This is a genomic window from Aeromonas popoffii (assembly GCF_000820025.1).
GTDB lineage: Bacteria > Pseudomonadota > Gammaproteobacteria > Enterobacterales > Aeromonadaceae > Aeromonas > Aeromonas popoffii.
The window spans coordinates 25390-72938 of record NZ_CDBI01000091.1; the positions used below are offsets into that span (position 1 = coordinate 25390).

General features: G+C 60.8%; 46 protein-coding genes. 22 read left to right on the plus strand and 24 right to left on the minus strand.

The genetic code is table 11. The annotated features are described in order from the left end of the window. A partial coding sequence (locus BN1129_RS18980; protein ID WP_042038657.1) for a YkgJ family cysteine cluster protein occupies window positions 1-216 on the minus strand: 216 nt, incomplete at its 3' end. Window positions 217-329: 113 nt separating this feature from the next. Next, window positions 330-1709, minus strand: a complete 1380-nt coding sequence (gene dbpA, locus BN1129_RS18985; protein ID WP_042038658.1) for an ATP-dependent RNA helicase DbpA — start codon at window positions 1707-1709, stop codon at window positions 330-332. A gap of 562 nt (window positions 1710-2271) precedes the next feature. Here dbpA and BN1129_RS18990 point away from each other — a divergent pair. After that, the gene (locus tag BN1129_RS18990; protein WP_042038659.1) at window positions 2272-3477 is read left to right on the plus strand and encodes a NupC/NupG family nucleoside CNT transporter; all 1206 of its coding nucleotides are present in this window, start codon (window positions 2272-2274) and stop codon (window positions 3475-3477) included. Between the two features lie 111 nt (window positions 3478-3588). Here the strand turns inward: BN1129_RS18990 and BN1129_RS18995 are convergent, their stop codons facing one another. Together BN1129_RS18995 and BN1129_RS19000 are read right to left on the minus strand one after the other, a co-directional pair. Further along, the gene (locus BN1129_RS18995) at window positions 3589-4089 is read right to left on the minus strand and encodes a metal-dependent hydrolase (protein WP_042038660.1); all 501 of its coding nucleotides are present in this window, start codon (window positions 4087-4089) and stop codon (window positions 3589-3591) included. Between the two features lie 124 nt (window positions 4090-4213). After that, window positions 4214-4663 carry a YaiI/YqxD family protein gene (locus tag BN1129_RS19000; protein WP_042038661.1) on the minus strand — a complete coding sequence of 150 codons (450 nt, stop codon included), beginning with the start codon at window positions 4661-4663 and terminating at the stop codon, window positions 4214-4216. Between the two features lie 102 nt (window positions 4664-4765). Between BN1129_RS19000 and zntB the strand changes: the two genes are divergently transcribed. Together zntB and BN1129_RS19010 are read left to right on the plus strand one after the other, a co-directional pair. Next, on the plus strand, window positions 4766-5758 hold the full coding sequence (gene zntB, locus BN1129_RS19005; protein ID WP_042038662.1) for a zinc transporter ZntB: 993 nt from the start codon (window positions 4766-4768) through the stop codon (window positions 5756-5758). Window positions 5759-5767: 9 nt separating this feature from the next. Then, window positions 5768-6286, plus strand: coding sequence for a mechanosensitive ion channel domain-containing protein (locus tag BN1129_RS19010; RefSeq protein WP_042038663.1), 519 nt, complete (start codon window positions 5768-5770; stop codon window positions 6284-6286). Window positions 6287-6327: 41 nt separating this feature from the next. On the opposite strand, the gene BN1129_RS19015 is transcribed toward BN1129_RS19010, so the two are convergent. The 10 genes from BN1129_RS19015 to BN1129_RS19060 form a co-directional block, all read right to left on the minus strand. Continuing rightward, window positions 6328-6576, minus strand: a complete 249-nt coding sequence (locus tag BN1129_RS19015) for a hypothetical protein (RefSeq protein WP_042038664.1) — start codon at window positions 6574-6576, stop codon at window positions 6328-6330. Window positions 6577-6640: 64 nt separating this feature from the next. Continuing rightward, window positions 6641-7219 carry a DNA-J related domain-containing protein gene (locus BN1129_RS19020; protein WP_042038665.1) on the minus strand — a complete coding sequence of 193 codons (579 nt, stop codon included), beginning with the start codon at window positions 7217-7219 and terminating at the stop codon, window positions 6641-6643. Between the two features lie 175 nt (window positions 7220-7394). Beyond that, a complete protein-coding gene (locus BN1129_RS19025) occupies window positions 7395-7916 on the minus strand; it encodes an MltR family transcriptional regulator (protein WP_042038666.1) in 522 nt (173 codons plus the stop codon). Window positions 7917-8050: 134 nt separating this feature from the next. Continuing rightward, the gene (locus tag BN1129_RS19030) at window positions 8051-9196 is read right to left on the minus strand and encodes a mannitol-1-phosphate 5-dehydrogenase (RefSeq protein ID WP_042038667.1); all 1146 of its coding nucleotides are present in this window, start codon (window positions 9194-9196) and stop codon (window positions 8051-8053) included. A 37-nt stretch (window positions 9197-9233) separates the two neighbouring features. Next, window positions 9234-11156 (minus strand): PTS mannitol transporter subunit IICBA, encoded by a 1923-nt coding sequence (locus tag BN1129_RS19035; protein WP_042038668.1) that lies wholly within the window; start codon window positions 11154-11156, stop codon window positions 9234-9236. Between the two features lie 455 nt (window positions 11157-11611). Beyond that, window positions 11612-12658: a heparan-alpha-glucosaminide N-acetyltransferase domain-containing protein gene (locus BN1129_RS19040; protein WP_042038669.1), complete on the minus strand. Its 1047-nt coding sequence runs from the start codon at window positions 12656-12658 to the stop codon at window positions 11612-11614. A 34-nt stretch (window positions 12659-12692) separates the two neighbouring features. Then, window positions 12693-13286: a TetR/AcrR family transcriptional regulator gene (locus BN1129_RS19045; RefSeq protein WP_042038670.1), complete on the minus strand. Its 594-nt coding sequence runs from the start codon at window positions 13284-13286 to the stop codon at window positions 12693-12695. A 395-nt stretch (window positions 13287-13681) separates the two neighbouring features. Beyond that, window positions 13682-15703, minus strand: coding sequence for an exoribonuclease II (locus BN1129_RS19050; protein WP_042038671.1), 2022 nt, complete (start codon window positions 15701-15703; stop codon window positions 13682-13684). 86 nt (window positions 15704-15789) lie between these two features. Next, complete coding sequence (locus BN1129_RS19055; protein ID WP_042038672.1) at window positions 15790-16689, minus strand: LysR family transcriptional regulator ArgP; 900 nt, start codon at window positions 16687-16689, stop codon at window positions 15790-15792. Between the two features lie 265 nt (window positions 16690-16954). Continuing rightward, entirely contained in the window at window positions 16955-17578 is a 624-nt protein-coding gene (locus tag BN1129_RS19060) for an acyl-homoserine-lactone synthase (RefSeq protein WP_042038673.1), read from the minus strand. 62 nt (window positions 17579-17640) lie between these two features. Between BN1129_RS19060 and BN1129_RS19065 the strand changes: the two genes are divergently transcribed. From BN1129_RS19065 to BN1129_RS19075, 3 genes are all read left to right on the plus strand, one after another. Next, the gene (locus BN1129_RS19065; protein WP_042038675.1) at window positions 17641-18423 is read left to right on the plus strand and encodes a LuxR family transcriptional regulator; all 783 of its coding nucleotides are present in this window, start codon (window positions 17641-17643) and stop codon (window positions 18421-18423) included. A gap of 202 nt (window positions 18424-18625) precedes the next feature. Then, on the plus strand, window positions 18626-19246 hold the full coding sequence (gene lysE, locus BN1129_RS19070; RefSeq protein ID WP_042038676.1) for an L-lysine exporter: 621 nt from the start codon (window positions 18626-18628) through the stop codon (window positions 19244-19246). Between the two features lie 127 nt (window positions 19247-19373). Beyond that, a complete protein-coding gene (locus BN1129_RS19075; protein WP_042038677.1) occupies window positions 19374-21353 on the plus strand; it encodes a bifunctional 2',3'-cyclic-nucleotide 2'-phosphodiesterase/3'-nucleotidase in 1980 nt (659 codons plus the stop codon). A gap of 75 nt (window positions 21354-21428) precedes the next feature. Here the strand turns inward: BN1129_RS19075 and BN1129_RS19080 are convergent, their stop codons facing one another. The 8 genes from BN1129_RS19080 to hslR form a co-directional block, all read right to left on the minus strand. Next, the gene (locus tag BN1129_RS19080) at window positions 21429-21896 is read right to left on the minus strand and encodes an outer membrane lipoprotein (RefSeq protein ID WP_042038678.1); all 468 of its coding nucleotides are present in this window, start codon (window positions 21894-21896) and stop codon (window positions 21429-21431) included. 138 nt (window positions 21897-22034) lie between these two features. After that, window positions 22035-22487: a GNAT family N-acetyltransferase gene (locus BN1129_RS19085; protein ID WP_042038679.1), complete on the minus strand. Its 453-nt coding sequence runs from the start codon at window positions 22485-22487 to the stop codon at window positions 22035-22037. 122 nt (window positions 22488-22609) lie between these two features. After that, window positions 22610-23014 carry a nitrous oxide-stimulated promoter family protein gene (locus BN1129_RS19090; protein WP_042038921.1) on the minus strand — a complete coding sequence of 135 codons (405 nt, stop codon included), beginning with the start codon at window positions 23012-23014 and terminating at the stop codon, window positions 22610-22612. A gap of 87 nt (window positions 23015-23101) precedes the next feature. Further along, window positions 23102-24904 carry an aminopeptidase P family protein gene (locus BN1129_RS19095; RefSeq protein WP_042038680.1) on the minus strand — a complete coding sequence of 601 codons (1803 nt, stop codon included), beginning with the start codon at window positions 24902-24904 and terminating at the stop codon, window positions 23102-23104. 33 nt (window positions 24905-24937) lie between these two features. Further along, window positions 24938-25603: a GntR family transcriptional regulator gene (locus BN1129_RS19100; protein ID WP_042038681.1), complete on the minus strand. Its 666-nt coding sequence runs from the start codon at window positions 25601-25603 to the stop codon at window positions 24938-24940. A gap of 177 nt (window positions 25604-25780) precedes the next feature. Further along, the gene (gene pckA / locus BN1129_RS19105; protein WP_042038682.1) at window positions 25781-27406 is read right to left on the minus strand and encodes a phosphoenolpyruvate carboxykinase (ATP); all 1626 of its coding nucleotides are present in this window, start codon (window positions 27404-27406) and stop codon (window positions 25781-25783) included. A 149-nt stretch (window positions 27407-27555) separates the two neighbouring features. Beyond that, the gene (gene hslO, locus BN1129_RS19110) at window positions 27556-28440 is read right to left on the minus strand and encodes an Hsp33 family molecular chaperone HslO (RefSeq protein WP_042038683.1); all 885 of its coding nucleotides are present in this window, start codon (window positions 28438-28440) and stop codon (window positions 27556-27558) included. Window positions 28441-28548: 108 nt separating this feature from the next. Further along, entirely contained in the window at window positions 28549-28947 is a 399-nt protein-coding gene (hslR, locus tag BN1129_RS19115; RefSeq protein ID WP_042038685.1) for a ribosome-associated heat shock protein Hsp15, read from the minus strand. A 214-nt stretch (window positions 28948-29161) separates the two neighbouring features. Between hslR and exeC the strand changes: the two genes are divergently transcribed. The 12 genes from exeC (at window position 29162) to exeN (ending at window position 40934) form a co-directional block, all read left to right on the plus strand. After that, window positions 29162-30010 carry a GspC family type II secretion system variant ExeC gene (gene exeC / locus BN1129_RS19120; RefSeq protein ID WP_280136045.1) on the plus strand — a complete coding sequence of 283 codons (849 nt, stop codon included), beginning with the start codon at window positions 29162-29164 and terminating at the stop codon, window positions 30008-30010. 21 nt (window positions 30011-30031) lie between these two features. Beyond that, window positions 30032-32062: a GspD family T2SS secretin variant ExeD gene (gene exeD, locus BN1129_RS19125; RefSeq protein ID WP_042038688.1), complete on the plus strand. Its 2031-nt coding sequence runs from the start codon at window positions 30032-30034 to the stop codon at window positions 32060-32062. After that, window positions 32062-33567: a GspE family T2SS ATPase variant ExeE gene (gene exeE / locus BN1129_RS19130; RefSeq protein WP_042038689.1), complete on the plus strand. Its 1506-nt coding sequence runs from the start codon at window positions 32062-32064 to the stop codon at window positions 33565-33567. The genes exeD and exeE overlap by 1 nt, the downstream gene beginning before the upstream one ends. Window positions 33568-33678: 111 nt before the next feature. Then, the gene (exeF, locus tag BN1129_RS19135) at window positions 33679-34899 is read left to right on the plus strand and encodes a GspF family T2SS innner membrane protein variant ExeF (protein ID WP_042038690.1); all 1221 of its coding nucleotides are present in this window, start codon (window positions 33679-33681) and stop codon (window positions 34897-34899) included. Between the two features lie 151 nt (window positions 34900-35050). Next, a complete protein-coding gene (gene exeG / locus BN1129_RS19140; RefSeq protein ID WP_042038692.1) occupies window positions 35051-35482 on the plus strand; it encodes a GspG family T2SS major pseudopilin variant ExeG in 432 nt (143 codons plus the stop codon). 44 nt (window positions 35483-35526) lie between these two features. Further along, window positions 35527-36093, plus strand: coding sequence for a GspH family T2SS minor pseudopilin variant ExeH (exeH, locus tag BN1129_RS19145; RefSeq protein WP_042038922.1), 567 nt, complete (start codon window positions 35527-35529; stop codon window positions 36091-36093). A gap of 91 nt (window positions 36094-36184) precedes the next feature. Continuing rightward, on the plus strand, window positions 36185-36544 hold the full coding sequence (gene exeI / locus BN1129_RS19150; protein WP_042038694.1) for a GspI family T2SS minor pseudopilin variant ExeI: 360 nt from the start codon (window positions 36185-36187) through the stop codon (window positions 36542-36544). Between the two features lie 65 nt (window positions 36545-36609). Beyond that, window positions 36610-37269, plus strand: coding sequence for a GspJ family T2SS minor pseudopilin variant ExeJ (gene exeJ / locus BN1129_RS19155; RefSeq protein WP_042038696.1), 660 nt, complete (start codon window positions 36610-36612; stop codon window positions 37267-37269). Continuing rightward, window positions 37259-38284, plus strand: coding sequence for a GspK family T2SS minor pseudopilin variant ExeK (exeK, locus tag BN1129_RS19160; protein ID WP_042038697.1), 1026 nt, complete (start codon window positions 37259-37261; stop codon window positions 38282-38284). The genes exeJ and exeK overlap by 11 nt, the downstream gene beginning before the upstream one ends. Window positions 38285-38405: 121 nt before the next feature. Further along, window positions 38406-39590, plus strand: a complete 1185-nt coding sequence (exeL, locus tag BN1129_RS19165; RefSeq protein ID WP_157013482.1) for a GspL family type II secretion system protein ExeL — start codon at window positions 38406-38408, stop codon at window positions 39588-39590. Beyond that, complete coding sequence (exeM, locus tag BN1129_RS19170) at window positions 39587-40078, plus strand: GspM family type II secretion system protein ExeM (RefSeq protein ID WP_042038700.1); 492 nt, start codon at window positions 39587-39589, stop codon at window positions 40076-40078. Before exeL ends, exeM begins: the two co-directional genes overlap by 4 nt. Window positions 40079-40175: 97 nt before the next feature. Further along, on the plus strand, window positions 40176-40934 hold the full coding sequence (gene exeN / locus BN1129_RS19175) for a GspN family type II secretion system protein ExeN (RefSeq protein WP_042038701.1): 759 nt from the start codon (window positions 40176-40178) through the stop codon (window positions 40932-40934). A 61-nt stretch (window positions 40935-40995) separates the two neighbouring features. Here exeN and BN1129_RS19180 read toward each other — a convergent pair whose 3' ends face one another. After that, complete coding sequence (locus BN1129_RS19180; RefSeq protein WP_042038702.1) at window positions 40996-41817, minus strand: helix-turn-helix domain-containing protein; 822 nt, start codon at window positions 41815-41817, stop codon at window positions 40996-40998. Window positions 41818-41976: 159 nt separating this feature from the next. Here BN1129_RS19180 and tyrS point away from each other — a divergent pair, with 159 nt between their 5' ends. After that, complete coding sequence (gene tyrS, locus BN1129_RS19185; RefSeq protein WP_042038704.1) at window positions 41977-43245, plus strand: tyrosine--tRNA ligase; 1269 nt, start codon at window positions 41977-41979, stop codon at window positions 43243-43245. A 288-nt stretch (window positions 43246-43533) separates the two neighbouring features. Here tyrS and yrfG read toward each other — a convergent pair whose 3' ends face one another. Then, window positions 43534-44202 (minus strand): GMP/IMP nucleotidase, encoded by a 669-nt coding sequence (gene yrfG / locus BN1129_RS19190; RefSeq protein WP_042038705.1) that lies wholly within the window; start codon window positions 44200-44202, stop codon window positions 43534-43536. 158 nt (window positions 44203-44360) lie between these two features. Between yrfG and nudE the strand changes: the two genes are divergently transcribed. The 3 genes from nudE to BN1129_RS19205 all read left to right on the plus strand — a co-directional run bounded on the left by nudE (window position 44361) and on the right by BN1129_RS19205 (window position 47512). Further along, a complete protein-coding gene (gene nudE, locus BN1129_RS19195) occupies window positions 44361-44969 on the plus strand; it encodes an ADP compounds hydrolase NudE (protein WP_042038707.1) in 609 nt (202 codons plus the stop codon). Between the two features lie 45 nt (window positions 44970-45014). Further along, complete coding sequence (gene cysQ, locus BN1129_RS19200) at window positions 45015-45836, plus strand: 3'(2'),5'-bisphosphate nucleotidase CysQ (protein ID WP_042038708.1); 822 nt, start codon at window positions 45015-45017, stop codon at window positions 45834-45836. Window positions 45837-46240: 404 nt separating this feature from the next. Next, a complete protein-coding gene (locus BN1129_RS19205; protein WP_042038709.1) occupies window positions 46241-47512 on the plus strand; it encodes an aromatic amino acid transport family protein in 1272 nt (423 codons plus the stop codon). The last annotated feature ends 37 nt before the right edge of the window (window positions 47513-47549 follow it).

Genomic DNA, 47549 nt, shown 5'->3' on the forward strand with positions numbered 1-47549 from the left:
CAGCGGTCGCACTTCATAGATACGGCACATCATGGTATTGCGGTCCAGCGCCGCACACCAGCCATCTTCTAGCCGGTGCATCACGGGCACCTGTCCCTCTATCTCGTCCACGTAGCGATCTGGCACGCCGGTATCGGTAAACAGCATGACTTCGAGGCGGCAGCAGCAGGCTTCGCAGTTCTGGCAGCTGACGTCGGCTTGGGGTTCTCTGTTCATCTGTGTTGTCCATGCCATGGGAAGGGCACATGTTCGATAAAAAACAGGCGCCTGCAAAGGCGCCCGTGCTGTGGTTCGTGACGCGTCGGGCAGGGTGCTGCCCGGCATCCTCCTTAACCCAGTTTGCGGGCGCGGTAGGTGCGCCCCTTGATCTTGCCTTCCTGCAACCGCTTGAGGGCGGCGCTTGCCACGCTGCGCTTCACCGCTACGTAGGAGTACTGCTCGGAGATCTGGATCTTGCCAACATCGGCCCCGGCAATACCGCCTTCGCCGGTCAGGGCCCCCAGGATGTCACCGGCCCGCACTTTGGTCTTGCGGCCCGCATCGATGGAGAGGGTCACCATCTGCGGCGCGATCGGCTTGATCTCGCGGCCTATCTCGGCCAGATCTCCCTGCGGCATCGGGGCCTGCTGGTACTCTTCGATGAAGTTGACGCGCTGGGCTTCGTTCGGCTGATACAGGCTCAGGGCCAGACCCTGCTGGCCGGCGCGACCGGTACGACCGATGCGGTGCACGTGCACCTCGGGATCATAGGTCAGCTCGAAGTTGATGACGGCGCCCAGCTCCTTGATGTCCAGACCACGGGCGGCCACGTCGGTGGCGACCAGTATGGTGGCGCTGCCGTTGGCAAAACGCACCAGCACCTGATCCCGCTCGCGTTGCTCCAGGTCGCCGTTCAGCGCCAGCGCCGAGAAGCCCTTGGCGGCCAGGTGATCGGCCACATCGTTACAGGCGCGCTTGGTGTTGCAGAACACCACGCAGGAGCTTGGCTGATAGTGGCTCAGCAGCCAGGTCAGGGCGTCGAGGCGCTGACCGGCAGGCACTTCGTAGAGCTTCTGTTCGATGGCGCTCCCCTCGTGCAGGGATTCCACGCTCACCTCGACCGGATTGCGCTGCACGCCACGGCTCATCTGGGCGATCCCCTCCGGGTAGGTGGCGGAGAAGAGCAAAGTCTGACGCTGCTGGGGAGCATGGCTGATGACCCGGTTTATCTCTTCGCCAAAGCCCATGTCCAGCATGCGATCCGCTTCATCCAGCACCAGCGTCTTGAGGCCGGAGAGCTCCAGCGTGCCCTGTTCCAGGTGCTTGAGAATGCGACCTGGGGTGCCGACGGCGATGTGGGCACCAAAGCCTAGGGTGGCGGATTGCGGCGCGGTCGGGGTGCCGCCACACAGGGTCACCAATTTGACGTTGGGCAGGGCGCGCGCCAGACGACGGATCTCCTGGGCCACCTGATCTGCCAGTTCGCGGGTTGGGCAGAGCACCAGCGCCTGCACCTCGAGCCGGTTGACGTTGAGGCTGGAGAGCAGGCCCAGGGCGAAGGCGGCTGTTTTGCCGCTACCGGTCTTGGCCTTGGCGATCAGATCTTTGCCATCAAGCACCAGGGGCAGGCTCTGGGCCTGGATCGGGGTCATCTGCAGATAACCCAGACTGGTGAGGTTTTCGAGCAGGGCGGGGGAGAGGTTGAGGCTGCTAAATTCGCTGTTGTTCACAAAAGGACTCTATTTCGGAGAAAACGGGGATGCGCTAACGCTAAGGCCGCGCATTGTACCAGAATGCGGCCTCGGGTGTGGCGGATTTTTGAACGCCTGAGCAAAGGCATGTGGTGAGGCGTGTGAAGGAAAAAGCGGCGCTTTTCCTGTTTGTGTGCGAGGAACCGCATACAAAACAGCGTCAAAAATAGCGCGATGAAGCTGACCCCGTTCATCGAAAATAAGATAAACGTTTTTCAATCTGGTTTGATTAAATATTTTTCTATAAAATTTAACCTGACCGCTACGATGGGGCGGAGAACGCTTTGAGTGGATGTTGAAATGAGGTGGTTTACCAGCTTTAAAACTGAATGATTTATTTATAAGTGACTGTTTATTGGTTATTTTATATTTAATTAACGATGATTTAATGCCGCGCTTGGCGTTTAATTAATTTAAAAACGTTTGTATTATCCCGCATGCATAATATTGCGCGGGATTGTGATGGTTATCTGATTTTTAAATGTGCAAATGTCTATGATGGCGCCGGTCAAAAATTACAATTCACTCAGGTGCTACAGGTATGGAATTCGTTCACTTTGTGCTCGGACTGGTCATGGTCCTCGCTCTCGCGTTGCTGGCTAACCGCCACAACTGGAAACAGATCAAACTGCGTTATATCGGCCAACTGCTGGTGGTCGAACTGGCGCTGGCCTGGTTCATGCTGAACTCCGAAGTGGGTCTGGCCGTGGTGGGGGGCTTTGCGGCTGGTTTTACCAAGTTGATGGAGTTTGCCAAACAGGGTACCGACTTTGTGTTCGGTGGCCTGGTCAACGAAGGGGCCTTCTCCTTCTTCCTGATGGTGTTGATGCCCATCGTCTTCATCTCGGTGCTGATCGGTATTTTGCAGTACATCCGTCTGCTACCCATCGTCATCCGCGGTATCGGTACCGTGCTGGCCAAGATCAACGGCATGGGCAAGCTGGAATCCTTCAACGCCATCAGCTCCATGATTGTCGGCCAGTCCGAGAACTTCATCGCGCTCAAGAACACACTGCCGCACCTGAACGAGAAGCAGATGTACACCCTGGCGGCGACGGCCATGTCCACCGTTTCCATGTCCATCGTCGGTGCCTATATGCAGCTGATCGAGCCGCGTTACGTGGTCGCCGCGCTGGTGCTCAACATGTTTAGCACCTTCATTGTGCTCTCGCTGATCAACCCGTATGAGCCCGACAACTCGGTCACCGACCTGAAAGCCATCGTCGAGGGCGACGAGCACCACACGCCGAAGAGAGAGAACTTCTTCGAGATGTTGGGCGAGTACATCATGGCCGGTTTCTCCGTGGCCGTGATCGTGGCGGCCATGCTGGTGGGCTTTATCGCCCTGATCGCCCTGATCAACTACCTGTTCGAGCTGGCGTTTGGCGTCAACTTCCAGTACGTCATGGGCTACCTCTTTTATCCGATCGCCTGGATCCTGGGTATCCCGAGCGGTGAAGCCCTGCAAGCCGGCTCCATCATGGCAACCAAGCTGGTGACCAACGAGTTTGTGGCCATGATGGATCTGGGCAAAGTGGCTGCCGAGCTTTCTCCACGCACCGTCGGCATCCTCTCCATCTTCATGGTGTCGTTCGCCAACTTCAGCTCCATCGGCATCATTGCCGGGGCGGTGAAGGCACTGAATGAAGATAAGGGCAACATGGTTTCCCGCTTTGGCCTGAAGCTGGTGTACGGTTCTACCCTGGTGAGCCTGCTCTCTGCTGTGATTGCCGGTGTGATGATCTAATCGCACCTCGCCATCACCAGGACAACCCCCTGCCTCGGCAGGGGGTTGTTTTTTCAGGGGGGAGCAAAGGTGCCTCCCGCTGATCTGCCGTGGTGCCGGGTCTGGGCCCGCTCAACCGGCCCAGTGGTTCCAGTAACCGGCCGCCAGCAGGGTGAGGGTGCAAAAGCCGGTCTCGATGGCACCGCCGCTCTTGAGCGGCCAGCCCGGCAGCCGGTAGCGCTGCTTGAGCGGCCAGAACAGCGGAATGCCGGCGGGGGTGAGCCAATCCCCCAGCAGGTGGCTGAGGTAGCCGATAATGAGCGCATCCTTTACCCCGACGGGCAGCAGGTCGGGTGCCAGGCTCTGATCCAGCCCCCACACGGCCACGGCCACCGCCAGCAGGCTGTGGGTGAAGCCGCGATGGCCGAACAGCCGTGACAATGGCTTGGAGATCCAGGGCAGTCGCTGACCTAGCACGGACTTGGGGTGGTCGAGATCCGGCAGCAGGGCGCTGGCCAGCGCGGCGGGTATAGTCTGCCACAGGCTGGCATCGGCCAGTGCCGGTGTGAGCTGGAGCTTGTGGGCGAGCAGGGTGCAGGTGACGGAAAACAGCAGGTGCCCTTGGGCTGTCATGGTGGCTACGGCATGGAGAAATGGCGGCGCATCTTACCAGCCTGATGGTTGTGGTCAGCTGTTATTTTAAAAATCAGGATGTTACGGCGAAAAAGCGCCCAAATAGGGCGCCTTTAGGGTCTCTTTACAGCTTGCCCTTGATCAGCCACTTGTCGAGGGCGTTGGCGAAGCGCTGCTTGTCGGCGGCATTGAAGGGGGCCGGGCCACCGGTCTGCACGCCGGCCGAGCGCAGCTCTTCCATGAAGTTGCGCATGCCGAGCCGCGCCTGGATGGTCTCGCGGGTATAGATCTCGCCGCGGGGGTTGAGTGCCTCGCCACCGGCATCGATCACCCAGGAGGCGAGCGGTATGTCGCCAGTGATCACCAGATCCCCCGGCGTGACCTGTTGGGCGATGACATGATCCGCCACATCGAACCCCTTCTCCACCTGCTGGGTCTTGATGAAGGGGGAGGGGGGCACGCGCAGTCCCTGATTGGCCACTAGCGTGGTGACGACCTGGGCGCGGTGGGCGGCGCGGTAGAGGATCTCCTTGACCGGGAGGGGGCAGGCATCGGCATCGACCCAGATGGGCATGGCATGGCTTCCTGTGTCTGAAATAAGGCCGCATCTTAACATGGCCAGCGCGGGTCGGCCCCTAGGGCTGAGTCAGGCCGGGCTTTAGTGTAAGCTGGCCCGATGAGACTGAATGAAAAGGACGAGCAGATGGATCGGGTACCCAGTGATGTGATTTATGCCCTGACCCTGGATGGCAAGGGTGGGATGCAGCCACTGGCGGCGGGGAGCGAGATCCCGGGGAAGAGCCCTGGCTGGCTGCATCTGGATTACGGCAATCCGGAAGCGGCCCGCTGGTTGCTGCACACCCCCTTGCTCAATGAGGCGGCCAAAGAGTCACTGCTTGGCCAGAGCAACAGGCCCAAGCTGGTGCGGATGGGGGAAACCGTGCTGCTGATCCTGCGCGGCATCAATCACAACAAGGATCACAGGCCCGAAGAGATGGTGGCGCTGCGTATCTTTATCACCCCGGATCTCATCATCAGCAGCCGTCGTCGTCCGCTGCTCTCCGAGCAGGATGTGTTCAACCAGCTGACGCTGGGCGGTGGTGCCGATACCCCGGCCGACTGGCTGGTGGAGGTGTGTGATGCCCTGACCGACCGGGCGGGGGAATTTGTCGAGGAGCTGCATGATCAGATCCTGGATCTGGAGGAGATGGTGCTGATGCGCGACCTGCCCGCCAACGGCCGACTGGCGCTGATCCGCAAGCAGCTCATCATGATCCGCCGTTACCTCTCCCCCCAGCGGGATCTGGTGGCGCGTCTGGCCAACGAGAAGATCAGCTGGCTGGACGAGGATGACCGCCGCCGCCTGCTCGACATTGCCGACCGGTTGCGGCGCTGGCTGGATGATCTGGATGCCGGGGTAGCGCGCACCGCCGTGCTGGCGGACGAGATCAACAACCTGATGGCGGAGGCAACCAATCGCCGGGCTTACCAGATGTCGGTGATGGCGCTGCTATTTCTGCCCGCCAGCTTCCTGACCGGTCTGTTTGGTATCAACCTGGGGGGGATTCCGGGGGCCGAGAGCCCGACCGCCTTCTGGGTCTTCTGCGGCTCGCTGGTGGCACTGGCCACCGGGCTGGCCGTCTGGCTCAAACACAGACGCTGGTGGTAAGGAGTCGTCATGACCATATGGCAATCTTTTGGTGTAACCCTGCTGCTGTTGCTGTGCCACACCCAGATCCGGCGGCTGATCCACAAGAGCCTGCTGGCGCTCGGCCAGAGCAGGCAGGTGAGCGAGAACCGGGTGCTCTACGTGGCCCATGTGTTCCACTTCCTGCTCGGTTGCGCCACCCTGCTGATCCTGGCCGGGGTGTGGGGGCTCGACTTCTCCCGGCTGGTGGTGCTCGCCTCCTCCTTCTTCGCCGTGCTCGGGGTTGCCATGGTGGCGCAGTGGTCGATCCTCTCCAACATCACCGCCAGCATCACCATCTTTTTCGCCTTCCCCTACAAAATTGGCGACCGGATCCGCATCCTCGACAAGGACGATTCAGTCACCGGTATCATCACCGAGATTGGCCTGTTCTACCTGCAGGTGCGCGATGACAATGGCGATCTTGTCACCTATCCGGCCAACCTGATCCTGCAAAAACCGGTCAGGCGGCTGGATGGCAAGGGGGCAGAACCGCAGCAACCGGAATGAAAAAAAGCTCCTTACGGAGCTTTTTTTGTTTTGAATGTCGCTCAGCGTTCGAAGAAGCGATAGAGATGCTCGACCTGGATCGGGCAATCCGCCACCAGATGTACGTGCTGGCGGGCCTCTTCGACCGAGCCGAAATAGCGGGGGCAACCCAGGGTGTCTGTCATCTCGTACAACCTGCCATCCTGGCCCCTGAACTCCACTATCCAGCCCGGCAGTATGGCATCCTGCAGGATCTCGGCTTCCTTGAAGGTTTGCTGCTGGTAGAGCAGGCGAAGTTCGCTGACTGTCATGACGTCCTCCTGTGACTCATAGCGTCTCTTCAAGTCTAGTGGCTGGGGCAGGTGGCGGCCCGGATCATTTGGCCGTGTTCAGGCACTCCCAAGCCCAGCGAATGCGGATGAAGGTCTCGGCATCGCCACCGCGATCCGGGTGGTGCTGCAGTGCCAACTCGCGCCAACGGCGGCGGATTGTCTCCTGGCTGGCATTGGCGGTCAGCTCGAACAGGGCCAGTGCCTCCACCCTGTGCCCCGCGCCATCATAACGACGCCAGAAGCGGGTAAGCAGTGCTTCAACCTCTGCTCGGTCGGTCTGCCAGAACACCTGCCAGTCGAGATAGTAGCTGCGCAAATTTTCGCCAAGGGCAAAGGCGTGGCTGGCATCTGGGACATTCGTCAGCGGTTCGAGCCGGATATCCAGGGTGCTGATCACCAGCCACCACCCCTCCTGCCAGAGTTCGGCTTGCAGCTGGTAGAGGGCGTTCATGATCAGGAAGTTGACCCGAAACAGCTGCAACTGCTCATCGTCGGCCAGCACCGGAATGGCCCCCTGCTGGCGCAGGGCGGACATCAGCTCGTGCACCTTGTAGCTGCCCGCCGCCTGTTGCAGCAGGGCTAGCAGAGGGGCTATCAGAGGGTTGGTGCTCTGGTCACTCATCACATTCGATTCCTCCGGGTGAGGTGGCTCTCTGTCTGTGGTGTCCGCGGTGCGCTACGTACAGACGAGGTGGTGATGGATCAGAGTGACATTCACGACGGGGCAGGGCAAGGCGCTGTGGCAAGGGAGGCGAAGAAAAAGACCGCCAGCTGGGCGGTCATGAGATTGAGCCGGATTAGATGGGGCTCTCTTTGTGGAGATCGGTGACACAGTCGGCCACCGCCAGCACCAGCGCCGAGCGCACCACCTGATCGAGCCGGTTGAGCTGCATCTGGTAGAAGGCCCAATCCTCTTCACTGGCCGGGGGCTCAAGTTTCATCATGCCACCCTGATTGACGCCGTGCAGACGGTCGAGCAGGTCGCGGATCGGCTTGTCGCTGAAGCGGTAATCCTTGGGGTCGCGCACCAGAAAGTCGCGGATCTTGAGATAAGCCTCCAGATCCTGATAGCGCTCGAGGGAGATGAGGCCGAGGGCGAAGATGAGCTTGAGGCGCACCTCCAGCTGGCCGAGAGGGCCGCTCTGGTTGAGCAAGGGTTCGATGGCGTATTTGACGGCATACTCCTCCTGACGGAACGCGCGTCGCATCAGGGAATCGACCGCTTCTTCCAGGATGGTCACGGCTTCGAGAAAGAAGCCGCGGGGGCCATCCTGCTCGTTCAGTCGTTCCAGTACTTCATCTTCCTGGTGTGTGGTCATAGGTGTATAGGGTCCAGCTGACAAAGGAGAGAGAGTGCCTCTCTCCCGGTTTTTATCGTATGGGGCTCATCCCCTTGCCATTCAAGCGCTTGGCACGCTATCAGGGCTGGCTGAATGCGCCGCAAGCAGGGTCATTACAAGGTTTCGTAACGGGCGACAATGGCGCGAACCACCTCGCTCTCTTCATCCAGGCCGGTGACGTGGGCCAGCGCTTTGGCCGGGCCAAGCTCCGCCAACAGGTGTTGCAACTCCACCGCCTGCGGGTCATCGGCATTGCGATAGTGCAGCGCCGCGGCGATCCCCTCCTGCAACTGCTCGCTCGGCAGGCCGTACTCCAGCGTGCCGAGCAGCGGCTTCACCAGCCTGTCTCCCGCCGCCAGTTTGCGCAGCGGTTGACGGCCGACCCGGTCAATTTCGTCCACCAGATAGGGGTTGGCGAAACGGGCCAGGATCTTCTCTATGTAGGCGGCATGCAGGCCGGGATCGAAGCCGTAGCGTTTCACCAGTACGGCCCCGCTCTCCTCCATGGCACGGCGCACCTTGCTGCGGATCAGCGGATCCTCGATCGCCTCGCGGATAGTGCGATAGCCCCGCAACTTGCCGAGATAGGCGGTGACGATGTGGCCGGTGTTGAGGGTGAACAGCTTGCGCTCGACGAAGGCCATCAGGTTGTCGGTGGGCTCCATGCCCGCCACCTGCGGCAGCTCCCCCTTGAACTGGGTCTGATCGACGATCCACTCGCTGAAGCTCTCCACCGTCACTTCCAGCGGATCATCGTTGGCAGCCGCGGCGGGCGGTACGATGCGATCTACCGCCGAGTCGACAAAGCCGACGCAGGATTCGAGCGTGGCATGATACGCGACCGGCAGGTGCTTGAGTACCTCCTGCTTGAGATGCGTGGTGCCGCGCACCATGTTCTCGCAGGCGATGACGTTGAGGGGGGTCAGGTTGCCGGCATCGAAGCGGGCCTGCAGCCCCTTGGCCAGGGTGCTGGCAATCTTGTCCAGAATATTGGGGCCGACCGCGGTGGTGACCAGATCGGCGGTGATGATACGGGCGATCACCTCGTGACCGGCGGAGCTGACCGCCGCCACGTTGCGCACCACGTCCAGTTTCTGATCCGCCCCCACCACGTGCACCTTGTACTCCTGACGGTGGTTGAGCTGATCGATCAGGGTCTCGTTGACGTCGGCGAAGGTGACTTGATGGCTGGCATCCGCCAGCAGTTTGCCGATGAAGCCACGACCTATGTTACCAGCACCAAAATGCAATGTTTTCATAATATTAACCTCTTTAACCAAAGACGATGAAGGACGATTACGCCGCATGCTCGGCACCCAGCAGATCCAGAAACTCCTGGGGATCCGTGGTGCTGGCCAGCCGGTCGATGAGACCGGGTTCATCCAGTGCATTGGTCAGGCGGGTTATCACCTGCATGTGTTCGTCGTTGCACGCGGCGATGCCGATCACCAGTCGCGCTACCTCGTCCGCCGCTTCACCAAAGGCGACGCCGGCCGGATACTGGCAGATGACGATGCCGGTACGCTTCACGAACTTCTTGGCGGCGATGGTGCCATGTGGCACGGCGATAGATTCGCCGAGGTAGGTAGAGACCAGCTGCTCGCGCTCCAGCATGGCGTTGACGTAATCGGGTGCCACGTAGCCCCGCTCCGCCAGCAGCTTGCCGGCAGTCCGGATGGCGGCCTCCTTGTTGTCCGCTTTCAGTCCCAGATGCACGTCCTGACGGCCCAGGGTGAACACCTCGCTGGCCTGCGGTGCGTAGCTGTCGTCGTTGGCCGCGATCAGCAGCTGCGGGGTGGCGACGTCATCGTTGGCGGCCCGGGTCAGGCTCTGTACCAGCTCCTGATAGAGGCCGTTGTCGAGGAAGTTGGTGAGCGAGATATGGTGGGCGTTCGGCGCATGGCGACGGGCCCGCTCGGTCAGATCCTTGTGGGTGATGACCCAGTCCACCTGATCGTCGAGCTGATCGATGGCGCGGTTGGTGACGCTGATGTCGAGCCCAGCGGCCTGCACCCGCTTGCGCAGCATGCCGGCACCCATGGCGCTGGAACCCATGCCCGCATCGCAGGCAACCACGATATTGCGCACCGCCATCAGTTCACCGCCCGGCTTCTTGGCCGCTGCGGTCCCGGGCTTGCCGCCCTTCATGGCTTTCATCTTGCGAGTGGCTTCACCCAGCGCATCGGCCTCGTCGGCTTCCGGCTGTTGGGCACGGACGAACACGGCGGCGACCAGGAAGGAGACCAGGGTCGAGCTGATGATGGAGAGCGCGACCCCGATCAGGGAGGCTTTCGGCGTCATCAACAGCACGGCGAAGATGGAACCCGGTGAAGCGGGGGAGACCAGACCGGCGTTGAACAGGGTCAGGGTGAAGACCCCGGTCATGCCACCGGCGATCACCGCCAGAATGAGGCGCGGGTTCATCAGCACATAGGGGAAGTAGATCTCGTGAATGCCGCCGAAGAAGTGAATGATGGAGGCGCCAGCCGCGGACTGCTTGGCGGCGCCACGGCCGAACACCATGTAGGCCAGCAGCACGCCCATGCCCGGGCCCGGGTTCGCTTCAATCAGGAAGAAGATGGAGCTGCCGTGCTCGGTCGCCTGCTGGATCCCCAGTGGCGAGAAGATACCGTGGTTGATGGCGTTGTTGAGGAACAGGATCTTGGCCGGTTCGACGAAGATGGAGGTGAGCGGCAGCATGTGGTTTTCCACCAGGAAGCCGACGCCACCGGCCAGCACGCCGGAGAGCACCTTGACGAAGGGGCCGATCACGAAGAAGGCGAGGATCGCCAGCAGCATGCCGATGAGGCCAGCGGAGAAGTTGTTGACCAGCATCTCGAAGCCGCTCTTGACGCGCCCTTCCATCACTTTGTCGAAGCGCTTGATGGCCCAGCCACCGAGCGGGCCGACCATCATGGCGCCCATGAACATGGGGATGTCTGTCCCCACGATGACGCCCATGGTGGTGATGGCACCGACTACGCCGCCGCGCTCACCGCCCATCAGTTTGCCGCCGGTGTAGCCAATCAGCAGTGGCAGCAGGTAGGTGATCATGGGGCCGACCAGCTTGGCCAAGGTGTCGCTTGGCAGCCAGCCGGTGGGGATGAAGAGGGCGGTAATGAAGCCCCAGGCGATGAAAGCGCCTATGTTGGGCATGACCATATTGGACAGGAAGCGTCCAAAATTCTGTATCTTGACTTTGGTATCCGGTGATAACATGTCGGGACCCCGTTTTAAGCCTGTTTGATTAAAAGTGGTAGTCGGGATGACGGGTTTTGCCGAACCTTCATCCCAGTCGTCTAAGCAACTTCAATCTACCAGCTTGTGATCACATTAGGTTGAAAACGGGGTGCCTTGTGACACACCTCTCAAATATCCAGGCTACCCCCCTCCCTTGATAGTGACCCTGATCACATACAGGTGTTGTAGTTTGGCTACATATCGATCTTTCCTGCTAATAACACACATTTAATGTGATTAAGATCACCTTATTTGGCTTGCGCAATCCCGCAGTCAGTGTGATTTCTGTCACAAATGCATTATTTGTATTCAAATGGGGCAATTGAAGTGACCTCCAATGAGAGGGGCAGGACGATGAATCCTTCGCTTTACACTGTTAATGACCAATGAATCAATTGTTTTGTAACCCACTTTCAGCTTTTCACGATTGGCATTCAATCACACAAGCGGCGCATTATCCCCTCCAGTGGTCCTCTGGCGAAGCGTTGGTTCCACAGATTGGCGAACAACAGAGCCGTCAGGGCAAAGAGGGTGGCGGCCAGTACCACTTTGGGCAGATCTTGCCCCTGCAGCCAGCCCAGTCCCCCCAGCACGCCCATGCCTAGCATGATATGGGCAATATAGAGTGTCAGCGTCTGCCGTCCGACCGGCAGCCAGACTTGCCACCAGCGAGCTGTGGGCAGTGCGCGGCCGAGCCAGAGGCAGAGCGCGATCAGGGTGCTGGCCGCCCCCATGCCAAACAGCAGGTAGAGCGGGGCAGGAGGAATGGGCCCTGTCGCGAACAGGGGGGCCAGTTCGGGCTGGGGGAACAGTGTCAGCAGCCAGAGCGACAGCCCCCTGGCCAGCACCATGGCGCCCACACCGCCGGCCAGCAGCCATCTCTGAACGCTCTCGCTCGCGAGGGCCTGACGACTCAGCCAGAGGCCGTAGAGCAGAAAGCCCAGCCAGGGCACCACGGGGTGCCAGCCATTGAACAGCAGATTGCGGACGAAGCCGTTCAGGGTCCAGAACTCGGGGTAGCTTAAGCTGTGCCACTGCCAGCCCTGATCGTAATTGAAGTGAAACAGCAGGATGACGAAGCCCGCTGCCAGCAGGGGGATCAGGGAGAGCAGCCAGAGGGAGGGTAACCGCAGGCAGCACGCCCCCAGCAGGAAATAAACGGCGTAGTAGTGGATGATGTCGGCTGGAAACACCAAGTAGTTGAGCAGCCCCAGGATCAGCAGAAACAGGGCCCGCTTGGCGGTGTGCTGCATGGCTGTCGGCCAGCTCAGCTTGCGGGTCGAGAGACCGAGACCTATGCCGGCCAGCACCACGAAGCTGGCGGCAGAACGACCCTCCAGCGCATCCAGCATGACTTTGAGCCAGTCAGGTCCGCCTGTCAGCACACCCATGGCGATGCGAAAGTTCACCAGCACCATGCCGAGGAGGGCCATGGCGCGGGCCAGATCCAGCCCCTCCAGTCTATTGGATGACGATGTCATGAGCGGTTTGCCTCTCAGTAGATGAATCTATGGCTCAGTTGGCCGGCCCCAGCAGCAGGTCCAGCAGCTTTGGCAATCGTTGCGCCGCTGAGGGCTGATCCGGATGGAGAGCAAGTGCATCGCGCAGTGCCTGCCCCTCCAGCCCGTCCAGCAGCATTTGGGCGGTGAGAGCGGGGTCCAGTCTTGCCTCCAGACATCCTTCCTGCTGTCCCCGCCGTACCGTATTGGCAAGGGCATCGCACAGCTGGCGCTGGTTGCTGGCGAAGGTGGCGGCCATCTCGGGGTGGCGGGTCAGCTCGGCCAGGATTTCGGTGCCGAGCAGCAGATTCTCCGGCGTCTGCGACCAGGCGAGATAGCCGGCGGCGAAGCGGGCCAGTGCCGCGGGGGCGGAGCCCTGATCCAGCTCATCCAGCAGGGGCTGCAACTCGGCGGCTTCCAGCGAGGCGATCAGCGCGATCAGCTCCTCTTTGCGGGCGAAGTGGTTATAGAGGTTGCCCAGACTCACCCCTGCGGCGGCGGCTATGTCGCGCATCCCTGTTTGGTGGAAGCCCCGCTCGATGAAGCAGCCGAGGGCTGCCTGGATGATCAGATCCCGCCGCTGCTCCAGGCGGTTGTGATTGATGGACATGGTCAGTTTCCTCTTTGCTGGTCGATATTTTATGAGCGAACGTTCGTTCATTTTCGGTGTTCACCTTATCCCCAGTGTGAAAAATAAGCAAGCCACAGGTAGCCAAGAGGAGGCATCTCCTTGGTCGGCCGACTCCGGGGCAAGCCATGCGTCCGCCGAGTGGTCAGTGACGTTCCCGAATAATCCGGTCCCCAAGCTGGTCAACGCCATGACAGGTAGAGGGTCATGGCACTCCTGGCCATCTCCTCGTCGGGCCACCCGCTCCTCAGAGCGTTCGTCTGTTGGCTCAAGGGGGCTTGGGGGCGGGGCATTGTCTTCCGGCTGGCCATGAACAAGGGGTATAAAAAAGCCCGCAGAGTTGCGGGCTTATGGATATCCAGTTGTTGACGCCGGGTTTAGTCCGCCTTGGGAGCGGTCTTGGCAGGGGTCTCAGCGCTCTCGGCCACCGGTGCTTCCGGTGCCGGGCCCGGCACCAGCTCGACCGCCGGTTTGGCGATGAGGGAGCGAGTCTCTTCCACCGCTTCGCTCAGCTTGACCTCGATGATCTGGCCCAGCTCGTAGACCACCTCGGTCTTGTCCAGATAGACGCGGCCGTTGTCCCAGTTGCATTCCAGGCGATCCTTGTTGTCGAGGATATGGCGAGCAGGCATGAAGACCACGGCTCCGTTCTCCTGCAGACGCAGCTTGAGACCGGCACGCATCACGTCGATGATCTCGGCGTTGAACACCTTGTCGGTGCCGGCATCGGCCTTGAGGTAACGGACATAGAGCCAGTCACCGATGTCGCGCTCCACCATGCGGTGCAGGCGGCGACAGGCGGTCAGGTGATCGGTCAGTTCCTGGCTCGGGCGCTCGCCCGGGGTCTTGCCGGCGATGACGGCCTTGAGCAGGCGATGGTTGACCATGTCGCCGTATTTGCGGATCGGGGAGGTCCAGGTGGCGTAGGCATCCAGACCCAGGCCGTAGTGGGCACCCGGCTCGGCGGACATCAACGCATAGCTCTGGAAGCGGCGGATCTTGCCATCCAGCCAGCGGGTATCCAGGTTGTCGATCCAGCGGCGCAGGGCGCAGAAGCCCGACAGGCTGGCGATCTCGTCGCGTTCGAACGGGGCGTCGGCGCTTTTCAGCAGGTCGATGGCGCCGTCGAGGGACTCTTCATCGAATCCTGTGTGGACGTTGAAGATGCCGTAGCCGACACTTTTGCCCAGCACGCGACCGGCGCAGATGTTGGCGGCGATCATCGACTCTTCGATCATGCGGTTGGCGATGCGGCGCGGCTCCACGTGGATGGCCAGCACGGCGCCGTTCTCACCCAGCTCGAAGTCGTAGTCGGGTCTGTCCGGGAACACCAGCGCATGCTCGGTGCGCCATGCGATGCGCGCCTCTGTCATGGCTTTCATCAGCGGCAGCTGGGCCATGACGCCTGCGTCTATGGTCAGCTCCTTGCCATGCTCGGCCCAATCGGAGACCTCGTCATAGTTGAGGCGGGCATGGGAGCAGATGCGGGCGGCGAAGAATTCGGTCTCTTCCAGCAGCAGGCCATCTTCGGCGATCAGCAGGCGGGCGCACAGGGTGTTGCGCTCCTCACCCTCTTTCAGGGAGCAGAGCTCGTCGGAGAGGGTGCGCGGTATCATGGGCACGTTGCGGCCCGGCATGTAGACGGTAAACGCGCGCTGGGCGGCTTCCTTGTCCAGCTCGCTGCCTTCGGCCACATAGGCGGTCGGATCGGCGATGGCGACCAGCAGTTCCCAGCCGTTGTCCAGCTTGCGGATGGCCAGGGCGTCATCCATGTCCTTGGTTTTGGCGCCGTCGATGGTGAAGAAGGGGATCGCAGTCAGGTCGGTGCGCGGCAGCTCTTCCTCCTCGATGACGTTCCACTCGGGCAGATCGGCCGGTTCAATCTGGGCCAGGTTGTGGCGCGCCAGCACTACCCACCAGGGCACGTTGTGGTCTTCCTGATCGGCGATCTTGTGGCTGATCTCGGCGGAGAAGTTGCCATCACTCAGGGCGTGACGCTTGAGGGTCGCAACCACCCAGTCCCCTTCCTGGAAGGACTTCTCATCCAGACCCTTCTTGGCGCGGGCCTTGATGGCATCCTTGATCAGCGGATGGTCCGGCACCACGTTGAGGCGATCGCGGAACATCTTCACGCGACCGACGAAGCGGGTCACCGCCTGCTCCAGCAGGGCATCCGGCTCGGCCACTTCCTTCTCTTTTTCGGTACGGATCAGGGCGCTCACCCGGTCACCGTGCATCACCTTCTTCATGTAGGGAGGCGGTACGAAATAGCTGGTCTTCTCATCGACTTCCAGAAAGCCGAAGCCCCGGTCCGAGGCGCGGATCACACCCTCTTTCTTGGGGATGTTTTCGCGGATTTGTTGCTTGAGCTGGGCCAGCAGCGGATTGTCTTGGAACATAAGTGAGGAACCTGAGTGGAGACCTGATGAAGAAACGCCCAGCACTATACGTTTTTACCCCTCCAAAGCCAAGGTGAATGGCCCCGTCAACCCCTGTACAGTGCGTGGCGCCCCTGATCGATCAGGCGCTGGGAGATCTGTTTGTGCAGCCCACGCTCCAGCACCCAGCGGTGCCAGTAGAGGCGCTCGACGAGCTGATGCTGAGGGCTGAGATCGAGCAGGCTCCCCTGGGCCAGCTGCTGGCGGATCTGCAGTTCGGGGATGAGGCAGTAGGCGAGCCCCTGCTCGGCCATGGCGACGAAGGCCTCCGACGAGCGCACCGTGTGGCAAGGGTAGCCGCCGGGTTCCAGCCCGAAGTGGCGCGCCATGAAGCTCACATGCATGTCGTCGCGCTGATCGAAGGCCACTGCCGGCGCCTTGGCCAGCGCTGCCTGGGTCATGCCATTGGGAAAATGGCGGGCGACGAAGGCAGGGCTGGCGGTGAGCAGGTAGCGCATCTCGCCTAGCTCGTCGACGCAGCAGCCCGCCAGTGGCTGGCCGTGCAGGCTGACAGCGCCGAAGGCCTGCCCCTCACGCACCCGGTCCAGGGTGCGGCACTCGTCATCCACTAGCAGGTTCAGTTCGATGGGGTGCTGTTCCAGCAAGGGGGCCAGGGCGGGCAGGAACCAGGTTGCCAGGCTGTCGGCGTTGACCGCTATGCTGACCCGGATCGGGGCCTGCGGTTCGTCAGGATCGATCTCGCCGGCCAGCTCCAGTTCCAGCTGGCGCACCTGGCGGTAGTGGGCCAGCAGCTTCTGGCCAAGGGGGGTCGCCTGCAGCGGCTGGCTGCGAATGAGCAGCGGCTCGGCGAATTGCTGCTCCAGCTGCTTGATGCGCTGGGAGATGGCGGACTGGGTGATGTGCAGACGCTGGGCGGCCCGCTCGAAGTTCTGTTCCTGCATCACGGCATCCAGCGCCAGCAGCAGCTTGTAGTCCAACGCCTTCATCAGTATTCCTTATCCGTAAAGGTATTTAGAAGGGATGCTACTGGAGTGGCGGCGGCAGGACAACGCTGCGCTGGCCATATCGCCGACAGGCCCGGCTGGCGTGGTGTGCGGGGTGAAGCAGGTTTGTCACTGTGAGATGTGACAGTGGTGGTCAAAAGATATTCAGTGGATACTCCTTTTCGTCCGTTTTTGCATGGGGTGGAAACGGGCCATAGCGAGCACTTTTAATCCCGGGCCTTACCCCGGGATTTTTTTATGGTGATTATCACTCAGTGACCAGCTCACGGGCATCGGCATACTCGCCCTGCATGGGCTGGCTGACAGCACGGGCGAAGCGCTCATCCAGGTGAAAGCGTATACCGACCCCGCGCACTGCGCCCAGATCCACCGCCTGACGGTGGCCGAGTCGCTCTATGGGCAGGCCGAGACGGCGGAAGATGCGCTCCACCGGTAGGCTGACCACGGCGACCAGTTCCCTGATCCCCTTCGCCTTGGCGAAGGCATAGACCTCGCGGAAGATAATACAGGTCAGCTCGCTCACCCCGCAGCCCATGCGCGGTGCCCGGTTGGCGTCGATGGCAAGGCGGGTCAGCTCCCACACGTCGTTGCTGCGCGGTGGTGCCTCACCGGCGAGGGCGCTGGGGAATATGCTGGGCAGCATGTAATCCTGGGCGCAACTGAGCAGCCGGATGCAGCCACACAGGCCTTCTTCGTCCTCGATCAGCACCCAATGGGTGTCCGGGGTATCGAAGCTGTCCTGCTCCAGGCCACGGTGGGACTCCACATCCCAGCCGAGGCGATCGGAGAAGACGCGATTACGGAAGCGATAAAGCTCGTTTTCTACCTCCCATCTGGGGTGTTCTTTTAATTTTCCTTTGAAAACAAGCATTCAGGTGTCTCCATTTTAGTGTTCGGCGCTATAATCGAGGCCCTGGCCAGGGGGGCTAGCATATGAAACAAGACCAACTGCTTGAGTACCTCGAACATTTCACTTTGGTAACGGACGGGGATCGTTTGGCCGAGTTGATCGGTCGGTTCACGCTCGGTATGGGCTATGACTACTACCGGTTCGCGCTGATCATTCCCATGTCGATGCAAAGGCCCAAGGTGGTGCTGTTCAATCAGTGCCCCGATTCCTGGGTGCAGGCCTATACGGCCAACCATATGCTGGCCTGTGATCCCATCATTCAGCTGGCCCGCAAGCAGACCTTGCCCATTTATTGGAACCGGCTGGAAGGACGGGCGCGTTTTCTGCAAGAGGGCAGTTTGGATGTGATGGGGCTGGCGGCGGAGTTCGGACTGCGCAACGGCATTTCGTTTCCGCTGCACGGTGCGGCGGGGGAAAACGGCATACTGTCGTTTATTACCGCCGAGCAGGCGTCGAGCGATCTGCTGCTGGACTCCTCGCCCATCCTCTCCTGGATGTCCAACTACATCTTCGAGGCGGCGATCCGGATTGTGCGGGTCAGTCTGCGGGAAGATGACCCTCAGGAGGCCCTGACTGACCGGGAGACCGAATGCCTGTTCTGGGCCAGTGAAGGGAAAACGTCGGGTGAAATTGCCTGCATCCTGGGGATCACGGAACGTACCGTGAACTACCACCTCAATCAGGTCACCCGTAAAACGGGGTCGATGAATCGCTACCAGGCCATCGCCAAGGGGGTGAGCAGTGGCATTTTGCTGCCCAATCTGGAGCAGGTCCTTGTCACCAACTTCCCCAAGCTGATGCAATAAAACCTGCTGATTTTCGGGGCAGAGCGACAGGCTCACAATTGTCAGATCATGCAATTGACAGTTGGTGCCGGATGGGGGTCATTCCTGCCATCAGGAATTCGCTTGATTAGAAAAATGAATGTATCAGAAGATTTATGAATTTCTCTGAACACTTCGTTGCCCCTTATAGTGCCGTCCAACCTCTCTTTTGGACGGTTCATTCATGTTTGCAACTATCCTGCAAGGCTTCACTCTCGGCCTTGCCATGATCATTCCCATCGGTGCCCAGAACGCCTTCGTGTTGAGCCGGGGCATCCACCGTAACCACCATCTGTTGGCGGCGACGCTCTGCTGTCTGTGCGATCTCATCCTGATCGGAATTGGGGTCTTCGGTGGGGCCAATCTGCTGGCGGCCAGCCCCCTGGGTCTGGCACTGCTGACCTGGGGTGGCGTGCTGTTTCTCGGCTGGTTCGGCATTCGCTCCCTGCGCAGTGCCTGGCGGGGGCAGGGGGCTGCACTGGCGGACTCGCCCCGGTTGATGGGGTTAAAGAGCGTGCTGGCCATGACGCTCGGGGTGACGCTGCTCAATCCTCACGTCTATCTGGATACCCTGATGCTGCTCGGCTCCTTCGGCAGTCAGTTTGCCGAGGAGTTGCGACCGGCCTTTGCAGCCGGGGCCATGTTGGCCTCCCTAGTCTGGTTCTACAGCCTGGCATTTGGCGCGGCTGCGCTCTCGCCCTGGCTTGCCCGCGGCAGGGTCCAGCAAGCTATTGATACTATTGTTGGTTTCATCATGCTGGGGTTGGCGTTGCAACTGGTTAGCGGAACTTTGCTGACCTCATAAGGCTTTTTTTGTGTCGTACCTCATAAAAATTAATCCCAGCTTCATGCCCTGACATATTCGTCTGTTAAATTCCTGCCGCTGGTAAAGCGACACTCATAATAAAAGGAACAAAACAGTGAATAAAACCATGAAGCTGGGTGCTATTGCAGCCATAGTGCTGTTGTCTGCCTGTAGCAACGAAAACGACAGCAAGGCGCAACCGGGAACGGTTGCCCTGCGTCTGATCCAGACCTCCGATATTCACTCCAACGTGCTGGGGTTCGACTACTACCAGAACAAGGAGGATCGCAAGTTTGGCTTCTCCCGCACCGCGCTGCTGATCCGCGCGGCCCGCGCCGAAAACCCCAACAACCTGCTGCTCGACAATGGTGACCTGATCCAGGGCACGCCGCTGGCGGATTACATCTTCGAGCAATCCGGTGCCGGCTACCTCGACAAGCAGGCCCATCCGGTGTTCAAGGCCATGAACGAGATGGGCTATGACGCCGGCAACCTGGGTAACCACGAGTTCAACTACGGGCTGGATTACCTCGCCAAGACACTGCAGGGCGCCAAGTTCCCCTATGTGAACGCCAACGTGTTCGAGGCGGGCGCTTTCAAACGCGATGCCAAGGGGCAAATAGACTGGAGCGGCAACAAGTTCAAGCCTTACCTGCTGCTTGAGCGCAAGGTGAAGGATGACAAGGGCCAGTTGCAGACTGTCAAGGTGGGCATACTGGGACTGACCCCGCCGCAGGTGCTGCAGTGGGACAAGCGTCATCTGGAGGGCAAGGTGGTGGTGGCCGACATGGTCGAGACCGCCAATCATTATGTGCCCGAGCTGCGCGCCAAGGGCGCTGACATTGTTGTAGTGGTGGCGCATACCGGCATCAACGCCAGCAGCTACGAGGCCATGATGGAGAACTCCGCCTGGCATCTGGCCAAGGTGCAAGGGGTGGATGCCCTGATGCTGGGTCATGCTCACAAGAACTTCCCGGGCGATTTCCCGGATCTGCCGGAGGTGGACAACCAGGCCGGCACCCTGCGCGGTGTACCGACAGTGATGCCTGGCTACTGGGGCAATCACCTCGGTATCATAGACCTCACTCTGGAACAGGTGGGCGGCAAGTGGCAGGTGAAACAGAGCCAGGCCAGCCTGCGCAAGATTGACTCCAGCGAAGGCAGCGCCGTGGATCAGCGGGTTGTGGATCTGGTGCAGGCGGATCACGACGCCACCAACCAATGGCTGGATGAGCCGCTCGGCAAGATCACCTCCTCCATCGACAGCTTCTTCGCTCTGGTGCAGGACGACCCTTCGGTGCAATTGGTGAGCGATGCCCAGCGTCGCTACGCCGAGCAGCTGCAACAGGACGGTCTGCTCAAGGAGCCCTACCCGATCCTGTCGGTGGCGGCGCCCTTCCGTGGCGGTCGCAATGGCATCAACGACTTCACTTATGTGGCCCAAGGTGACATCTCCTTGCGCAACGTATCTGACCTCTACATCTATCCGAATACTTTGCAGGTGGTCGAGGTGAATGGTGCCACCGTCAAGGAGTGGCTGGAGATGAGCGCCGGTCAGTTCAACCAGATCGACACCGGCAAGACAGAGGTGCAGTGGCTGGTGAACGAAAAGTTCCCCACCTACAACTTCGACGTGATCGATGGGGTGAACTACGAGGTGGATATCACCCAGCCGGCCCGTTACAGCAAGGAAGGGCTCAAGGTCAGCGATGGTCAGCGCATCAGCGCGCTTACCTTCAACGGCCAGCCCATGGATCCGGCCCAGAAGTTCTACGTGGTGACCAACAACTACCGTGCCAGCGGTGGTGGCCACTTCCCGGGTGTCGACGGCAGCAACATAGTGCATGAAGATCCCTCCGAGACACGGGAGATCATAGCCCAGTACCTGAAGGCCCAGTCTGCTGACAACCCGGGTGGTTTCAGCCCTGCGGCCAACAACAACTGGCACATGAAGGCTCTGCCGGCCAACGTGGACGTGCGGCTCTACTCCTCCCCCCGCGAAGAGGCCAAGCAGCTGGCTGGCGCGGATCTGGAGTACAAGTCCACCCTGCCGATGGACGATGCCCAGCACCCCGGCTACGCTATCTTCCGGCTGATCCGTCAGTAATACCTGACTGAAACCGGCGATAAAAAAAGCCCTCGCAGTGCGAGGGCTTTTTCGTGGGCAGCTGGTGGCGTGTGTTTAGTTCACCACAGCCACGTTGACCCTGCCGTTGCTCTGGGTCATACGAACCCGTGCGCCGGTAGTGAAGGTGGGGCTGGCTTTTTGTACCACTACGATGATTTCGCCGGTATCTCTTTTGATCTCGAGCTCGACGCCGTCGACCTGATTCAACCTGTTGCCGATGGCGTTGCCTGCCGCCGCGCCGCCAATGGCACCGCCGGCAGTGGCAATGTTACGGCCGGAGCCACCACCTATGGTGCTGCCTAGCAGGCCACCGACTACGCCACCACCTATGGTCCCCAAAACAGACTCATCTTGGGCTTGGATCGTGACGGGACGGGTGGAGGTGATGGTGCCGAAGCTGACAGTTTGCACCTGTTTGGCGCGATCCCTCGTGTAGACGTCGCCAGAGAAAACATTGCTATTGGCGCAGCCAGTGACGGTCGTTGCGGCCAACAGGGCAATAAGAGTCGTTCGTTTCAACATGAGGGGCCTCCTGGGCTGGCATCTGATCTGGTTAATTCGGTTAGTGAGTTTAACTTTACGCTAAGCGGATTGAGCATGACACCCGCAAAGTGTAACCAATTATCAGACTCGGGGGGAGAGACGTTGTCAGCGGCCGGGTCAGCCAAGCCGTTTTTCCAGCAGCAGGCGAGCTTCATCCGGGCCAAAATAGTCGCGCTCCTCGGCAAGTTTTTGATAACCAAGTCGAAAGTAGAGGCGTTGGGCCGGATTGGCGGGATCCACTGTCAGCCTGACGTGTTCGACCCGCAAGTCTGTCAGCGCCTGCTCCACCTTTAGCATCATGCGCTCGGCGAGGCCGAAGCCGCGCGCCTCGGGCAACACAGCCAGTGAGAGCAGCCAGCCTTGCGACCGATTCTGTCCCAGCCCGCCCAGGGCATAGCCCAGCAGCCTGCCATCCAGTTCGGCGACCAGCAGCAGCTCGGGCCACAGATCCATGGCCTGACGGAAGAAGAAGCCGGGGTAGGTATCCTCCCCGAAGACGTCGACATCGATCTGCCAGATGGCGTGCATGTCGGTGTGGCGAGCCACTCTCAAAATGGGGGGCTGATGCATCCGGGCTCCTGTCATTGCATGCGTGCTGCCGTGCGGCAGTCAAAAAAGGAGCACAGGTTAGTGGGCCAGCCGGACTGATGCAAGCTGGTCTGGTGATGGGGCCGGCGCCGCAGCTGCCCGATTCAGGGTGGCAGGGGCCGATTGCTGGGCAATCTGGGGGCCTTGCGACGGCTGTCCAGCAGGTGGTGCAGGGCGAGCCAGGGGTGATGCCACAGCATGCGCAGGCCGCTCCACTTCATGATCAGTTGTATCTGTTTGCGCATGGCCGGGGCATAGCAGTGGATGTTGCAGTTGGCACAGGTGGGTTTGTGGCCGTGACCATAGCGGCAGCGCCGCAGGCGCTGGTGGGCGAATGCTTGCAACTGCTGGCAGTGCCGGCAGGCGGGATCCTGATGATGGTGGTCGCAGTAGAGGCGGATCATGGCGCTGACCGTCTGCTGCTCGCGCATGAGTCTGGGGTGGTCACTCGCCTGTTTGCTGACTGCGGCGTGTGAGCCCCGGGCTGGGCTGGCATGATGACTTTTCATGGCCGCCATTCTCCTGACCTGCTCGTTTGGGGTGTTGATACAGGTCAAAAGGGGGGAGAAAAAACAGGGCCCGCAGGCCCTGTGTCATCAGATGAGGCTGGTTGCCTGCTCCAGCCAGGCGAGATCCTCGCCCTCAAGCAGTGGGCTCAGGCGGCGGAACACCTCGACATGGTATTCGTTGATCCAGCGGAACTCTGCCGGGCTCAGCAGACTGCGGTCGATGAGGCGAGTATCGAACGGCACATAAGTCAGCCGTTCGAAGCCCAGCATGGGCAGCTCGCCGACCTGTTCCTGCTCGGTCACCACCACCAGGTTTTCGCAGCGGATGCCGAACGCATCTTCCCGATAGTAACCCGGCTCGTTAGAGAGCACCATGCCCGGTTGCAGGGCGACCATGCTCCCTTTCGGCGCGATGCGCTGGGGGCCTTCATGGACACTCAGGAAGTGGCCGACCCCGTGACCGGTGCCGTGGTCATAGTTGTAACCGGCTTGCCACAGCGGCATGCGGGCCAGTACGTCGAGCTGGATGCCGGCGGTGCCGCGTGGGAAGCGGGCCTGATCCAGCGCGATATGGCCCTGCAGTACCCGGGTAAACATCGCTTTCTGCTCGTCACTCACCTTACCCACCTTGATAGTACGGGTGATGTCGGTGGTGCCATCCATATATTGCGCGCCGGAATCCAGCAGATAGAGGCTGTCCTGACCGAAGGGGCGCGGGGTGCCGTTGGTGTGACGGTAGTGGCACATGGCGGCGTTGGGGCCAAGAGCGGAAATGGTATCGAAGCTCGGCTCGACATAGTGCTCCTGCTCACGGCGGAATGCTTCCACCTGATCGGCCAGGGTGCCTTCATCCACCCCCTCGAACTCGCCGGAGGCGATCAGCCGATCCAACCAGGCAAGAAAGCGGGTGACGGCGACGCCATCGCGCAGATGGGCGGCGCACATGCCGGTCAGCTCGACCTCGTTCTTGCACGCCTTCGGCAGCATGGTCGGATCCTGGCCGGCCACCAGGATGGCGCCAGCCTCTTCCATGATGAGCTGGGTCCAGGCGTTGGCCGTGTTGGGGTCGGCCAGCACTTTTTGCTGGTCTTCACCAATGCGTTGCAGCACGTCACCCAGCTTGTCGATGGGGTAGACGGAGACGTCTTGGCCAACGTGTTGGGTGAAGGCGAAGCAGTCAATTTTGTCGGTGTCGACGAAGAAATCCATGCTGGTGTTGGCGTAGAGCACGGCAAAGCCCAGCACCACCGGCAGCCGCGCCACATCGCGACCACGCAGGTTGAGCAGCCAGTTGATGGGCTCAGCCTGGGTCAGCAGCACAGCATCCAGCCCGCGCTTGCGCAGATCTGCCGCCAGCAGTTCACGCTTGGCCTGGCTCGACTGGCCGGCCAGCTTTTCGCTGTAGAGGATGACCGGGGTCTTGGTCGGCACGGGGCGATCGCTCCAGTGCAGATCGATGGGGTTCTGTTCCACGCGTACCAGCTCGATACCACGCTCGGTCAACACGGCCTTGGCGTGTCGATACCAGGCCAGGCTGTGCAGGCGGGCGTCGAAGCCGACCCGGGAGCCGGACGGCAGCTGATCCGCCAGCCACTGGACGTGGGGATCTTCATTGAGGTGGAGAAACTCAAACAGCTCGGCCGGTGCCTGCATACGGGCCTGCACAGTGTAACGACCGTCGATGAACAGGGCCGCCCGCTGCGACATGATGATGGCGAGCCCGGCGGAGCCGTTGAAACCGGTGATCCAGTCCAGACGCTCGGCGTAGGCGGGAATGTACTCGCCCAGGTGCTCGTCATCGTGGGGGACGATAAACGCGTCCAGCTCCTGCAGGGCCAGCACGGCTCTGACTTGGGCCACGCGGGTTTCAATTATCTCGAAATGATTCATGTCGTTAGTGCCAGATGGTTGCTATATGAGTGTTCAGTTTTTATGGCCACTATCCAGGATCCGTTTGATCGACTGGCCTGCCGCTTCGATATGTTGTTTGAGCAGTACCACCGCCTCGTGCTTGCGCCGGGCGCGGCACAACTCCAGCAGTTGGGCGTGTTCACGCTCCGCCTTGTCCACGCCGTCGCTGGCAAACAGCAACTCGAAGCGGACATAGCGGTCACAGCTCAGATTTATCTGGGCGATCAGTTCAAGTGCCTGGGGGCGACCGGCTGCCTGATAGAGGGTGGCGTGAAAGCTGTGGTTCAACTCGGCCCAGTGCTCGATTTGGGTGCCTGATTCGAGCGCCTGATCAAACTGGGCAAGGATCGCCTCCGCTTGCGCGAAGGTGGCTTCCGTCATCTTGTCGACGGCGTGAAACAGGGTATCGGCTTCCAGCAGGGCTCGCAAATAAAAGAGCTCCTCGATGGCCGAAGTGTCCAGCATGGTGACCACTGCGCCGCGGTGGGCCTCGAACTTCACCAGCCCCTGGGCCTCCAGCTGCATCAAGGCTTCCCGCACCGGAATGCGGCTCACCGCCAGCTCCTTGGCGATGGCATCCTGACGCAGGGGGGCGCCGGCGGGGAATTCGCCACGCAGGATCCGGCCACGGAGGTTTTCCATCACCATCTGGGTTCGGGTCTTGTAGGGTGGGGTCATGGTCGGGTCACAGGGGAATCGTTACGAAATTGTATATTGTATAAAGTTGGGCTGAATCTAACGTGCAACCGCACACAAGGCAAGGTTTGGCGGGGATCAAACGCCGCTCTCTGGTTAAAAAAATACCGGTCAGCAGGGCTGACCGGTATGGATGTCGGTAAGAGAAGGGGGCTGGTGTTACAGCTGCGGACCCGCAGCAATCAGGCGCTTGCCCTCTTCGTTATCGGTGAAGCGCTCGAAGTTCTTGATGAAGCGCTGGGCCAGATCCTGGGCCTTGGCATCCCACTCTGCCTTATTGGCATAAGTGTCGCGCGGGTCGAGGATCGCCGGGTTCACGTCGTGCAGCGCGGTCGGCACTTCCAGATTGAAGATCGGCAGCACCTTGGTCTCGGCCTTCTCGATGGAGCCATCCAGGATGGCGTCGATGATGGCGCGGGTATCCTTGATGGAGATGCGTTTGCCGGTGCCGTTCCAGCCGGTGTTGACCAGATAGGCTTCTGCGCCGGCTGCTTCCATCCGTTTCACCAGTTCCTGGCCGTACTTGGTCGGGTGCAGACTGAGGAAGGCTGCGCCGAAGCAGGAGGAGAAGGTCGGCGTCGGTTCTGTGATGCCACGCTCGGTACCGGCCAGTTTGGCGGTGAAGCCGGACAGGAAGTGGTACTTGGTCTGCTCCTTGGTCAGCTTGGAGACAGGGGGCAGCACACCGAAGGCATCGGCAGTCAGGAAGATCACCTTGTTGGCATGACCCGCCTTGGAGATCGGCTTGACGATGTTCTCGATGTGATAGATGGGGTAGGAGACCCGGGTGTTCTCGGTCTTGGAGCCATCATCGAAGTCGATGGTGCCATCGGCGGCTACGGTCACGTTCTCCAGCAGCGCATCGCGACGGATGGCGTGGTATATGTCCGGCTCGGCTTCCTTGGAGAGCTTGATGGTCTTGGCGTAGCAACCCCCTTCGAAGTTGAACACGCCGTGGTCATCCCAACCGTGCTCGTCATCGCCGATAAGCGCACGCTTGGGATCGGTGGAAAGGGTGGTTTTGCCGGTGCCGGAGAGACCGAAGAAGACGGCGACGTCGCCGTCCTGACCCACGTTGGCGGAGCAGTGCATGGAGGCAATGCCGCGCAGGGGCAGGAAGTAGTTCATCATGGAGAACATGCCCTTCTTCATCTCGCCACCGTACCAGGTGCCACCGATGAGCTGCATCTTCTCGGTCATGTTGAAGGCGACGAAGTTCTCGGAGTTGAGACCCTGCTCCTTCCAGTTCGGGTTGGTGCACTTGGCCCCGTTCATCACCACGAAGTCAGGTTTGAAGGTTTTCAGCTCTTCATCGCTCGGGCGAATGAACATGTTTTTCACGAAGTGAGCCTGCCAGGCCACCTCTGTGATGATACGCACGGCCAGGCGGGTATCCGGGTTGGCGCCGCAGAAGCCATCGACCACAAACAGGCGTTTGCCGGAAAGTTGTGTGGTCACCAGGGATTTCAGATCTGACCACACTTCCGGGGTAATCGCTTTGTTATCGTTTTTGCCCTGATCAGACCACCACACAGTATTCTGGGTGGTGGCGTCTTTGACGATATATTTATCTTTCGGGGAACGGCCGGTGAAGATGCCGGTATTGACGTTGACGGCACCCAGCTCGGTCACCACGCCGCGCTCGAACCCTTCCAGGTCAGAACGTGTCTCTTCCGCGAAAAGCTGATCGTAAGAGGGGTTGCGAACGATTTCTTGGCTGTTTTTGATACCGTACTGGTCCAGTTCTAATTGTTGGGCCAGGGTGGGTTCTGCCACGATTGTCATTGTATTCTCCTGGGGTCAGAGGTGTGTAGGGCTCTATCTGGCGTTTATCCTATCACTTAGGTGGTAGGGTTTAGCGATCGCCATCAAACTTTATAAAATAGGGTGTTTTTTTGTTATTTAAGTTAAAGGCGGGTTTTGCCCGCCTTCAATTAGTGTAACTTGTTTGCATCATTATCGGGAGCCCTGCTGAACAGGGTTTCGACGTCGATCCCATCGAATTGGTACTGGGCGCCGCAATAATCACAATGCATGTCGATCTTGCCGAGCTCCTGCACCATCTCCATCACCTCTTCCTTTTCTATCTGCAACAGGGCTCCTTCGCAGCGTGCGCGGGAGCAGGTGCAGCGGAACTCGACCGCCTGCGGATCGAACACCCGCACCTTGTCCTGATGGTAGAGCCGGTAGAGGATCTCTTCGGCTTCCAGGCCGAACAGCTCTGCATCCTTGATGGTGGCGGTGAGCTGGGTCAGGTGATCAAAATCTGCGCTGTGATCCTCGCTCTGGGCGGGCAGTGCCTGCAGCAGTATGCCGGCGGCACGCGGTGCGCCTTCGTGGTAGCCGGTACGGATCCACAGTTTGGTGGCCAGCTGTTCCGACTGGGCAAAGTAGTGCTCCAGGCAGCCAGCCAGGGTGTCTGCGTCCAGCGCTATGATGCCTTGGTAGCGTTCACCCTGCTCCGGGGTGATGGTGATGATCAGCTGGCCTTCACCGATCAGGCTCTGCAGCTTGCCATCGTTTGGCAGCTCGCCCTCAAAACGGGCCACACCGCGCAGTTGCTGGTTGTTGTCACCGTTGATGACGGCGAGGCGCACCGGGCCATCGCCCTGCAACTGCACCGTGATGGAGCCTTCAAACTTGAGGGTGGCGGTCAGCAGGCTGGTGGCAACCAGCAGCTCACCCAGGAGTTTTTGCACCTGCACCGGGTAGTTCTGGGCTTCCACTACGTGGCGGTAGGTATGGTCCAGCTGGACCAGCTCACCCCGGACTTCGTACTCTTCAAACAGATAGCGATACAGGAGATCTTGGTTACTCATCATGCATTCCTGGGTTCTTAGGTGAGGTAAATAGATAAAAATATTATTAAACAGTTGGTTAGGAACTTATCCCGCCTCCTGTCGTCATAAAAGGGCCACGTTGGCGAGTCAGTATTGCTTGACCTTGATCAGCTGGCGTCGCTCTTGCTTGTCGGGGCGGCGCTCGGGGCTTGGGGCAAACTGGCTGTTGAAGCGGCGCGCCTCGCTGTTTTCGGCCCGTTTTTTCAGGCTGGCTGCTGTCTCTTCATAGAGCAGTTGGGCCAGCGGTGCGGACTTGCGCTGTTCGCTCACTTGCAGCACCCGCACCTCCCGTTCATCCTGGCCTTGCCAGACACGGATGAGGGCACCGGCTTCGACGGCCTTGCCCGGCTTGCTGCGCTGGCCGTTGTAGTGCACCTTGCCCCCTTCAATCTGATCGCGGGCCAGGCTGCGGGTTTTGTAAAAACGCGCCGCCCACAACCATTTGTCGAGGCGGACCTGGGTTGTGGTTTCTGCGGGATTCGGCATGAATCGACTCCGGGATGGCTGAAAGGGGAGCCTGATTATACCAGAGGCAGGCCTCGGGATAGAAACGGGGGGGCTTATGGTGTGACGCAATGTCAATTTTCGCAGCTTCATCCCATCCGGTCGGTTGTCTCTGGGTCCATTGCCGTACACAATAGCCAACCGATTTGGATGCCAGAATATATTGATAAACATGACGCTACCGTTCAGGGATGACTTGTTGAGCTCCCTTCTGGCCCGTTGCAAAACCGTGCCGCTCTCCCGTTTCAGCCAGCCTCTGTTCTGGCTTCTGCTGCTGTTGCTGGCCCACCAGTGTGCCGGTCTTACCTGGCGTCTGCTGGATCTCGGCAGCCAGCCAGCCAGCCAACCCTGGCAACCGGCCATGGTCTCCAGTCCGGGCCAGGGAACGGCCCGACTCGATCTCAGCGGTATCAGCCGGCTGGCGCTGTTTGGCAAGGCGAAGCAACAGGCCCAAGCGGCCGATGCTGTCGCCGCCGATGCTCCCAAGACTCAGCTCAACGCCCAGCTCAACGGTGTGCTGGCGAGTTCTGACCCGGCCAAATCCATCGCCATCATCGCCCACAACGGTGTGCAGAACTCCTATGGCATCGGTGATTTCATCGATGGCACCCAGGCCAAAATTCGTCAGGTGTTTGCCGATCGTGTCATCATAGAGCGGGACGGGCGGGACGAGACCCTGATGCTGGACGGGGAAGAGTACGGCAAGCCACTGCCCAAGGCGGGCAATCAGGATGACAAGCTCTCCTCGGTGCGCACCGAACTGCTGGGCAACCCCGGCAAGATCACCGATTACCTCAATATTTCCCCAGTACGGGTGGATGGTCGCATGGTCGGCTATCGCCTCAATCCGGGCAGCAATCCAGAGCTGTTCAATCAACTCGGTCTGGTCGCCAACGACATGGCGGTCAGCATCAATGGCCTCGATTTGCGGGATAACGCTCAGGCCATGCAGGCAATGCAGCAGGTGGCTGGCGCCACGGAAATGACCGTCACCGTCGAGCGGCAAGGACAGCTCTATGACGTTTATGTCGGCTTGTCAGAATAATGATTTGGAGTAGCACCAAGAATGATAAATAAAAGGAATGGCTGGCGTCTGGCCACGGTTGCGGCGGCGCTGATGATGGCAGGTTCTGCCTGGGCCACCGAGTATTCTGCCAGCTTCAAGAATGCCGACATCGAAGAGTTCATCAACACGGTCGGCAAGAACCTGAGCAAGACCATCATCATAGAGCCTTCGGTGCGCGGCAAGATCAACGTCCGCAGTTACGACCTGCTCAACGAGGAGCAGTACTACCAGTTCTTCCTGAGCGTGCTCGATGTCTATGGTTTCGCTGTGGTGCCTATGGATAACGGTGTGCTCAAGGTGGTGCGCTCCAAGGATGCCAAGACCTCTGCCATCCCTGTGGTGGATGAGACCAACCCGGGCATAGGTGACGAGATGGTGACCCGGGTGGTGCCGGTGCGTAACGTCTCGGTGCGCGAACTGGCTCCTCTGCTGCGTCAGCTCAATGACAACGCCGGTGGCGGCAACGTGGTCCATTACGATCCCTCCAATGTGCTGCTCATTACGGGCCGTGCCGCTGTGGTCAACCGTCTGGTGGAAGTGGTACGCCGGGTCGACAAGGCGGGCGATCAGGAAGTGGACATCATCAAGCTGAAATATGCCTCCGCCGGCGAGATGGTGCGGCTGGTGACCAACCTCAACAAGGATGGCAACAGTCAGGGCGGCAACACCTCCCTGCTGCTGGCCCCCAAGGTGGTGGCCGACGAGCGCACCAACTCGGTGGTGGTCAGTGGTGAACCCAAGGCGCGGGCCCGCATCATACAGATGGTGCGCCAGCTCGATCGGGATCTGCAGAGCCAGGGCAACACTCGGGTCTTCTACCTGAAATATGGCAAAGCCAAGGACATGGTGGAGGTGCTCAAAGGGGTCAGCTCCAGCATAGAAGCGGACAAGAAGGGGGGCGGCTCCACGGCCGGTGGCGGCAACGCCAGCATAGGGGGGGGCAAGTTGGCCATCTCCGCCGACGAGACCACCAATGCGCTGGTCATCACGGCCCAGCCGGATGTGATGGCCGAGCTGGAGCAGGTGGTTGCCAAGCTGGATATCCGCCGTGCCCAGGTGCTGGTGGAGGCGATCATCGTCGAAATTGCCGACGGTGACGGTCTCAACCTCGGGGTGCAGTGGGCCAATACCAACGGTGGTGGTACCCAGTTTACCAATGCCGGCCCAGGCATAGGTTCAGTGGCCATCGCCGCCAAGGATTACAAGGACAACGGTAACACCACGGGTATTGCCAAGTTGGCGGAGAATTTCAACGGCATGGCGGCCGGTTTCTACCAGGGTAACTGGGCCATGTTGGTGACGGCGCTCTCCACCAATACCAAGAGCGATATTCTCTCCACTCCGAGTATCGTCACCATGGACAACAAGGAAGCCTCCTTCAACGTCGGCCAGGAAGTGCCGGTGCAGACGGGCACCCAGAACTCCACCTCCGGTGACACCACCTTCAGCACCATAGAGCGCAAGACGGTGGGTACCAAGCTGGTGGTGACGCCGCAGATTAACGAAGGGGACTCTGTGCTGCTCACTATCGAGCAGGAGGTCTCCAGCGTGGGTAAACAAGCGACAGGAACGGACGGCCTGGGCCCCACCTTCGATACCCGCACCGTCAAGAACGCCGTGCTGGTGAAGAGTGGCGAAACCGTGGTGCTGGGCGGCCTGATGGATGAACAGACCAAGGAGGAGATCTCCAAGGTGCCTTTGCTGGGCGATATCCCTGTGCTGGGCTACCTGTTCCGCTCTACTTCCAACACCACGTCCAAGCGCAACCTGATGGTCTTTATCCGACCCACCATATTGCGCGATGCCAACGTCTACTCGGGAATATCCAGCAACAAGTACACCATGTTCCGGGCCGAGCAGCTGGAAGCGGCCGCGCAGGAGGGTTATCTCACCTCGCCCAAACGTCAGGTGCTGCCTGAATATGGCCAGGATGTGGCCCAGTCGCCCGAGGTACAGAAACAGATTGAGCTGATGAAGGCGCGCCAGCAGGCGACGGCCGACGGAGCGCAGCCGTTCGTGGGTAACAAGTAATGGCGGCATACCAGCTCGATAACACGAGTTTGCCGGCGACCCTGCCCGAGCTGCCGTTCGCCTTTGCCCGCAACTTCGGTGTCGTCCTGACCGAGCGGCAGGGGACCCCCTTGCTGCAGTGCCGTCCGGGGGTGGCGCCGCAAACCCTGCTGGAGGTGCGGCGGGTGGTGGGATGCGCCTTTGAGGTGGAGCAGCTCGGCAATGATGAGTTTGAAGAGTTGTTGATGGCGCACTACCAGCGCGACTCTTCCGAGGCGCGCCAGCTGATGGAAGATCTCGGCAACGAGATGGACTTCTTCGCCTTGGCGGAAGAGCTGCCCCAGAGCGAGGATCTGCTGGATGCCGATGATGACGCCCCCATTATTCGCCTCATCAACGCCATGTTGAGCGAGGCGATAAAAGAGGAGGCGTCTGACATCCATATCGAGACGTTCGAGCGGGTGCTGGTCATTCGTTTCCGCATCGATGGCGTGCTGCGGGAGATACTGCGCCCCCATCGCAAGCTGGCATCGCTTTTGGTATCGCGCATCAAGGTCATGTCGCGGATGGACATCGCCGAGAAGCGGGTGCCGCAGGATGGCCGCATCTCGCTGCGCATCGGTGGCCGGGCGGTGGACGTGCGGGTTTCCACCATGCCGTCCAGCTACGGCGAGCGGGTGGTATTGCGTCTGCTTGACAAGAACAACGTGCGCCTCGAGCTCAAGCAGCTTGGCATGACGCTTGCCAACCGTAACATCATCAGCGAACTCATTCGCAAACCCCACGGCATCATTCTGGTGACGGGCCCGACCGGTTCGGGCAAGTCCACCACCCTCTATGCGGCGCTCTCCGAGATAAACTCCCGGGATCGCAACATTCTCACGGTCGAGGATCCCATCGAATTCGACCTCGAAGGGGTGGGCCAGACCCAGGTCAACACCAAGGTGGACATGACCTTCGCCCGTGGCCTGCGCGCCATTTTGCGACAGGATCCGGACGTAGTGATGGTGGGGGAAATTCGCGACCTCGAGACCGCCCAGATAGCGGTGCAGGCGTCGCTCACCGGTCACCTCGTGATGTCGACCCTGCACACCAACACCGCCATCGGTGCCATCACCCGGATGCGGGACATGGGGATAGAGCCTTTCCTGCTCTCCTCGTCGCTCTTGGCAGTGCTGGCACAGCGGCTGGTGCGCACCCTCTGTCCGGATTGCCGCGCTCCGCGCCCGATCACGGAGCAGGAGCGCCTGGCCATGGGGATGGCGTTGGCACCGGATCAGCAGGTGTGGCGCCCGGTGGGCTGCGAGCAGTGCAACCACACCGGCTATCGCGGCCGGACTGGCATTCACGAGCTGGTGGTGATCGACGAGGCGGTGCGCGAGGCGATCCACAGCGCCAGCGGTGAACTCGCCATCGAGCGATTGATCCGGGACCATACCCCCAGCATACGCCGCGACGGTATCGACAAGGTGCTCAAGGGCCAGACCAGCCTGGAAGAAGTGCTGAGAGTGACCCGGGAAGATTGATGTGCGGTCAGGCAAGCGCGGCCGGACAGGCTCAGGAACACAATGCCTGATGGCAGCTAGCTGAATCGGGATAACGAGACGTCACAGTGTTAGGGCAGAGGAGCAAGAGTATTGTCAGCATTTGAATACAAAGCCCTCGACAGCAAGGGGCGCCAGAAGCAGGGGGTGACCGAGGGTGATTCGGCCCGTCAGGTGCGCCAGCAACTGCGTGAGCAGGGGCTGACCCCGCTCGAGGTGAACGAGACTACAGAGAAAGCAAAGCGGGAAGCGAATCGCTTCGTGCTGTTTCGCCGTGGCGCCTCCACCTCCGAACTGGCCCTCATCACCCGTCAGCTGGCGACCCTGGTGGGTGCCGGTCTCACCATCGAAGAGGCGCTGCGGGCGGTGGCCGAGCAGTGCGAGAAGGCTCACCTGCGCAGTCTGGTGGCAACCGTGCGCAGCAAGGTGGTAGAAGGTTACTCGCTGGCCGATTCGCTGGGGGCCTTCCCCCACGTGTTCGATCAGCTGTTTCGCTCCATGGTGGCGGCCGGTGAAAAATCGGGCCATCTGGAGAAGGTGCTAAACCGGCTCGCCGACTACACGGAGCAGCGCCAGCACATGCGTACCAAGCTGCTGCAGGCGATGATCTACCCCATAGTCCTCACCCTGGTGGCGGTCGGGGTCATCTCGATCCTGCTCACCGCCGTGGTGCCCAAGGTGGTGGCCCAGTTTGAACACATGGGCCAGCAACTGCCTGCGACGACCCGTTTCCTCATCGGCACCAGCGAGCTGATGCAGCATTACGGCCTCTGGTTCCTGCTGCTGCTGTTTATCAGCGGGTTTGTCTGGCGCTGGTGGCTGACCGACGAGAAGCGTCGCCGTCACTGGCATCAGGTGGTGCTGCGCCTGCCGGTCATTGGCCGGGTCAGCCGTGGTCTCAACACCGCCCGCTTCGCCCGTACCCTGAGCATACTCAACGCCAGCGCCGTGCCCCTGCTGGAGGGGATGAAGATCGCCGGTGAGGTGCTCTCCAATGATTTCGCCCGTACTCGCATCAGTGAGGCCACCGAGCGGGTGAGGGAGGGGACCAGCCTGCGCAAGGCGCTGGATGAAACCAAAATTTTCCCGCCCATGATGCTGCACATGATCGCCTCTGGTGAGCAGAGCGGCGAGCTCGACAGCATGCTGGAGCGGGCGGCGGACAACCAGGACAGGGAATTTGAAACCCAGGTGAATATCGCCCTTGGCGTGTTTGAGCCCCTGCTGGTGGTCTCCATGGCCGGGGTCGTGCTGTTTATCGTGATGTCGATTCTGCAGCCGATCCTTGAGCTCAACAACATGGTGAATCTGTAAGGTTCGGGTGTTCGAATACGCTTCGCTATTCGAACCTACAAATCCAATCGAACTCGCAGGTTCGATTAGCCGGCAGGCGTAATCGAACGATCGTGGTTTAACAGTTAATCGTTGATGGTTCATGCCATCTCATTTCGTTAGGGAGTAAGTCATGCAAAAGCGTCGTCAATCCGGTTTTACTCTGCTGGAAGTCATGGTGGTCATCGTGATCCTCGGGATCCTGGCCAGCCTGGTGGTGCCCAACCTGATGGGTAACAAAGAGAAGGCTGACCAGCAGAAAGCGGTCTCCGATATAGTGGCGCTGGAAAATGCCCTCGACATGTACAAGCTGGACAACAACCGTTACCCGACCACAGAGCAGGGCCTGGATGCCTTGGTCACCAAGCCGACCGCCGCCCCCGAGCCGCGTAGCTACCGTGACGGCGGTTACATCAAGCGCCTGCCGCAGGATCCCTGGGGCAACCCGTACCAGATGCTGAGCCCGGGCCAGTTTGGCAAGCTCGATATCTTCTCCATGGGGCTGGATGGCGAAGCCGGTACCGATGACGACATCGGCAACTGGAATCTGAAGGATTTCCAATAAGTGACTGATTGCGCTGCCATCAAGGTACTGTGGATGAGGCAGCCGTGAGGGGCTCGTCATCGCGTCATCGCCAAGCCGGTTTCACCCTGCTGGAGGTACTGCTGGTGGCCATGCTGATGGGGCTGGTGGCCACCGCCGTCACCCTCAGCATGGGAGGCGCCAGGGGCGATCGCGAGCTCGACAAGCAGGCGCGCCGCTTCATGGCGACCCTGCAACAGGCTCAGGAGTATTCGGTGATGGATGGCCGGCTAGTGGGGCTTCGCATCGAAGAGCATGGCTGGCAGTTCATGCAGCGCGGGGCCAAGGATCGAAAGTGGCAGGCGCTGACCGGCGACAAGATCCTGGGACAGGTACAACTGCCTGACACCATGCTGCTGGCCATCGAGCTCGAAGGGTTCAGCTGGCGGAGCGAGTCCGACGAGAAAACCGAGCAGGGTCGGGACGAGAAGGAGCGCACGCCCCAGGTGTTGATCTTCCCCGGTGGCGAGCTCAGCCCCTTCGTATTGACCCTGACCCAGCAGGATGAGGATGTGCGCTACCTGCGTACGGTCAAGGCAGATGAATTCGGCCGTTTGCAGCTGTTGCAAGATGGCGAGGAGGGGGCTGAATGAACATCGGCGGCGTGACGCTGTTGTTGAAGGCCGGGGTGATGGTGGTGCCGCTACCGGGTCCGGGTCGGCACTCCGGGTCGGGGGTGATCACATGAACGCCCGTGGCATGACCTTGCTGGAAGTGATGGTCGCGCTGGCGGTGTTTGCCATCGCGGGTCTGGCTGTGATGAAGGCCGCCAGCGAACACCTCTCTGCGCTCAATTATCTGGAAGAGAAGACGCTGGCAACCTGGGTGGCGGAAAACCAGTTGGTGCAGCAGAAACTCGACGCCAGGTGGCCCGGCGATAGCTGGGTGGAAGGGGACGAGAAGATGGCTGGGCAGACCTGGTATTGGCGCTATCGCGGCGTCGCCACCGCCGACAACAACTTCAAGGCACTGGATATGGAAGTGCGTACCGCGCCCAAGGCCGAGAGCCCTGTGGCCATGCTCCGGACCTATATCAGCCGATGACAACAGCCAAGGACCTATCCGCGACGCGAGCACACCCGTCTGGCTTCACTCAGCGGGAGAGATCGATGCGGACATCGTCATTACCCAGGCCGAGAGTGCGATATCGCGGCCGTCAGGACGGTTTTACTCTGCTGGAGATGCTGGTGGCCATCGCCATTTTCGCCAGCCTCAGCATGGGCGCCTATCAGGTACTGCAGGGGGTGCTCACCAGTGACGAGGTGTCCAAGAAGAAGGAGGCCCGTCTCTCCGAGTTGCAGCTGGCCTTTACCCTGATGGAGCGGGACATTACCCAGATGGTGCCCCGCAGCGGCCGTATCGACGGCGAGAACAACAAGGTGCTGCTGGCGGCATCCCGCTTCGGCCAGCAGAGCGACGATTGGGGCATGGCCTTCATTCGCGGTGGTTGGCTCAATCCGGATGGCATGCTGCCACGATCCGGTTTGCAGCGGGTCGGCTGGCGCCTCAAGGATCACACGCTGGAGCGGCTGAGCTACCTCTATCCGGATCCCGTGATCGGCACAGAGCCGCGCATCCAGCCCATGCTGGATCGGGTGACTGCGCTGCGGTTCTATTTTTACGACAAGGGTGTCTGGAAAGAGGAGTGGACCCAGCGCAACGTGCTGCCTTACGGCCTGGCGGTGGAGCTGGATCTGGAAGATTACGGCACAGTTCGCCGCCAGTTCCTCATCGGGGCCGGTGGCCAGCGAGCAGAAAATGGGAACTAAGCGGACAGGGGGCGGCAGCATGCACTCTTGCCGCCGTCAGGGTGGCATGGCCCTGCTGGTGGTACTGCTCATATTGTCGGTGATGGTGATCATCGCCAGCAACATGAGCGGTCGCCTGCAGCTGGAGCTGCGCCGTACCGGCAACCTTACCGCCGGCAAGCAGGCCTGGTGGTATGCCATGTCGGCGGAAGCCCTGGTGAGCAAGGTGCTGGCTCAGGATTTCAAGGATGACCCCAATGTGGTGAGCCTGGGTCAGAACTGGGCCAAGCAGGATGCTGTCTTCCCGGTGGATGACGGCAAGCTGACCGGCCGGGTACGGGATCTGCAATCCTGCTTCAACCTCAACAGCCTGAGCGTGCCCCTGAAAGAGGGGGAGAGCGGCGAGGACCTCGAGAAGCAGCCTTATCCGGTCAAGGTGTTTCGCGCCCTGCTCAAGCAGCTCGAGGTCGAGGATTACGAGGCGGTGCAGCTGACCGATGCCATCCGCGACTGGACCGACAAGGACACGGCGCTGGTCTCCAGCTACGGCGCCGAGGATGCCTATTACGAGGGGCTGACACCCCCTTATCTGACCGCGAACCAGTGGATGCTCAGCACGGACGAGCTGAGGGCGGTGCGGGGTGTGAGCGCCAAGTTGTATGCCCGGCTGGCGCCTTATGTCTGCGCCCTGCCGAGCGAGAAGCTGGTGGTGAACATCAACACCATCAAGCCGGAACAGGCGGCGCTGCTGGTGGCGCTCTATCTGGACAAGGTGGGGCTCGATGATGCCAAGCGGGTGCTGACCAGCCGCCCCCAGAAGGGGTGGAAGAACAAGAAAGAGATGACGGACCAGATGCCAGCGCAGGTGAGCGGCATCCTGGGGCTGGATGCGGCGCTGGACGTCAAGAGCAGCTACTTCGAGGCCAAATTGATCGCCGAGGTGGGTGATACCCGGGCCAGGCTGGAGAGCGTCTTTTTTCGTAGCAAGGACAACAAGCTGGTGATGCTGCGTCGCCTCAATGGCGGCGCCGAATGACAAACAGGTGTGGGGAGCGGCGACTGGCCGTACCCGCCCTGACCTCGTATTGGACAGCAGCCGAGGGCTGCGCTCCCGCCCATCCAGAGGGATGCGGACGGGAATGGCAGGAGAGATATTTGTGAGCGAGAGTCTGGTCATCCGTTTGGGGACCAATGCGCAGCAACCGGTCGAGTGGCTGGTGTGGTCGGCCAAGGAGGAGGAGATCATTGCCTCCGGCACCCTGGCCTCGGCCCATGCCCTGAGTGAGCTGCAGGAGCGCGCCGGTGGTCGCCCCGTGGTGACCCTGGTGCCGGGCAGCGATCTTATCTTCCGGCGGGTGAGCCTGCCGGGCAAATACAGTCGCCAGGCCGCCGCCGCCTTGCCCTACCTGCTGGAGGAGCAAATCGCATCCGATGTGGATGGACTGCATCTGGTGGTGCTGGGCCACGAGGGCCACGATGTGGACCTGATGGCGGTCGACAAGGAGAAGATGCAGATCTGGCTGGGTTGGTTGCAGGAGGCGGGCCTCAAGAGCCAGCAGCTGTTGCCGGACGTGCTGGCCTTGCCGCCCACCGCCGACGGCTGGTCTGCCCTGCAGCTTGGCAAGGAGTGGCTGCTGCGTCAGGGCCCCTGTCAGGGCATAGTGGCCGATGAATCGCTGCTGGCCATGTTGCTGGCGGCGGAGGCCGACCCCGTCACCATCCACAGCCATACTCCCTTGCCGGCGATCCCGGCGGCCAACTGGCTGGCGGCGGATCCCGAACTGCCCATGCTGCTGCTGGCCAAAGGGGCGCTGAACTGCCAGGCCAACCTGTTGCAGGGCCCCTACCGGCCGCAGACCGAATACTCCCGCTACTGGCTGCAGTGGCGCAAGGTGGCCGTGGTGGCCGGGCTCTTGCTGTTGGTGGCGTTGACCCAGCGCGGTGTGCATCTTTATCAGCTGACGGAGCAGGACAAGGCCCTCAAGGCCGAGATCCGGCAGGTCTACACCCGCATCTTCCCGGGGGAAAACCGCATCGTCAACGTGCGCAGCCAGATGGCACAGCATCTCAAGTTACTGGGACAGACCCCGCAGGATGGCGTGCTCTTGCTGCTGACCGAACTGGCTCCCACCTTTGCCGAGGTGCCGGGGCTCAAGCCACAGGTGTTGCGTTTCGACGCCGCGCGGGGCGAGTTGAGATTGCAGGTCACGGCACCCGGTTTCGCCGAGATAGAGCGCTTTCGCGAACTGGCGGGCAAGCGTTTCTCGGTGCAGCAGGGCGAGGTGCGCAGCACAGAGGGCAAGGTTGAAGGGACACTGGTGCTGAAGGGTAAATCATCATGATGGACAAATTACAAGGCTGGTGGCGCAGCATCAGTGCTCGCGAGCAGCGGTTGGTGGCCGTGGGTGGCAGCTGCCTGCTGATCGGGCTCTGCTACTGGATGGTCTGGCAACCCATCGACAACCGCATCGCCGAGCGCGAGCGGCAGGTGCTGAGCCAGCAACAGACGCTCGCTTGGCTGAAAGAGAAGGGGGAAGAGGTGCTGGCGATGCAGGGCGGTCAGGGCCGCCAGATCGACACCAGCGGAACCCTGGAAGGGGTGGTGAACCGCACCGCTTTCAACCAGAAGATCAAGATTGCCCGTCTGCAACCCCAGGGTCAGGAGCTGCAGGTGTGGATCGATACGGTTCAGTTCGATGATCTGCTGATCTGGCTGGCGACCCTGGCCGATCAGTATGGCGTACAGGTGCAGGTCATCGAGGTGGCCCGCGAGAATCTGGCGCCGGGTCTGGTCAAGGTCAGACGCTTGCAGCTGAGTCGTCCCCAATGACAGCAAGCGGGCTGAGCGCCGTCCGGTTTCCGGCATCTCGTCCCGGTGTGGTACCGGGCCTGGCCAAGGCCAGATATTTGCAATCGAGTCGTTTTCTATGAAGCAAAAAGTACTGATCGCTGCCCTCTTCCTGGTGGCCTATCTCGGTTTTCTGCTGGTGAAACTGCCAGCCACCCTGGTGGTTCGCCATCTGCCGCTGCCACCCAACCAGGTGCAGCTGGAAGGGGTGAGCGGCACCCTCTGGAGCGGCCAGGTCGCCCGGCTGCAATACGCCAGTGAGTCGCTGACCCAACTGCGCTGGGAGCTCAACGGCTGGTCGTTGCTGCGCTTTGCCCCCGAGGTTTCCCTGCGTTTTGGCGATCGCAGCGGTCTCAACGGCCAGGGTGTGGTTGGATGGAACGGCGCCGCCTTTGGTCGTGATATCACCCTCAACGTGCCAGCGCCCTGGGTGCTGGAGCGGGTGCCCGTGCAGCTGCCTTTCCCGCTGACGGTGGCGGGTCAGCTGCAGCTCAAGGTCGATCAATTTGCCCAGGGCAATCCCTGGTGTGACAACCTCTACGGCAGCCTTCACTGGTATGGTGCCTATGCCGATACTCCGGCCGGCAAGCTGCCGCTGGGGGATCCCGAGCTCAAGCTGACCTGCATTGACTCCCGACTGGTGGCCGAGCTCAAGCAGGGCTCGGAGGCGGTCCAGGTACAGGGCAAGCTGGAGCTGCAGCCCAATCGCCAGTACCTGTTCCAGGGCACCCTCAAACCGGGTCCCGAGCTGCCGGAGCAGATGAAGCAGGGGCTGCCCTTCCTCGGTCAGCCCGATGGTCAGGGGCGCTTTCCGCTGCGCTATCAGGGGCGCATCTGACGACATCGTCTGCCGGTCTGGAAAAGGATAAATACGACCCCGCGTTGGCGGGGTCGTGTCGTTATGGGGTCCCAGTCTCACCGCTTGGCGCCGTGATGAGATGGTTCAGAAAGAAGCTGAACAGCTCGGCGCGTGAGCCGAGGCGCAGCTTGCCGTAGAGGTGTTTGCGGTGATTCTTTACTGTGCCGCTGCCAATGCCGAGCTCGGCGGCGATCGCCTCGGTATCCAGCCCCTGCAACAGCAGACCTGCCACCTGCCGCTCCCGGCGGGTGAGTCGATCCCCGCCCACGCTGGCGATGGCCTGTGCCACCGCCGCCTTCAGGCTGGCACTGTCAGGCAGCGCCGTGCTCTGGGCCAGCAGCGGCGGGCTCTGCTGCCACTGCTGACGACACAGCGAATGTACCAGCGGAAACAGCTGCTCCAGCCTCGCCAGCTCGCTCTGGCTCAGGGTGCTGCGCTTGTCGAGGCGGCCGAGAAACAGCATGAGCGTGAGCCCGTCCCGCACCGGCAGGATCAGCCCCACCTCCTCCTGCCAGCCGGTGGCCTGATAGAAGTGGTGGCGATATTCGGGATCGAGCCGCCCTTGGGAGACCTGCGCCAGGGTCCAGACGCCGGCAGGCAAGCCCTGTTCCAGCGCCTGCATAAAGGGATCCTGACTGAAGTGGCTGGTGAGGTAGCGATCAAACAGCAGGGCCCGCTGATGGTTGAGGTTGTCGTAGAGGTAGACGGGTCGCTGCCCCACCCCGAGCAGCAGGGCGCAATCAAACGCCACCTGCTGCTGGATCAGGCGCACCAGCGCCGCCGCAAAGGCACGGCTGTGCAGGGCATCGACCACCTCGGTCATGCTGCGGGTCAGGGTATCTGTGGCGAATGGCTGGGTCATGGTTGTTGAGTCATGCGAGTGGGTTCACGGTGGCGGGGAGCAGCTCCCCACTATGGCTGGATGCTAGCACGAGAGTGGCAAAACTGTCCCCGAGGGGACATATCCGCCACCGGCCAGAACGGCGAGGATGACGGCTTTTCCCCTGCTGTTGGAGCACCCATGATCAACCCCCACCTGCTCGATGAGCTGACCGAGCGCGGCCTTGTGGCCCAGAATTCCGATCCGGCGGCCCTGGCCGATCATCTTGCCACCCCGCGCACCGTCTATTGCGGGTTCGATCCCACCGCTGGCAGCCTGCATATCGGTCATCTGGTGCCGCTCTTGATGCTGCGCCGCTTCCAGTTGGCGGGCCACACCCCGGTGGCGCTGGTGGGCGGCGCCACCGGTCTTATCGGTGATCCCAGCTTCAAGGCGACCGAGCGCAGCCTCAACAGTAGCGATACTGTGCTGGGTTGGGTCGCCAGCCTGTCGGCCCAGATCAAGGCACTGCTGCCCGCAGATGAGGGCCTGTCGGCCCCGCAACTGGTCAACAATGGCGACTGGATGGGACAGATGTCCGCCCTCGATTTTCTGCGGGATATCGGCAAGCACTTCTCGGTCAATGCCATGCTGGCGCGAGAGTCGGTGCGCCAGCGGCTGGCCCGCCCGGATCAGGGCATCTCGTTCACCGAGTTCTCCTACGCCCTGCTGCAATCCCATGATTTTGCGGTGCTGCACCAGCGGCTCGGCTGCACCCTGCAGATTGGCGGCAACGATCAGTGGGGCAATATCACCAGCGGCATGGATCTCACCCGTCGCCTCCATCAGGCGCAGGTGTATGGCATGACGTTGCCGCTTATCACCAAGGCGGACGGCACCAAGTTCGGCAAGACAGAGGGCGGGGCCGTCTGGCTCGATCCGGCGCTCACCTCGCCCTACGCCTTCTACCAGTTCTGGCTCGGCACCGCAGATGAGGATGTCTACCGCTTCCTGCGTTACTACAGCGTTATGTCGTTGGCCGAGATTGCCGAGCTGGAGGCGGAAGATGCCCAGCGACAGGGGCGCAAGCAGGCGCAGCAGGTCTTGGCGGACGAGCTGACCGAACTGGTGCACGGCAAGGCGGCGCTGGCGGCGGTGCAGCGCATCAGCGAGCTGCTGTTCAGTGGCGACGTGGCCCGCCTCGGCGAGAGCGATCTCGCCCAGCTGGCGCAGGACGGCATGCCGAGCAGCACCGTCAGCGGCGAGACGGATCTGGTCAGCCTGCTGGTCAGCTGCGCTCTGGCTAACTCCAAGCGCATCGCCCGCGAACTGCTGACGGCGGGGGCCATCAGTCTCAATGGCGCCATCAAGCAGGATGAGCAGCTGAATGCTGCGGATCGGCTGTTTGGCCGCTACCTGCTGCTGCGCCGGGGCAAGAAGCAGTACCGGCTGGTGGCGTGGGTGGGCTAGCCTGCCGCGCCATATCAACGAGCAAGGGCTGCCCGGGCAGCCCTTTCCATTGTGCGCCTCGGCCTGTCAGCCGCTCGGTATGCAGGGGAGGGCGGTCAATGGTTTCCCCGTCTCTACCCCAACAGCCGAATCACGCTGTCAGCGGCAGCCATTCTGCATAGTCACGGAATACATCGGGGAAGGCGGTGAATTCTGCCCCCGTGCTGGTATCAAGTAGTCAGCGGCAGCCATTCTGCATAGTCACGGAATAGATCGAGGAAGGCGGTGAATTCTGCCCCCCTATCGGTATCAAGTAGTCAGCGGCAGCAGTTCGGCATAGTCACGGATCGCCGGGAAGGCCGTAATACTCTGCTCGGGCTGGCGACTGTCCGGGTTCTGGATGGCGAGCTGATAGCCAATGCCGTAGTCGGCGGCGGCCCGCAGGATCCGCTCGCTGTCATCCACAAACAGGGTACGGGCGGGATCGAACGCCAGCCGCTCGGCCAGCGCCTGCCAGCAGTGCTGGCTCTCCTTTGACCAACCCAGCTCGTGGGTACTCACCATCAGATCCAGATGACCGGCAAGCCCGAGCTGCGCATCCTTGACCGACAGGCTGGCGGGATGGGCGTTGGTAAAGAGCACCAACTGCTTGCCCGCGGCGCGCAGCTCGGCCAGGAAGGGGATGGCGTTGGGCCGCCACCGGATCTTCTCCAGCAGCTCCTGCTTGAGGGCGCGAATGTCCAGCCCCAGGGTCTGGCTCCAGTAATCCACACAGTACCAGTCGAGGGTGCCGCTGACGGCGTGATAGTGCAGATCGATCTGCTCTTTGGCTGCCACTGCTGGCAAGCCGAGTCGCTCGGCGTAACGCGCCGGTACCAGCTGCTGCCAGAGGTAGTTGTCAAAATGAAGGTCGATCAGGGTGCCATCCATATCGAGCAACACGGTATCTATCTGGTGCCAGGGTAAGGTGTTCGACATGCAGCCTCTTGCTCTTGGTGTCGCGAAAACGTCGCGGGAAAAAAGGAGCGGCAGTATAGCGGATTTTTCCTCCCCCTTTGCCATCCCTGTCCCGTGGTGTTCAGTGTGAGAGTCGTTTACTCTTGAAGCACTATTTTTTAACGAGCAGCCAGCGCCCGATGAGTGACCACCACAAGAGCAAGCCCGAATACCTCAGTGTCGAGAACATGGCGCATGACAAGAGCAAGCCGGAGATCCTCAAGGCCGAAATCGTGGCCGAGAGCCGGCTGTTCAAGGTGGAATCCCTGCATCTTAAATTCAGCAATGGGGAGGAGCGGGTCTACGAGCGGATGCGCGGTGGCAACCGGGGCGCCGTCATGGTGGTGCCCTTGTTTGATGCCCACACCCTGTTGCTGGTGCGCGAATACGCGGCGGGTACTCACTCCTACGAGCTGGGTTTCCCCAAGGGGCTGATCGACCCGGGCGAGAATGCCTTTGAGGCGGGCAACCGGGAGCTGATGGAAGAGGCGGGCTTCGGTGCCAACAGCCTGATCCCCCTCAAGCAGGTGTCGCTGGCGCCGGGTTACTTCTCCAGCCGGATGGACATACTGCTGGCGCGGGATCTCTTCCCGGAGCTGCGGGTCGGTGATGAGCCCGAGCCCCTCGAGGTGATCCCCTGGCCACTCAACCGTATCGATGAATTGCTGGCACGACCCGACTTCAGTGAGTCGCGCAGCATCAGTGCCCTGTTGCTGGCCCAGAAGTGGCTGGCGGAGCAGGAAAACTAGCCCAAGCGTGGGCGAAGGCAATAAATAAAAACAGAGGATAACAAGATGCAGGAGTTGTTGGCCTGGGTGCCAGGGGTCAAGGAGATCGCCCGCGAAGCGGGGCGTATCCTTCACGAAATCTATCACGGCGGTCAGTTCGAGCGTCAGCTGAAGGAGGATGCGACCCCGGTCACCAGTGCCGATCTTGCTGCCGATGCCTACCTCAAACAGGCGCTGTCGGCGCTCACTCCCCATGTGCCCGTGTTGACCGAAGAGGCGGCGGATGTCCCCTTCAGTCAGCGATCCAACTGGCGGCAGTATTGGCTGGTGGATCCCCTCGACGGCACGGGGGAGTTCATCGCCGGCAGCGGCGACTTCGCCACCCTGATCGCGTTGGTGCGGGACCATGTGCCTGTGCTCGGTGTCATCTACGCTCCCGAGTCCGATGTGCTCTACTGGGCGGTGCGTGGCCACGGCGCCTTCAAGGAGGTGAATGGCGAAACCTTGCCCATCAGCGCCATGCAGCACGAACACAACCAGCCCGATTCGCTGGTGGTGGCCATCAGCCGTCGCCAGAAGCTGGAGACCCTGACCCGTCGCCTCAATCCTGCCATCAACTACGAGCTGATCCCGCTCGGTTCCAGCTCCCTCAAGTCCTGCCTGGTGGCAGAAGGGGCGGCCGACTGCTACGTGCGGCTCGGTCCCACTGGCGAGTGGGACACCGCCGCTGCCCAGTGCATCGTCGAGGCGGCGGGTGGTCGCATCCTCAGCCTGACGCTGCAGCCGCTCAGTTACAACGAAACCGAGTCGCTGGAGAACCCGGACTTCATCGTGATGGGGGACCCGGATCTCGCTTGGGGCAAGATCCTGGCTCGTCCGGCGGGTTGATCATCTGTCGCCAGACGACACAAACAGGCGGCCTCATGGCCGCCTGTTTGTTTGGTGTGATCCGCTAGTTTCATCGCAGATGAGCAGGGATATCCGCTGGCAAAGTACGAGAATGACAGTGGATGATCACGAGCGTTCAGCGGTAATTGGCATTTTTTCAGGTAATTCTGAAAACGCTCTGTTGTCCAAAATAAAAAAGTAAGTATGAATGAAAATTTGGTTTTATATTTCGCCATGTTTGGTTTGTGCAGTTTTACCAGGTTATGTGCCCCCGATTGGATTCCCAATCTCACTGGCTAAGGCCAGTAATGGCAGTGATATGTTTCAGTCTCGCTTTTTGAGAATTAAATCCTAATAAACCACAATAGGAACAGATTAAAATACTGACAAAATGTGGATTGGTAATGAGTTTATCTGTAGATGTCGTAAAGGATTTGTCCGCTTCCCAGCCCGCCGTTGCCAGCGCCACCCGTTGGCGCCGTCACGACACCCACTGGGTCATCAGCCTGTTTGGCACCGCCGTTGGCGCCGGCATCCTGTTTCTGCCCATCAATCTGGGTCTGGGCGGGATCTGGCCCCTGGTCATAGTGGCTGTGCTGGCCGGTCCCATGACCTTCCTGGCCCACCGCGGGCTGGCGCGCTTCGTGCTCTCCTCGTCACGCCCTCACGCCGACTTCACCGAGGTGGCCGAGGAGCACTTCGGCAAGATGGCTGGCCGTCTCATCTCGGCGCTCTATTTCCTCTCCATCTTCCCGATCCTGCTCATCTACGGGGTTGGGCTGACCAACACGGTGGAGAGCTTCATGGTCAACCAGCTCGGTATGGCAACCCCGAACCGGGTGATGCTCTCCGGCCTGCTGGTGTTTGCCATGATTGCCGTGATGCTGGCAGGGGAGAAGGCAATGTTGCGGGTGTTTGCCTTCATGGTCTATCCGCTGGCGGCCATTCTGGCGGCACTCTCTTGCTACCTGATCCCCCAGTGGCAGTGGCCGGAAGTGACCGCGTTTGAAGGGGTCAGCTTCCTCAACACCGTCTGGTTGGCGCTGCCAGTGACTGTGTTTGCCTTCAGCCACGCTGCCGCCATCTCCGGCTTTGCCAACGTGCAGCGGCGTGAATATGGCGAGCAGGCCGAAGCCAAGAGCGGCCTGATCCTGCGCAACACCACAGTAATGCTGGTGGGCTTCGTGCTGTTCTTCGTCTTCTCCTGCGTGCTGAGCCTCTCGCCAGCCCAGCTGGCTGAGGCCAAGGCCCAGAACGTCTCTGTGCTCTCTTACCTCGCCAACATCACCGACAACCCGGTTATCGTGACCCTGGGGCCGCTCATCGCCTTTATCGCCATTAGCTCCTCCTTCCTCGGCCACTTCCTCGGTGCCCGCGAAAGCCTCAAAAGCCTGATCGCCAAGCCCACTGGCCTGCCGCAGGCCAAGGCGGACAAGCTGGGCATCGCCCTGATGTTCTTCGCCATCTGGGGCGCCGCCGTGATCAACCCGGGCATTTTGGGACTGATGGAGACCCTCTCCGGCCCGGTCATCGCCATGATCCTGTTCATCATGCCGGTGATTGCGATCTACAAGGTGGAGGCGCTGGCCCGCTTCCGTCACGGCTGGACCAACGGCTTTATCCTGCTGACCGGGTCGCTTGCGGTCTCGGCGCTGATCTTCAGCCTGTTGAAGTAACAGCGAGCTGCGGCAAAAAATGAGAGAGGCGACCCCG

Coding starts and splice junctions, on each gene's coding strand:
- BN1129_RS19065 (WP_042038675.1), top strand. CDS start 17,641: ATGAAACAAGACCAACTGCTTGAGTACCTCGAACATTTCACTTTGGTA.
- hslO (WP_042038683.1), bottom strand. CDS start 28,440: ATGAGTAACCAAGATCTCCTGTATCGCTATCTGTTTGAAGAGTACGAA.
- BN1129_RS19050 (WP_042038671.1), bottom strand. CDS start 15,703: ATGTTCCAAGACAATCCGCTGCTGGCCCAGCTCAAGCAACAAATCCGC.
- BN1129_RS19180 (WP_042038702.1), bottom strand. CDS start 41,817: ATGACCCAGCCATTCGCCACAGATACCCTGACCCGCAGCATGACCGAG.
- exeE (WP_042038689.1), top strand. CDS start 32,062: ATGGCGGCATACCAGCTCGATAACACGAGTTTGCCGGCGACCCTGCCC.
- exeK (WP_042038697.1), top strand. CDS start 37,259: ATGGGAACTAAGCGGACAGGGGGCGGCAGCATGCACTCTTGCCGCCGT.
- BN1129_RS19205 (WP_042038709.1), top strand. CDS start 46,241: ATGAGTTTATCTGTAGATGTCGTAAAGGATTTGTCCGCTTCCCAGCCC.
- BN1129_RS19080 (WP_042038678.1), bottom strand. CDS start 21,896: ATGTTGAAACGAACGACTCTTATTGCCCTGTTGGCCGCAACGACCGTC.
- BN1129_RS19025 (WP_042038666.1), bottom strand. CDS start 7,916: ATGACCACACACCAGGAAGATGAAGTACTGGAACGACTGAACGAGCAG.
- BN1129_RS19045 (WP_042038670.1), bottom strand. CDS start 13,286: ATGTCCATCAATCACAACCGCCTGGAGCAGCGGCGGGATCTGATCATC.
- BN1129_RS18990 (WP_042038659.1), top strand. CDS start 2,272: ATGGAATTCGTTCACTTTGTGCTCGGACTGGTCATGGTCCTCGCTCTC.
- BN1129_RS19055 (WP_042038672.1), bottom strand. CDS start 16,689: ATGAAGGCGTTGGACTACAAGCTGCTGCTGGCGCTGGATGCCGTGATG.
- BN1129_RS19075 (WP_042038677.1), top strand. CDS start 19,374: ATGAAGCTGGGTGCTATTGCAGCCATAGTGCTGTTGTCTGCCTGTAGC.
- exeJ (WP_042038696.1), top strand. CDS start 36,610: ATGCGGACATCGTCATTACCCAGGCCGAGAGTGCGATATCGCGGCCGT.
- BN1129_RS18995 (WP_042038660.1), bottom strand. CDS start 4,089: ATGACAGCCCAAGGGCACCTGCTGTTTTCCGTCACCTGCACCCTGCTC.
- nudE (WP_042038707.1), top strand. CDS start 44,361: ATGAGTGACCACCACAAGAGCAAGCCCGAATACCTCAGTGTCGAGAAC.
- BN1129_RS19010 (WP_042038663.1), top strand. CDS start 5,768: ATGACCATATGGCAATCTTTTGGTGTAACCCTGCTGCTGTTGCTGTGC.
- tyrS (WP_042038704.1), top strand. CDS start 41,977: ATGATCAACCCCCACCTGCTCGATGAGCTGACCGAGCGCGGCCTTGTG.
- BN1129_RS19015 (WP_042038664.1), bottom strand. CDS start 6,576: ATGACAGTCAGCGAACTTCGCCTGCTCTACCAGCAGCAAACCTTCAAG.
- zntB (WP_042038662.1), top strand. CDS start 4,766: ATGAGACTGAATGAAAAGGACGAGCAGATGGATCGGGTACCCAGTGAT.
- lysE (WP_042038676.1), top strand. CDS start 18,626: ATGTTTGCAACTATCCTGCAAGGCTTCACTCTCGGCCTTGCCATGATC.
- yrfG (WP_042038705.1), bottom strand. CDS start 44,202: ATGTCGAACACCTTACCCTGGCACCAGATAGATACCGTGTTGCTCGAT.
- exeN (WP_042038701.1), top strand. CDS start 40,176: ATGAAGCAAAAAGTACTGATCGCTGCCCTCTTCCTGGTGGCCTATCTC.
- BN1129_RS19085 (WP_042038679.1), bottom strand. CDS start 22,487: ATGCATCAGCCCCCCATTTTGAGAGTGGCTCGCCACACCGACATGCAC.
- BN1129_RS19090 (WP_042038921.1), bottom strand. CDS start 23,014: ATGAAAAGTCATCATGCCAGCCCAGCCCGGGGCTCACACGCCGCAGTC.
- hslR (WP_042038685.1), bottom strand. CDS start 28,947: ATGCCGAATCCCGCAGAAACCACAACCCAGGTCCGCCTCGACAAATGG.
- BN1129_RS19100 (WP_042038681.1), bottom strand. CDS start 25,603: ATGACCCCACCCTACAAGACCCGAACCCAGATGGTGATGGAAAACCTC.
- BN1129_RS19040 (WP_042038669.1), bottom strand. CDS start 12,658: ATGACATCGTCATCCAATAGACTGGAGGGGCTGGATCTGGCCCGCGCC.
- exeD (WP_042038688.1), top strand. CDS start 30,032: ATGATAAATAAAAGGAATGGCTGGCGTCTGGCCACGGTTGCGGCGGCG.
- BN1129_RS19000 (WP_042038661.1), bottom strand. CDS start 4,663: ATGCCCATCTGGGTCGATGCCGATGCCTGCCCCCTCCCGGTCAAGGAG.
- exeI (WP_042038694.1), top strand. CDS start 36,185: ATGAACGCCCGTGGCATGACCTTGCTGGAAGTGATGGTCGCGCTGGCG.
- cysQ (WP_042038708.1), top strand. CDS start 45,015: ATGCAGGAGTTGTTGGCCTGGGTGCCAGGGGTCAAGGAGATCGCCCGC.
- pckA (WP_042038682.1), bottom strand. CDS start 27,406: ATGACAATCGTGGCAGAACCCACCCTGGCCCAACAATTAGAACTGGAC.
- BN1129_RS19060 (WP_042038673.1), bottom strand. CDS start 17,578: ATGCTTGTTTTCAAAGGAAAATTAAAAGAACACCCCAGATGGGAGGTA.
- exeM (WP_042038700.1), top strand. CDS start 39,587: ATGATGGACAAATTACAAGGCTGGTGGCGCAGCATCAGTGCTCGCGAG.
- BN1129_RS19095 (WP_042038680.1), bottom strand. CDS start 24,904: ATGAATCATTTCGAGATAATTGAAACCCGCGTGGCCCAAGTCAGAGCC.
- BN1129_RS19020 (WP_042038665.1), bottom strand. CDS start 7,219: ATGAGTGACCAGAGCACCAACCCTCTGATAGCCCCTCTGCTAGCCCTG.
- BN1129_RS19030 (WP_042038667.1), bottom strand. CDS start 9,196: ATGAAAACATTGCATTTTGGTGCTGGTAACATAGGTCGTGGCTTCATC.
- exeG (WP_042038692.1), top strand. CDS start 35,051: ATGCAAAAGCGTCGTCAATCCGGTTTTACTCTGCTGGAAGTCATGGTG.
- BN1129_RS19035 (WP_042038668.1), bottom strand. CDS start 11,156: ATGTTATCACCGGATACCAAAGTCAAGATACAGAATTTTGGACGCTTC.